The organism is Actinomadura opuntiae, from assembly GCF_030283205.1.
GTDB lineage: Bacteria > Actinomycetota > Actinomycetes > Streptosporangiales > Streptosporangiaceae > Spirillospora.
This window is the reverse complement of record NZ_JASNWF010000007.1, coordinates 56,785-113,465: the sequence shown is the minus strand read 5'-3', so window position 1 is coordinate 113,465 and position 56,681 is coordinate 56,785. Positions and strand designations below refer to the sequence as shown.

Annotated in this window: 54 protein-coding genes (1 of these 54 running past the window's edge); 28 read left to right on the top strand and 26 right to left on the bottom strand. The window is 72.7% G+C overall.

Translation table 11 applies throughout. The annotated features are described in order from the left end of the window. Positions 1-257: 257 nt before the first annotated feature. The 4 genes from QP089_RS16545 to QP089_RS16530 all read left to right on the top strand — a co-directional run bounded on the left by QP089_RS16545 (position 258) and on the right by QP089_RS16530 (position 2,596). Positions 258-1,019, top strand: coding sequence for an SDR family NAD(P)-dependent oxidoreductase (locus tag QP089_RS16545; protein ID WP_285912503.1), 762 nt, complete (start codon positions 258-260; stop codon positions 1,017-1,019). Between the two features lie 39 nt (positions 1,020-1,058). Then, a complete protein-coding gene (locus QP089_RS16540) occupies positions 1,059-1,748 on the top strand; it encodes a class I SAM-dependent methyltransferase (RefSeq protein ID WP_285912502.1) in 690 nt (229 codons plus the stop codon). A 186-nt stretch (positions 1,749-1,934) separates the two neighbouring features. Beyond that, positions 1,935-2,081 carry a hypothetical protein gene (locus QP089_RS16535; RefSeq protein ID WP_285912501.1) on the top strand — a complete coding sequence of 49 codons (147 nt, stop codon included), beginning with the start codon at positions 1,935-1,937 and terminating at the stop codon, positions 2,079-2,081. A 77-nt stretch (positions 2,082-2,158) separates the two neighbouring features. Then, positions 2,159-2,596: a VOC family protein gene (locus QP089_RS16530; RefSeq protein ID WP_285912500.1), complete on the top strand. Its 438-nt coding sequence runs from the start codon at positions 2,159-2,161 to the stop codon at positions 2,594-2,596. A 290-nt stretch (positions 2,597-2,886) separates the two neighbouring features. On the opposite strand, the gene QP089_RS16525 is transcribed toward QP089_RS16530, so the two are convergent. The 5 genes from QP089_RS16525 to QP089_RS16505 form a co-directional block, all read right to left on the bottom strand. After that, entirely contained in the window at positions 2,887-3,492 is a 606-nt protein-coding gene (locus tag QP089_RS16525) for a response regulator transcription factor (RefSeq protein WP_285912499.1), read from the bottom strand. After that, the gene (locus QP089_RS16520; protein ID WP_285912498.1) at positions 3,489-4,625 is read right to left on the bottom strand and encodes a sensor histidine kinase; all 1,137 of its coding nucleotides are present in this window, start codon (positions 4,623-4,625) and stop codon (positions 3,489-3,491) included. The genes QP089_RS16525 and QP089_RS16520 overlap by 4 nt, the downstream gene beginning before the upstream one ends. Before the next feature lie 70 nt (positions 4,626-4,695). Next, complete coding sequence (locus QP089_RS16515; RefSeq protein ID WP_285912497.1) at positions 4,696-5,352, bottom strand: ATP-binding cassette domain-containing protein; 657 nt, start codon at positions 5,350-5,352, stop codon at positions 4,696-4,698. 91 nt (positions 5,353-5,443) lie between these two features. After that, positions 5,444-6,736: an alpha-amylase family glycosyl hydrolase gene (locus QP089_RS16510; RefSeq protein WP_285912496.1), complete on the bottom strand. Its 1,293-nt coding sequence runs from the start codon at positions 6,734-6,736 to the stop codon at positions 5,444-5,446. Between the two features lie 53 nt (positions 6,737-6,789). Then, a complete protein-coding gene (locus QP089_RS16505) occupies positions 6,790-7,224 on the bottom strand; it encodes a MarR family winged helix-turn-helix transcriptional regulator (protein ID WP_285912495.1) in 435 nt (144 codons plus the stop codon). A gap of 39 nt (positions 7,225-7,263) precedes the next feature. Here QP089_RS16505 and QP089_RS16500 point away from each other — a divergent pair, with 39 nt between their 5' ends. After that, positions 7,264-8,745, top strand: a complete 1,482-nt coding sequence (locus tag QP089_RS16500; RefSeq protein WP_285912494.1) for an FUSC family protein — start codon at positions 7,264-7,266, stop codon at positions 8,743-8,745. Here QP089_RS16500 and QP089_RS16495 read toward each other — a convergent pair. Next, entirely contained in the window at positions 8,699-9,865 is a 1,167-nt protein-coding gene (locus tag QP089_RS16495; protein ID WP_285912493.1) for a lactate 2-monooxygenase, read from the bottom strand. The genes QP089_RS16500 and QP089_RS16495 overlap by 47 nt on opposite strands. Before the next feature lie 175 nt (positions 9,866-10,040). Here QP089_RS16495 and QP089_RS16490 point away from each other — a divergent pair, with 175 nt between their 5' ends. Further along, positions 10,041-12,542, top strand: coding sequence for a DNA gyrase/topoisomerase IV subunit A (locus QP089_RS16490; RefSeq protein ID WP_285912492.1), 2,502 nt, complete (start codon positions 10,041-10,043; stop codon positions 12,540-12,542). Positions 12,543-12,626: 84 nt separating this feature from the next. Here QP089_RS16490 and QP089_RS16485 read toward each other — a convergent pair whose 3' ends face one another. The 7 genes from QP089_RS16485 to QP089_RS16455 all read right to left on the bottom strand — a co-directional run bounded on the left by QP089_RS16485 (position 12,627) and on the right by QP089_RS16455 (position 16,699). After that, complete coding sequence (locus QP089_RS16485) at positions 12,627-13,169, bottom strand: flavoprotein (RefSeq protein WP_285912491.1); 543 nt, start codon at positions 13,167-13,169, stop codon at positions 12,627-12,629. 43 nt (positions 13,170-13,212) lie between these two features. Continuing rightward, a complete protein-coding gene (locus QP089_RS16480; protein ID WP_285912490.1) occupies positions 13,213-13,512 on the bottom strand; it encodes a hypothetical protein in 300 nt (99 codons plus the stop codon). Continuing rightward, a complete protein-coding gene (locus QP089_RS16475; RefSeq protein WP_285912489.1) occupies positions 13,509-13,871 on the bottom strand; it encodes a nuclear transport factor 2 family protein in 363 nt (120 codons plus the stop codon). The genes QP089_RS16480 and QP089_RS16475 overlap by 4 nt, the downstream gene beginning before the upstream one ends. 53 nt (positions 13,872-13,924) lie before the next feature. Next, the gene (locus QP089_RS16470) at positions 13,925-14,281 is read right to left on the bottom strand and encodes a hypothetical protein (protein WP_285912488.1); all 357 of its coding nucleotides are present in this window, start codon (positions 14,279-14,281) and stop codon (positions 13,925-13,927) included. 123 nt (positions 14,282-14,404) lie between these two features. Beyond that, the gene (locus QP089_RS16465) at positions 14,405-15,067 is read right to left on the bottom strand and encodes a response regulator transcription factor (protein WP_285912487.1); all 663 of its coding nucleotides are present in this window, start codon (positions 15,065-15,067) and stop codon (positions 14,405-14,407) included. A 16-nt stretch (positions 15,068-15,083) separates the two neighbouring features. Further along, positions 15,084-16,220 (bottom strand): sensor histidine kinase, encoded by a 1,137-nt coding sequence (locus QP089_RS16460; RefSeq protein WP_285912486.1) that lies wholly within the window; start codon positions 16,218-16,220, stop codon positions 15,084-15,086. Then, positions 16,217-16,699 (bottom strand): hypothetical protein, encoded by a 483-nt coding sequence (locus QP089_RS16455; protein WP_285912485.1) that lies wholly within the window; start codon positions 16,697-16,699, stop codon positions 16,217-16,219. Before QP089_RS16455 ends, QP089_RS16460 begins: the two co-directional genes overlap by 4 nt. Positions 16,700-16,952: 253 nt before the next feature. Here QP089_RS16455 and QP089_RS16450 point away from each other — a divergent pair, with 253 nt between their 5' ends. Next, the gene (locus tag QP089_RS16450; protein ID WP_285912484.1) at positions 16,953-17,816 is read left to right on the top strand and encodes a hypothetical protein; all 864 of its coding nucleotides are present in this window, start codon (positions 16,953-16,955) and stop codon (positions 17,814-17,816) included. 131 nt (positions 17,817-17,947) lie between these two features. Here QP089_RS16450 and QP089_RS16445 read toward each other — a convergent pair whose 3' ends face one another. Continuing rightward, positions 17,948-20,038, bottom strand: coding sequence for a DNA gyrase/topoisomerase IV subunit B (locus QP089_RS16445; RefSeq protein WP_446474035.1), 2,091 nt, complete (start codon positions 20,036-20,038; stop codon positions 17,948-17,950). Between the two features lie 226 nt (positions 20,039-20,264). Here QP089_RS16445 and QP089_RS16440 point away from each other — a divergent pair, with 226 nt between their 5' ends. From QP089_RS16440 to QP089_RS16430, 3 genes are all read left to right on the top strand, one after another. Further along, complete coding sequence (locus QP089_RS16440; RefSeq protein ID WP_285912483.1) at positions 20,265-21,167, top strand: ABC transporter ATP-binding protein; 903 nt, start codon at positions 20,265-20,267, stop codon at positions 21,165-21,167. Positions 21,168-21,172: 5 nt separating this feature from the next. Next, positions 21,173-22,237, top strand: a complete 1,065-nt coding sequence (locus QP089_RS16435) for an ABC transporter permease (RefSeq protein WP_285912812.1) — start codon at positions 21,173-21,175, stop codon at positions 22,235-22,237. A 137-nt stretch (positions 22,238-22,374) separates the two neighbouring features. Next, complete coding sequence (locus QP089_RS16430; RefSeq protein WP_285912482.1) at positions 22,375-22,602, top strand: DUF7455 domain-containing protein; 228 nt, start codon at positions 22,375-22,377, stop codon at positions 22,600-22,602. A 190-nt stretch (positions 22,603-22,792) separates the two neighbouring features. On the opposite strand, the gene QP089_RS16425 is transcribed toward QP089_RS16430, so the two are convergent. Continuing rightward, positions 22,793-23,536, bottom strand: a complete 744-nt coding sequence (locus QP089_RS16425) for a GNAT family N-acetyltransferase (protein ID WP_285912481.1) — start codon at positions 23,534-23,536, stop codon at positions 22,793-22,795. Between the two features lie 60 nt (positions 23,537-23,596). Between QP089_RS16425 and QP089_RS16420 the strand changes: the two genes are divergently transcribed. Continuing rightward, positions 23,597-24,337, top strand: a complete 741-nt coding sequence (locus QP089_RS16420; protein ID WP_285912480.1) for a YaaA family protein — start codon at positions 23,597-23,599, stop codon at positions 24,335-24,337. A gap of 82 nt (positions 24,338-24,419) precedes the next feature. Here the strand turns inward: QP089_RS16420 and QP089_RS16415 are convergent, their stop codons facing one another. The 3 genes from QP089_RS16415 to QP089_RS16405 form a co-directional block, all read right to left on the bottom strand. Continuing rightward, on the bottom strand, positions 24,420-26,084 hold the full coding sequence (locus tag QP089_RS16415) for an RNA polymerase sigma factor (RefSeq protein ID WP_285912479.1): 1,665 nt from the start codon (positions 26,082-26,084) through the stop codon (positions 24,420-24,422). 264 nt (positions 26,085-26,348) lie between these two features. Further along, positions 26,349-28,427, bottom strand: a complete 2,079-nt coding sequence (locus QP089_RS16410; RefSeq protein ID WP_446474034.1) for a SpoIIE family protein phosphatase — start codon at positions 28,425-28,427, stop codon at positions 26,349-26,351. 462 nt (positions 28,428-28,889) lie between these two features. After that, positions 28,890-29,471, bottom strand: a complete 582-nt coding sequence (locus tag QP089_RS16405) for an HhH-GPD-type base excision DNA repair protein (protein ID WP_285912477.1) — start codon at positions 29,469-29,471, stop codon at positions 28,890-28,892. A 154-nt stretch (positions 29,472-29,625) separates the two neighbouring features. Between QP089_RS16405 and QP089_RS16400 the strand changes: the two genes are divergently transcribed. The 10 genes from QP089_RS16400 (at position 29,626) to QP089_RS16355 (ending at position 40,157) form a co-directional block, all read left to right on the top strand. Continuing rightward, positions 29,626-30,327: a molybdopterin-dependent oxidoreductase gene (locus tag QP089_RS16400; protein ID WP_285912476.1), complete on the top strand. Its 702-nt coding sequence runs from the start codon at positions 29,626-29,628 to the stop codon at positions 30,325-30,327. Next, complete coding sequence (locus QP089_RS16395) at positions 30,314-31,090, top strand: cytochrome b/b6 domain-containing protein (RefSeq protein WP_285912475.1); 777 nt, start codon at positions 30,314-30,316, stop codon at positions 31,088-31,090. The genes QP089_RS16400 and QP089_RS16395 overlap by 14 nt, the downstream gene beginning before the upstream one ends. Before the next feature lie 136 nt (positions 31,091-31,226). Then, on the top strand, positions 31,227-31,475 hold the full coding sequence (locus tag QP089_RS16390; protein ID WP_285912474.1) for a hypothetical protein: 249 nt from the start codon (positions 31,227-31,229) through the stop codon (positions 31,473-31,475). 183 nt (positions 31,476-31,658) lie between these two features. Then, on the top strand, positions 31,659-33,209 hold the full coding sequence (locus tag QP089_RS16385) for a hypothetical protein (RefSeq protein ID WP_285912811.1): 1,551 nt from the start codon (positions 31,659-31,661) through the stop codon (positions 33,207-33,209). Between the two features lie 97 nt (positions 33,210-33,306). After that, positions 33,307-35,148, top strand: coding sequence for a TY-Chap domain-containing protein (locus tag QP089_RS16380; RefSeq protein WP_285912473.1), 1,842 nt, complete (start codon positions 33,307-33,309; stop codon positions 35,146-35,148). Between the two features lie 62 nt (positions 35,149-35,210). Continuing rightward, entirely contained in the window at positions 35,211-37,520 is a 2,310-nt protein-coding gene (locus QP089_RS16375; RefSeq protein WP_285912472.1) for an SseB family protein, read from the top strand. Beyond that, positions 37,517-37,885 (top strand): UCP033725 family protein, encoded by a 369-nt coding sequence (locus QP089_RS16370; RefSeq protein WP_285912471.1) that lies wholly within the window; start codon positions 37,517-37,519, stop codon positions 37,883-37,885. The genes QP089_RS16375 and QP089_RS16370 overlap by 4 nt, the downstream gene beginning before the upstream one ends. 63 nt (positions 37,886-37,948) lie before the next feature. Beyond that, positions 37,949-38,701, top strand: a complete 753-nt coding sequence (locus tag QP089_RS16365) for a LamB/YcsF family protein (protein WP_285912470.1) — start codon at positions 37,949-37,951, stop codon at positions 38,699-38,701. Further along, positions 38,698-39,312 carry a 5-oxoprolinase subunit PxpB gene (pxpB, locus tag QP089_RS16360; protein ID WP_285912469.1) on the top strand — a complete coding sequence of 205 codons (615 nt, stop codon included), beginning with the start codon at positions 38,698-38,700 and terminating at the stop codon, positions 39,310-39,312. The genes QP089_RS16365 and pxpB overlap by 4 nt, the downstream gene beginning before the upstream one ends. Continuing rightward, positions 39,309-40,157 (top strand): 5-oxoprolinase subunit C family protein, encoded by an 849-nt coding sequence (locus QP089_RS16355; RefSeq protein ID WP_285912468.1) that lies wholly within the window; start codon positions 39,309-39,311, stop codon positions 40,155-40,157. Before pxpB ends, QP089_RS16355 begins: the two co-directional genes overlap by 4 nt. Before the next feature lie 51 nt (positions 40,158-40,208). Here the strand turns inward: QP089_RS16355 and QP089_RS16350 are convergent, their stop codons facing one another. From QP089_RS16350 to QP089_RS16340, 3 genes are all read right to left on the bottom strand, one after another. Beyond that, on the bottom strand, positions 40,209-40,904 hold the full coding sequence (locus QP089_RS16350) for a histidine phosphatase family protein (protein ID WP_285912467.1): 696 nt from the start codon (positions 40,902-40,904) through the stop codon (positions 40,209-40,211). A gap of 64 nt (positions 40,905-40,968) precedes the next feature. After that, entirely contained in the window at positions 40,969-42,054 is a 1,086-nt protein-coding gene (locus tag QP089_RS16345; protein ID WP_285912466.1) for a winged helix DNA-binding domain-containing protein, read from the bottom strand. A 47-nt stretch (positions 42,055-42,101) separates the two neighbouring features. Further along, positions 42,102-44,687 (bottom strand): AAA family ATPase, encoded by a 2,586-nt coding sequence (locus QP089_RS16340; protein ID WP_285912465.1) that lies wholly within the window; start codon positions 44,685-44,687, stop codon positions 42,102-42,104. A gap of 302 nt (positions 44,688-44,989) precedes the next feature. Between QP089_RS16340 and QP089_RS16335 the strand changes: the two genes are divergently transcribed. The 4 genes from QP089_RS16335 to QP089_RS16320 all read left to right on the top strand — a co-directional run bounded on the left by QP089_RS16335 (position 44,990) and on the right by QP089_RS16320 (position 48,379). Beyond that, positions 44,990-46,204: a sensor histidine kinase gene (locus QP089_RS16335; RefSeq protein ID WP_285912463.1), complete on the top strand. Its 1,215-nt coding sequence runs from the start codon at positions 44,990-44,992 to the stop codon at positions 46,202-46,204. 58 nt (positions 46,205-46,262) lie between these two features. Next, positions 46,263-46,868 (top strand): response regulator transcription factor, encoded by a 606-nt coding sequence (locus QP089_RS16330; RefSeq protein ID WP_285912462.1) that lies wholly within the window; start codon positions 46,263-46,265, stop codon positions 46,866-46,868. 83 nt (positions 46,869-46,951) lie between these two features. Then, the gene (gene rnhB / locus QP089_RS16325; protein ID WP_285912810.1) at positions 46,952-47,671 is read left to right on the top strand and encodes a ribonuclease HII; all 720 of its coding nucleotides are present in this window, start codon (positions 46,952-46,954) and stop codon (positions 47,669-47,671) included. A 75-nt stretch (positions 47,672-47,746) separates the two neighbouring features. Next, the gene (locus tag QP089_RS16320; RefSeq protein ID WP_285912461.1) at positions 47,747-48,379 is read left to right on the top strand and encodes an HhH-GDP family DNA glycosylase; all 633 of its coding nucleotides are present in this window, start codon (positions 47,747-47,749) and stop codon (positions 48,377-48,379) included. Positions 48,380-48,407: 28 nt separating this feature from the next. Here the strand turns inward: QP089_RS16320 and QP089_RS16315 are convergent, their stop codons facing one another. Further along, positions 48,408-49,070, bottom strand: coding sequence for a nitroreductase family protein (locus QP089_RS16315; RefSeq protein WP_285912460.1), 663 nt, complete (start codon positions 49,068-49,070; stop codon positions 48,408-48,410). A gap of 110 nt (positions 49,071-49,180) precedes the next feature. Further along, positions 49,181-50,704, bottom strand: coding sequence for a TerD family protein (locus QP089_RS16310; RefSeq protein WP_285912459.1), 1,524 nt, complete (start codon positions 50,702-50,704; stop codon positions 49,181-49,183). Positions 50,705-50,913: 209 nt separating this feature from the next. On the opposite strand from QP089_RS16310, the gene QP089_RS16305 reads away from it, so the two are divergent. Next, on the top strand, positions 50,914-52,041 hold the full coding sequence (locus tag QP089_RS16305; RefSeq protein ID WP_285912458.1) for a Gfo/Idh/MocA family protein: 1,128 nt from the start codon (positions 50,914-50,916) through the stop codon (positions 52,039-52,041). A 22-nt stretch (positions 52,042-52,063) separates the two neighbouring features. Here the strand turns inward: QP089_RS16305 and lplAB are convergent, their stop codons facing one another. Then, the gene (gene lplAB, locus QP089_RS16300) at positions 52,064-53,113 is read right to left on the bottom strand and encodes a lipoate-protein ligase LplAB (protein ID WP_285912457.1); all 1,050 of its coding nucleotides are present in this window, start codon (positions 53,111-53,113) and stop codon (positions 52,064-52,066) included. Between the two features lie 122 nt (positions 53,114-53,235). Here lplAB and QP089_RS16295 point away from each other — a divergent pair, with 122 nt between their 5' ends. Further along, positions 53,236-54,201, top strand: coding sequence for a pirin family protein (locus tag QP089_RS16295; RefSeq protein WP_285912456.1), 966 nt, complete (start codon positions 53,236-53,238; stop codon positions 54,199-54,201). 51 nt (positions 54,202-54,252) lie between these two features. Beyond that, entirely contained in the window at positions 54,253-54,834 is a 582-nt protein-coding gene (locus tag QP089_RS16290; RefSeq protein ID WP_285912455.1) for a TetR/AcrR family transcriptional regulator, read from the top strand. Here QP089_RS16290 and QP089_RS16285 read toward each other — a convergent pair. Together QP089_RS16285 and QP089_RS16280 are read right to left on the bottom strand one after the other, a co-directional pair. Beyond that, a complete protein-coding gene (locus QP089_RS16285; protein ID WP_285912454.1) occupies positions 54,815-55,819 on the bottom strand; it encodes a hypothetical protein in 1,005 nt (334 codons plus the stop codon). The genes QP089_RS16290 and QP089_RS16285 overlap by 20 nt on opposite strands. Before the next feature lie 118 nt (positions 55,820-55,937). After that, on the bottom strand, positions 55,938-56,681 hold the 3' portion of the coding sequence (locus QP089_RS16280; protein WP_285912453.1) for an alpha/beta hydrolase. The gene runs 420 nt beyond the window's last position; only the last 744 of its 1,164 coding nucleotides appear in the window; the start codon falls outside the window, past its right edge; it ends in the stop codon at positions 55,938-55,940.

Genomic DNA, 56,681 nt, shown 5'->3' with positions numbered 1-56,681 from the left:
CACTCACACGAAGTCCCACTCGGCGGAACAGCGGAGTTAGCCGAAACGGACGAGGCGCCCGCCCACCCAATCACCAGCCATTTAGCCCCCGGTCACCGGACCCCTGGCCGCCGAGCACGGTCCGCGACCATCGCCAACCGACAGGGCGCGGCAGCTCAATCGCGCAGAACGGATGGCGCCAGGACCACCAACGAGCCGAAGAACAGCCCGACTCATGCCCGTATTCGAGATCGATCATTCTAGAAATAGGAGTTGTCATGGGACAACGCTTCACCGACCGGGTCACCTTGGTCACCGGCGGCGCCGGCGGGATCGGCCGCGCCATCGCACGCGCCTTCGCACGGGAGGGCGCCACGGTGGTGCTGGCCGGACGCGACGAAAGCGCGTTGATCGGGGCCGTCAAGGAGATCCAGGCCGAGGGCGGCCGCGCCGACCACGTGGTCGCCGACCTGACCGTCCCCGACGATGCCGCCGCCATGGTCGCCGCCGTCATCGGACGCCACGGCGGCCTGCACGTCGCGGTCAACAACGCCGGAATCCTCGACGCGACAGGGCCCGTCGCCGACGTCGACGACGACGCCTGGCGCAGGCTCATCGACGTGAACCTGACCGGGGTGTTCCTGTCGATGAAGCACGAGATCACCCATATGCGTGCGCACCGCGGCGGCGCGATCGTGAACGTCTCCTCCAACATCGGCGCGCACCAGCGCCTGCCCGGGATGGCCGCGTACGCCGCTTCCAAGGCGGGTGTCAGCGCGCTGACCCGCGCGGCGGCCATCGATCACATCGCGGACGGGGTCCGCATCAACGCGGTCAGCCCGGGGGCCAGCGACACGCCCATGTCGCTGCGGCCGGGCGAGACCAGGGCGGACCGCGACGAGCGGCTGAAGGCGTCGATCCCCGCGGGACGGCCGAGCGACCCGTCGGAGGTCGCCGACGCGGTCGTCTGGTTGGCCTCGGACGAGTCGGCGTACCTGGTCGGCCATGACATGGTCGTCGACGGCGGCACCACCGCCTGACGACGCTTCTCCGCGCGTCCGGCTGGGCAGACTCGAGGTATGGCTCTGACGCCCGACTACGACGCCGATCCGGAGCGTTTCCGCCTCGCCGCGCGGGTCACCCGGCAGTACCTGATCGGGGCGCGGAGTCTGCACGACCACATCGCCGCCAAGCTGCTGGCGGCGGGGGCGTCCCGGGTGCTGGACATCGGCTGCGGGGAGGGCGCGCTCAACCGCGCCCTCCCCGATCCGCCGCCGTTCCGCCTGGTGGGGCTGGACGCGTCCGGCACACTGCTGCGCGCCCACCCGGGGCCACGCGTACGGGCGAACGCACTCCGCCTGCCCTTCCGCGACGGGACGTTCGACGCCGCTGTCGCCGTCAACATGCTGTACCACCTCGACGACCCACGGCTCGCGCTGCGCGAGGCGCGGCGGGTGCTCGTCCCGGGCGGGACGCTCCTGGCGTCGGCGATCTGCCGGACCGACAGCCCGGAACTGGCACCGGTCTGGCGGCCCGAACCGTCCGGCTTCGACGCCGAGGACGCTCCCGAGCGGGTCTGCGAGGTGTTCGGCGAGGTGGAGGTGGAGCGCTGGGACGCCCCGCTGATCACGCTCCCGGACCGCGCCGCGATCCGCGACTACCTGGTCGCCCGCCACGTGCCCCGCCCCCAGGCCGCCGAGGCGGCGACACGCCTCCGCACTCCCCTCCCCGTAACGAAGCGCGGCTCCCTCCTCCTAGCCCGCCGCTAACCCCTACGACCAAGCCCTCCCGAGTCCCGCATCGGACGCGAGCGGCCCCAGAGCCAAGCCCGCCAGGCCCCGACCGCAACAGACCCACCCCGCTGTCCCAACGATCAGAAAGGTCAGCGCAAACACAGCGGATCACGCGGAGGCGGCCCGGTCACGCTCGACGCCGCTGACTACCGGAAGCGCGACGTGATCGAACGCCGCCACTGCCACATCAAGCAATGGAGAGGGCTCGCGACCCGTTACGACAAGCACGCCACCGTCTACCGCGCCGCCGTCGTGCACAACGCCGTCATCGCCTGGACCCGGCATTTGCCGACCCACCGTAGCTCCTGATTGCTCACCGGGCTTGTTCGATCGAGTCCCGGCTCGCCGCCGGAGCTAATCGGCCCGGTCTCGGTAGCATGCGACGCATGGCCATCAAACTCGAGAACGTCGGCATCACCGTTCGCGACCTCGAAGCAGCGATCTCCTTTTTCACAGACCTCGGTCTCACGGTCATCGGCCGTGACACGGTCAGTGGTGAGTGGACCGACACCGCCGTCGGCCTTGATGGCAACCACGCCAACATCGCGATGCTCCAGACGCCAGACGGTCACGGTCGCCTTGAGCTCTTCGAGTACATCCATCCCGAAGCGATCGAATCGGAGCCCACTCGTCCCAACGAGATTGGCATGCACCGCGTCGCCTTCTCAGTCGACGACATCGACAAAGCCCTTGAGATAGCCGCGAAACACGGATGCCGTCCGCTTCGCGGTGTGGCCACCTATGAGGACATGTACAAGCTCACGTACGTCCACGGTCCCAGCGGCATCATCGTGATGCTCGCCGAGGAACTGAAGAAGAACTGACGTCCGATCGGCCCAATTAGGATGTGTTGCTAACCACCTCGGGCCGTAAGTCCGTCGCGCTCCGGGCGAAGCCGGAGGCGAGCCCGTAGTGCCTGATCGCGACGAGCTCAGCCCGTTGGCCCGGCCACGACGGGCCTGAGCCGTTGCGATCGCAAGCGAAGCCGGATTCGAGCGAAGCAAGAATCCGATCGCGCAGCGAGGCCCCAGGGCCGAGTCGAAGCGATGCAGCGATCGCACGCAGCGCCCGCCGAAGGAAGGCCCCCCAGGGCCTGACGCCAAGGGCGCTGCAATTAAAACCAGCCCAGGTCTCGGGCGGTGTTGACGGCGGCGTGGCGGTTGGGGGCGCCGAGTTTGGTGACGGCGGCGGACAGGTAGTTGCGGACGGTGCCCTCCGAGAGGCCGAGGCCGCGGGCGATGCGGGAGACGGGTGAGCCGTCGGCGGCGGCGCGGAGGGTGTCGAGTTCGCGGGGGGTGAGGGGGCATTCCTCGGCGGCGAGGGCGTCGGCGGCCAGCTGGGGGTCGATGTAGCGGGCGCCGGCGGCGACCTGCCGGATGACCTCGGCGAGCTGGGCGCCGGGGGCGTCCTTGCCGAGGAAGCCGCGGACGCCGGCGGCCATGGCGCGGCGCAGGTTGCCGGGGCGGCCGTGCGCGGTGACGATCACCAGGCGGCAGGCGGGGAGGTCGCGGGCGAGGCGTTCGGCGGCGGCGAGGCCGTCCAGGCCGGGCATGTCGATGTCGAGGACGGCGACGTCGGGCCTGAGGGCGAGGGCGCGGTCGACGGCCTCGTCGCCGCGGCCGACGTCGGCGGTGACCTCGATGCCGTCCTCGGTCTCCAGCAGCAGGACGAGGGCCTCCCTGATCAGCAGGTGGTCGTCGGCCAGCAGGACCCGGATCATGGCGCTTCCCCCGGTGCGGGGGCGGCCGGGACGGCGGCGGTCACGCGGAAGGTGCCGTCGCCGGCGGGGCCGGCGCTGAACCGGCCGCCGGCGGCGGTGATCCGTTCGGCGAGGCCGGTGAGGCCGCTGCCGCCGGCGGCGGCGCGGCGCGGCGCGCCGTCGTTGACGATCTCCACGTGGACGCGGTCGCGGTCGGCGTCGACGGTGATCTCGCACCAGGTGGCGCTGGAGTGGCGGAGCACGTTGGTGGCGGCCTCGCGGGCGACCCAGCCGAGCGGTTCGTGCACGTGGGCGGGCAGTTCGGGGGACACCTCGGGGCGGTCGCAGCGGATCCCGGCGGCGCGCAGGACGGCCGACATGCCGTCCAGTTCGGTGCGCAGGGACGTGGCCCGGTAGCCGCGGACGACCTCGCGGACGTCGCGGACGGAGTCGCGCGCCATGGCCTGGATCTCGGTCAGCTCCTTGCGGACGCGGCCGGGGTCGCGGTCCAGGTAGCGTTCGGCGACCTCGGCGCGCAGCGCGACGGCCTGGAGGCTGTGGCCGAGGACGTCGTGCAGGTCGCGGGCGAAGCGGAGGCGCTCCTCCCCCACCGCGGACCGGGCCATCTCGGCGCGCGCCTCCCGCAGTTCCTGGACGACGTGGAACAGCCATACCTGCACGTATCCGGAGAACGCGGCGAGCGGGACGCCCGCGAACTCGTACAGGGCGCTCAGCGCGGGCAGCCCGAGAACGATCGAGTAGACGGGCGCCAGGACGGCGGCCAAGGCCGTCACCGCGATCGCCTGCCGCAGCGGCAGCACGATGGCGATCAGCCCGGCCGGGACGAGCAGCGCGTTGCCCCAGCCGTGGTCGGTGCCGAGCAGCGGCGGCAGCGCCCAGCAGATCGCGGCGATGGCGGCCAGCCCGAAGCGATGGCCGGGCGCGGTGCGGCGCATCAGGTTGAGCCACAGCAGCCGGCTGTAGAGGGTGAAGACGATCGCGACGGCGGCCACGGCGAACAGGATGCGGCCGGGGCCGTGCCGGTCGAAGAGCTCGTACCAGAGCGCGGGCAGCAGGAACCCGGCCAGGGTGAAGGCCGTCAGTCCCACCATGATCGCGGCTATCACGGTGGGGCGCGGGATCCTCGGCTGCACGCGCCCAGCGTATGCGCTCGTCAAGGGAGATACCGGTCGCCGGCGGGCATGCGGCGGGTTCCGCCGGAAATCAGGCCGCGCGGGCGCCGGCGCCGAGCCGGGCGGAGGCGCGGCCGGTGACCAGGCGGCCGCCGTCCAGGACGCCGACGCGGTCGGCGCGGCACGCCTCGCCGGGGTCGCGGGTGCTGATCACGATGGTGCCGCCCCGGGCGGCCAGCGCCAGCAGGACGGACCAGACCTCGCGGGCGGCGGGCTCGTCGAGCCCGGCGGTGGGCTCGTCGAGGAACAGCACGTCGGACCGTCCGACCAGGGCGAGCGCGAGGTCGAGCAGGCGCCGCCGCCCGGCGTCGAGCCGCTCGAACGGGGTGTCGGCGTGGCCGGTGAGGCGGGCCAGGCGCAGCGCCTCGTCGCGGGTGACGGGGTCGAGGGTCCAGCGCCGCCAGGCGTCGATGATCTCGGCGACGGTCAGCCCGGGGAACAGCCCGCCGTCCCGCCAGACGGCGCCGGAGCGGGCGGCGTCGCGGTCGGTGTAGGGGTCGGCGCCGCGGACGCGGACCGTCCCGCCCGTGGGGCGCCGCACGCCGGCGAGCATCTCCAGCAGGGTGGTCTTGCCCGATCCGTACCGGCCGAGGAGCGCGTACACCTCGCCCCTCGCCACGGTGAACGAGACGTCCCGCACGGCCTCGTTCAACTGCAGGTCGCGTACCTCGATCACGTCTGCCTTCATGTGCCCCATGCTGCCGCCGGGCGATCGGGGCGGGCAGTCACAGGCGTCAGGAACGGGCGGTGAGGTTCGCAGGGATCACCCGTGACATCTGTCATGGGTGCGCGACGGCCCAGCCGTGCGGCGGGATCAGGGCGCCGTCGCCGTGGAAGTCCGCGTCGCCGGCGACGCGCGTCCACCCGGCGGACGGGAGGTCGGCCTTGGCGGGCTCGTCGGCGAGGTTGAGGACGACGCCCAGACGCTCGTCGCCCTGGCCCACTGTGTAGGACAGCGCCGTATTGGTCAAGGTGGCGACCGTCGTGTGCGCGCGGACGAGCCAGGGGTGCCGGCGGCGCAGGCCAATGAGATCCTGATGAAGCCGGTGGTAAGGGGTCCCGTAGCCGACCACCTCGTCGGGACGATCCGGAAAGGCCGGCCGTATGGCGTCGTCGCCGCCCTCGCGTTCCTCCTTGATACCGTGGAAGGTGAACTCGTCGCCCGCATAAATGGACGGGACGCCGGCATTGGTGAGCAGAACGACGAGCGCGTGGGCGAGGTGGCGTTCGTCCTCGAGACGGCTGGCGATGCGCGTCACGTCGTGGTTGCCGAGAAAGGTCTGCGGGACGAACGTCTGGAGCATCCCGTCGTGGCGGGTGAGCGCGTGGGCGAGCTCGAAGAAGTTGCGGTCGTTCAGCGAGCTCCAGATGGCCTTCCATAGCTCGTACTGGGTGACGGAGTCGAATCCGGCGCGTTCGACGATGCCTGCATAGTCGCCGTGGATGACCTCCCCCACGAGCCATGCGTCGGGGAAGCGCGTGCGGACGCGGTCGGTGACCGTCCTCCAGAACTCGGGCGGGACGGCGTACGCGGCGTCCAACCGCCATCCGTCGATGCCGCGCTCCAGCCAGTGGGTCATGACCTGGGCGACGTAGTCGGCGACCTCGGGCTCGTCGTGGTTGAGGGCGACGAGCTTGTGGTGCCCTTCGAACGTACGGAAGTCGCCGTTCCCCTCGCGGACGAACCATCCCGCATACGGTGACGCGTCGCCTCGTGCCTGGACGTCGGCGAACTGCGGGAAGCTTCGCCCGACATGGTTGAAGACCCCGTCGAACAGCACCCGGACGCCTCGTCCCGACGCGGCCTCCACGAGCCGCAGCAGGTCGGCCTCGTCGCCCAGGCGGGGATCGACGCGGAAGTGGTCGACGGTGTCGTAGCCGTGGGTCTCGGAGGCGAACACCGGGCCGAGGGCGAGGCCGTTGCAGCCGAGCGCGACCAGGTGGTCGAGCCACCCGGCGATCCGGTCGAGCCGGTGTTCGGACGGGGCGCCGGACGGGAGGGCGGCCCGTCCGGCGCCGGTGAAGCCGAGCGGGTACACGTGCCACCAGATGGCGTGATCGGACCAGCGCATGCGCGTCTCCCTACCCGGTAATCGTCGATCCAAAAATAGTAAGTGGTAACGAACTATTCCGCCAGCCGGTCCATCACCCGGGCGGCGAGCCGCAGGACCTCGCGCTCGGTCTCGCCGAGCTCGGCGAGCGCGCCGGCGAGCCAGGCGTCGCGCTCGGCGAGATCGCGCCCGAGCGCCTCGCCCCCGGCCCGGGTGATGGTCAGCACGGCCTGCCTGCGGTCCCGCTCGTCGCGCGTGCGGACGATCAGCCCGGACTCCTCGAGTTCGGCGAAGACTCTGGTCAGCGACTGCGGCCGCTGCCCCTCGGCCGCCGCCACCTCGCCGGCCGTGCTGGGGCCGTTGCGGGCCAGGTGCCCGAGCACGACCAGCTTGTTGCTGCTGAGCGCGTCCGGGGAGCGCGAGGAGCGCATCCGGCGCGCCAAACGCATCACCCCGCGGCGGATCTCCATCACCGCTTCCTTCGGCACCTCGGGCCGATCGCTCGCCATAATGTTACGCTTTCCCTTACTAATCACTGGAGGTGGGCCATGGCGGCGGGCATGATCCGGGGTCTCGGCGCCGCGACGGCGCCGATCGGCGTCGCCGCCGCCACGATGGCCGCCGTCCTGGCGTCCTTCGGGTCGGCGCTGCTGCTGGAGCACGCGGCGCACCTGCACGCGGACGCCGTCATGCAGGCCGTCGTGCTGTCGGTCACCCTGTCCAGGGGGCATCGCGGCGCCCGCCCGTCCGACCGGCTGGTCGGGTTCGCCGTCATGCCCGCCGTCGCCCTCGTGTCGGTCGGCCTCGGCATCCTCATGCGCGACGACCCGTTCGCGGGGGACGCCGCGTTCGCCGCCCTCGTCACGTCCGGGGTCTGGATCCGCCGCTTCGGGCCCCGCTTCACCAAGGCCGGCACGCTGATGATGCTCCCAGCGATCGCCCTGCTCGTCATCCCCCACGGCGAGCCCGGCGCGCCGTCGACGCACCTGCTGTGGGCGCCCGTGGTGGCGCTCATCCCCTACTTCTGGGTCACGGCCGTCCAGGTCGCCGTGGAACGCCCCTGGCGCACCGGCCGCGTGGAGGCCGCCCCCGCTCCGGCTCCGGCCCCGAACAAACGGCTGCCCGCCAGCACTCGCATGGCGGCGCAGATGGGCGTGGCCCTGTGCGCCGCGTTCGCCATAGGGCACCTGCTGTTCCCGGACCACTGGTCGTGGGTCGTCCTGACGGCGTTCATCGTCTGCAATGGAGCGCGAGGACGCGGCGACGCCCTCCACAAGGGTCTGCTGCGCGCGCTCGGCGCGGCCGGAGGGACGGTCTTGGCCGCCCTCGCGTCCGGCGTGTTCGCACCACGGGATCCCAACGCGGTCGCGCTCATCTTCGTGGTGCTGGGCGTCGCGGCGTGGCTGCGCCAGCGGAGCTACGCGTACTGGGCGGGCGGGGTCACGGCCGCGCTGTCGCTGCTGTACGGCTACTTCGGCCAAGCCGCCGCCCCCTTGCTTCAGACACGCCTCGAAGCGATCCTCGTCGGCTCGGCCATCGGCGTCGCCGCAGTGTGGTTCGTCCTGCCCTTCCGCACGTCGGACGTTCTGCGCCGCCGCACATCCGCGTCCTTGGCGGCCCTCACGGACCTCCTGAAGGGCGACCCGCACGCCCACCGCCGGTTCGAGAACTCCGTCGCCGAGATGGACGACCTCTACGGACCGCTGCGGCTCCACCGGCTCGTCACGCGCGCGCGACCGCACCCGGCGGACGTCATCGACGTCCTACGCGAGACAGTGCCCCACGTCCGCGCCCTCAGGCCCGGCATCGAAGGACTGCGCGCCAACGTGGGCGCGGTGCGGCGCGCGGTGGCCAGACGACACGACGGCACGCCCTACAGGCCGCTGCCGCCAGAAGAGGACGCCACCGCACACGCCATAGACGCAGCACTGGCCCGCATACACGAGGTCTACGCCCAGCCGGTAAAGGAACCCGAGCGGGAGCCTAAGCACGAACCAGAATCTCCGGAGAAAGCTCATCCGGCCGGGTGACGCCCGACAGCGCCATGGTCAGCTCCAACTCGGCCTGGATGCATCGCAGGACGTGCTGCACGCCGGCCTGCCCGCCGAGCGCCAGCCCGTAGGCGTACGGACGCGCCAGCAGCACGGCCTTGGCGCCCAAGGCGAGCGCCTTCGCCACGTCCGATCCCGTGCGGATGCCGCTGTCGAACAGCACGGTCGCCTGGTCGCGGACGGCCTCGACGACGCCGGGCAGCGCGTCCAACGAGGCGATCGCGCCGTCCACCTGGCGGCCGCCGTGGTTGGACACGATCACGCCGTCCATACCCGCGTCCACCGCGCGGCGCGCGTCGTCGGGGTGCTGGATGCCCTTCAACGCGATCGGCCCGTCCCAGTGGTCCCGCAGGAACACCAGGTCGTCCCAGGTGAGCGAGGGGTTGCCGAAGTTGGCGACCCAGTGCAGGAGCGCGGTGTCGCGGTTGGCGTCGGTGACGGGCCCGCCGACCGCCTTCTGGAAGACCGGGTCGCTGAAGTAGTTGGCGACCCCGATGCCGCGCAGGAACGGCAGGTACGCCTGGTCAAGGTCGCGGGGCCGCCACGCCAGCGTGAACGTGTCGAGCGTGACGACGAGCGCCGTGTAGCCCGCCGCCTTGGCCCTCTCCAGGAAGCTGACGGCGAGGTCGCGGTCCTTGGGCCAGTAGAGCTGGTACCAGCGGGCCGCGCCGTCGCCGTTGGCCTCCGCGACCTCCTCGATGGAGTGCGAGGCCGCGGTGCTCAGCACCATGGTCAGGCCCTCCGCTCCCGCCGCCCGCGCCGTGGCGAGCTCCCCGTCCGGGTGCAGGATCGACTGCACGCCGATCGGCGCGAGCAGGACCGGCGAGGGCATCGCGGTGCCGAGGACCTCCACCGACAGGTCGCGGTGCGCGACGTCCCGCAGGAATCGCGGGACGATCCGCCACCGGTCGAAAGCGTCCCGGTTGGCGCGCGCGGTCGCCTCACTGCCGGCCGATCCCGCCACGTAGCCGAACGCCTGCGCCGACAGGACGCCCTCGGCGAGCCCCTCCAGCTTCGTCAGGTCGGTCGGCAGCGGGGGCCGCGCATCACCGAGTCCTTGCAGGTAGATGGAGTTCTGGAAGTCGGCCAGGGCGCTCATCGGAAACCTCCGCCAGGGGACGCGGCCGGGGCGCGGCCGCGTGCGGGAACCGTCCGGGACCAATCTGCCACGACCGCTGACCGGATCGGCCCGGACCGCGAAGCCGGGACCCGATCCGCGGCCCATCCGGTGGGGCGGGCCAAAGATGTCGGCGGGACCGGCCACAATGTGGGGCATGGCACGACGCGGATCCCAAGCCCCTCCCCCGCCGCCGGACTTCGAGGAGAACATCGTCGACGTCGACGTCTCCGAGGAGATGCGCGGCAGCTACCTCGAGTACGCCTACTCGGTGATCTACCAGCGGGCGCTTCCCGACGCCCGCGACGGGCTGAAGCCCGTGCAGCGGCGGATCCTGTACTCGATGAACGAGATGGGGCTGCGCCCCGACCGCGGGCACGTCAAGTGCGCGCGCGTCGTCGGCGAGGTCATGGGCAAGCTGCACCCGCACGGCGACAGCGCGATCTACGACGCGATGGTGCGGATGGCCCAGCCGTGGGCCATGCGGATGCCGCTGGTCGACGGGCACGGCAACTTCGGCTCGCTCGGCGGCGACGACATGCCCGCCGCCATGCGGTACACCGAGGCCCGCCTGTCGCGCGAGGCGCTGATGATGGTCGCCTCCATCGACGAGGACACCGTCGACTTCCGGCCGAACTACGACGGCCAGGAGCAGGAGCCGGAGGTGCTGCCCGCCGCGTTCCCGAACCTGCTGGTGAACGGCGCGTCCGGGATCGCGGTCGGGATGGCCACCAACATGGCCCCGCACAACCTCGGCGAGGTGATATCGGCGGCCCGGCACCTGATCGACCACCCCGACGCCACCCTCGACGACCTGATGCGCTTCGTGCCCGGCCCCGACCTGCCCACCGGGGGCATGATCGTCGGGCTGGAGGGCATCCGCGACGCCTACGAGAAGGGCCGCGGGACGTTCCGCACCCGCGCCACCACGACCATCGAGAACGTCACGCCGCGGCGCAAGGGCATCGTCGTCAGCGAGCTGCCGTACGCGGTCGGCCCGGAGCGCGTCAAGGCCAAGATCAAGGAACTGGTCAACGCCAAGAAGATCCAGGGCATCGCCGACCTGAAGGACCTCACCGACCGCAACGTCGGCCTGCGCCTGGTCATCGAGATCAAGAACGGCTTCAACCCCGAGGCCGTCCTGCAGGACCTCTACCGGCTCACGCCGATGGAGGAGACCTTCGGCATCAACAACGTCGCGCTCGTCGACGGCCGGCCGCGCACGCTCGGCCTGCGCGACCTGCTGCAGGTGTACGTCGACCACCGCATCGAGGTCGTGCGGCGCCGGTCGATGTTCCGCCGCAAGAAGCGCGAGGACCGCCTCCACCTGGTCGACGGCCTGCTGGTCGCGCTGCTCAACATCGACGAGGTCATCCAGGTCATCCGGCAGAGCGACGACGCCGGGCAGGCCAAGCAGCGGCTGATGCAGATCTTCGAGCTGTCGGAGATCCAGGCCCAGTACATCCTGGACACCCCGCTGCGCCGCCTCACCCGCTACGACCGGATCGAGCTGGAGAAGGAGAAGGAGCAGCTGGCCAAGGAGATCGCGAAGCTGACCGCGATCCTGGAGTCGGAGCGCAAGCTGCGCGGCCTGGTGTCCAGGGAGCTCGGCGAGGTCGCCTCCGAGTACGCCACCCCGCGCCGGACGATCCTGCTGGAGTCCTCCGGCCACACCGCCGCGGCCGCCGTCCCGCTGGAGGTGGCGGACGACCCGTGCACGGTGCTGCTGTCGTCCACCGGGCTGCTGGTGCGCACGCACGGCCCCGAGCCGCTGCCCGACAGCGGCCCGCGCGCCCCGCACGACGTGCTGGTCTCGGTCGTCCCGGCGACGGCCCGCGGCCAGGTCGGCGCCGTCACCTCGTTCGGGCGGATGATCCGCGTCGACGTCCTCGACCTGCCGACGCTGCCGCCGTCCGCGACGCCGCCGTCCCTGGCGGGCGGAGCCCCGGTCACCGAGTACGTCGACCTGGAACCGGACGAGACGGTCGTCGGCATGGCGGCGCTGTCGGACGAGGGCGGCGGGCTCGCCCTCGGCACCGCCCAGGGCGTGGTGAAGCGGGTCGTCCCCGACTTCCCCGCCAACCGCGACGACTTCGAGGTCATCGGCCTCAAGGAGGGTGACCGGGTGGTCGGCGCCGTCCAGCTCCTCTCGGAGAACCAGCACCTGGTGTTCATCACCACCGACGCGCAGCTGCTTCACTTCGCCGCCTCCAACGTCCGCCCGCAGGGCCGCGCCGCAGGCGGCGTGGCCGGCATCAAGCTCGGCGCGGACGCCCGCGTGCTGTGGTTCGGCGCCCTCGACCCCGGCCGCGAGGCCCGGGTGATCACCATCTCCGGTTCGTCGTCGGCGCTGCCCGGCACCCAGACCGGCGCGATCAAGCTGGCCGACTTCGCCGACTTCCCGGCCAAGGGCCGCGCGACCGGCGGCGTCCGCGCGCACCGGTTCCTCAAGGGCGAGGACGTCCTGCTCCAGGCGTGGGCGGCGCCGACCCCGCTGCGCGCCGCCGCCGCGAACGGCAAGCCCGCCACGCTGAACGCGACGCTCGGCCGCCGCGACGGCTCCGGCGAACGGCTGACGACCCGGATCGCCGCGATCAGCGGCCCCATCGGCCCCGTCCCTCCGGACACCGGCGAGGAGCCGGACTCCGACGAGGACTAGGACCGGCCCCCCGGGCACGCCTCCGACGCGGGCCCGGGCACGCCGGACGGCAGCCTCCGCGGGCCTGCCTCAGCTGCGTCGTGGTCAGAGGCGGGTCTTCAGAGCGGTGAGACGGTCGTGGAGGTCCGTCCAGGGGAACGTCGCGCCGCTCGGCTCCTCGGAGTCGGGGTTCGGCAGGCGGTCCGGGTCCAGCACGACGGTGACGCCCCAGGCGCGCAGTTCGGCGACGCTGCGGGTGAAGACGGGGTGGCGGGCGAGGGCCGCGTTGGGCCAGGGCGCGGCCACGATGGGGCGGCCCAGGCCCACGGCCTCGTTGAGCAGGCCGAGCGCCAGCGTGTCACTGGTCCCGTGCGCCCATTTGTTGACGGTGTTGAAGGTGGCGGGCGCGACCGCGAACGCGTCGGCGGGCGGCAGGACGTCGGGCTCCTCGGGCCGCTTGTAGTCCGAGCGGACGGGGAAGCCCGTCAGCTCCGACAGGCGCGGCGCGTCGACGAACTTCACGCCGGACGGCGTCGCGACGACGCAGACCGTCCAGCCGTCGCCGAGCAGCCGCTCGACGAAGGCCGGCAGGTCGGCGGCGGGGCGTCCACCGCAGGCGATCACGTACAGCACCGGTCCCGCAGGCAAGGCGACCCCCGTTTCATCGCGAGCTCCCAGCCTGCCACGCCGATCAGCTGTAGAAGGTCGTCGTGCCCATGGCGACCGTGCGGGACCACCACTTCCCGCCGACCTCGTACTCGAAGAACGCCCTGCCCGCCGGGGCCTCGAGCGTGGCCGGGTTGCAGGTCGCCTTGGTGGCGCCCTTCGTCACGGTCTTGCCGCGGGCAGTGTAGGCGAAGTCCATCGTCCGGCACGTGATCTTGATGCGGGACGGGCGGGAGCACGGGCTGGAGTCGACCCAGAGCGCGCTGGAGAGATTCCCGTGCCCCTCCTGCCAGACCGCGGGCCACCCGGCACCCGAAACGATCATGTTTCGATGTCGTCGGGTCCCCAGTGCGCCTCCATCCGGACGATCTTGCCATCGTCGCCGAAGGTCATGACGTCGATGACGCGGATGCGCATGCCGGTCACGTCGACGGTGAAGGCCATCGCGGCGCGGTCGCCGTGGGAGCCGCGGATCGGGCCGTCGAGCGACAGCTTCGCCCCGGCGGACACGGCGTTGCCGTAGAACTCCTCGATCGCGGCGCGGCCCTCGATCGGCGGGTTGCCGACCGGGTCGGCCACCACGGCGTCGTCGGCGAACAGGCCGGTGACGGCCGCGGGGTCGCCGGAGTTGAAGCCGTCGACATAGGCCTGGAGCGCGCTCTTCATCTGTTCCTGGGTCGGCATGCGACGAAGGCTACCAAGCGCACGCTTGGCGGCCTTCGCGCGTCCGGCCGCCCCTAGGGCAGGCTGAGGGCGGCGGGCCGGTCGGCGCGGTCGGCGCAGGCGCGCTCCGCGCAGGCGGCCAGCTCCTCCAGCAGGTCCGCCGGGCCGTCCACGGCCTCCTCGTAGTGCCAGTGGCGGACGAGGGCCTCGCCCTCGGGGCCGGGGTCGAAGCGGCCCTTGGCGAAGCAGCCGGCGACGGCCATCCGGACGATCACGCGGTCGCAGTCGTCCAGCTGGGTCACGTACGCGGCCGCGTCGATGAGGCCGATCGCGGCGCGGGCGTTGCGGCAGTCGTCGGTGCGGTCGGGGCGGGCGATCCGCCACTGCGCGTACGGGCGCAGGTACTCCGCGATCATGAGGGTTCTGTGCACGCCGAGGTCCTTCCGGGTTTCCAGGACCTCCCATGCTGGGGACGCGGCCGCCGCCGGGCGGGCGCCTTGACCGAGCTCTTGCCGCCCGCTGACCGATTGATCGTCCCGGCCCGGCGCAGCCGCCTAGGACCCGGCCAGCCCGTGCCGGAAGGCGTACGTGACGGCCTGCGCGCGGTCCCGCAGGCCCGCCTTGGCGAACAGGTTGTTGATGTGCGTCTTCACGGTCGCCTCGCTGATGAACAGGTCGCCGGCGATCTCGGCGTTCGAGCGGCCCTGTGCGATCAGCGCGAGCACCTCGGCCTCGCGCCGGGTCAGCCCGTCGGGCAGCTCGCCGCCGGCCCGGCGGGCCGGGCGCCGGTCGGCGGCGACCGCCTCGACCAGGCGGCGCTGGATCGCCGGGTCGAGCTGCGCCGCGCCGCCGCGGACGGCCGCCACCGCGCGGGCGATCTCGTCGGCGCCGGCGTCCTTGGTCAGGTACCCGCGCGCCCCGGCGCGCAGCGCCGCGAAGATCGACTCGTCGTCGGCGTAGGTGGTCAGCACCACGACCTCGACCCGCGGGTGCGCCGCCTTGATCCGCCGGGTCGCCTCCACCCCGTCCACCCGCGGCATCCGCAGGTCCATGAGCACCACGTCCGGGGACAGCTCGGCGACCATGGCGACCGCCTGCTCGCCGTCGCCGGCCGAACCGGCCACCTCGATGCCGGGCAGCAGCTCCAGCAGCAGGACCAGGCCCTCCCGCACCACCGTCTGGTCGTCGACGACCAGGATCCTCGTCTCGTCGCTCACCGTGCCCCGTCCCGTGTCACGCCGGCACCCGGAGGGCGACGCGGTAGCCCGCGCCCTCCGGCCCGGTCTCCAGGGTCCCACCGATCAGTTCCGCGCGCTCGCGCATGCCGACCAGCCCGTAGCCGCCGCCCTCGATCTCCAGGACGGGCTCGGTGCCGCCGGTGTCGGTCACCTCGAGCTCGACGGCGTCGCTGAGGTACCGCAGCGTGACGCGGGACCGGGCGCCGGGCGCGTGCTTGCGCACGTTGGTGAGCGCCTCCTGCGCGGTGCGGACGACGGCCAGCCCTGCCTGCGGCGTCAGCTCGCGCGGCGCGCCCGTCACCCGGACGTCGCACGGCCGGCCGGTGCTGGCGTAGAACTCCTCCGCCAGCTCCGCGATGACGTCCTTCGGCTCGGGGATCTCCCCGCGCAGCGTCGCCAGCGCCCGGCGGGTCTCCTCCAGGCCGGAGCGGGCGAGGTTGCGGGCGCGCTCGACGCGGTCGAGGGCCTGCACGCGGTCCCCGTCCCGCGACAGCAGCAGCCGCGCACCCTCCAGGTGGACGATCTGCGCCGACAGTGAGTGCGCGAGGATGTCGTGGATCTCCCGGGCGATGTGCGACCGTTCGGCGAGCACCGCGTTGGCCGCCTCGGCGCGGCGGGTGGCCTCCTGCGCCAGGACGCTCTGCCGGCTGGCGAGGGCGCCGAGGGTCAGGCCGACGAACGCGGCCAGCAGCCCGTAGTCGGGCCCCTTGCCGTACCCCTCCCCGATCGACGCGACGGCGATCACGGTCGCGGCGCCGAGGGCGAGGCCCCAGCGCCCCGAGATCCGCATCAGCAGCGCCCACAGGGCGGCCATCGAGAAGAAGTAGCCGCCCCCGCCGTGCGGGGCGACGGCGTACAGCGACAGCGACGTGCCCATCGAGGCCAGCAGCAGCGTGTTGCCCGTCCGGCGCCACCGGGAGCCCCTGGGCCGCCCCACCCACAGGCCGGTCCCCAGCAGGGCGAACGTCGCGGCGTTGAGCAGGACGACCGCCAGTCCCGTGCCGTGCAGCGCCGGGGCGGGCGTCCCGTGCAGCAGCCCGCGGACGTAGGCGACGGACGCCCAGATCAGCAGGACCGTGATCGCGACCGTCCGGACGAGCCGCTCTTCGAGGGCGAAGGGTCCGAACCTCACGAGGCGACGCTAGCCGGTGCGGTACCGGTGAGACGCCGCGCGCGCCACATGACCAGCAGGTTCTGGACGATCAGCGTCAGGGCGAGGAAGACCAGGAAGGCGCTCGCGCCGATCTTCAGGCCGAGTGCGTGCCCGGCGGCGAGGAACCCGACGCGGCTCAGGATCGACACCAGCCACGCCGCGAGCGTCCAGCCGGTGCCGCGCCGCCACAGCTCGCCGTCGCCGGCGCGCCACAGCCGGACGGTCACCGCGCGCAGGGCGCCGAACGCGACGGCGGCGACGGCCTCGCCCGCCAGGAGCGCGACGCTCGGTCCCATGTGCGCCTGGTCCAGGAGGCCGCCCTGAGCCACGCCGATCACGGCGAGGACGGCCGGGACGGTGTAGAGCCTGCGCTCGCCGACCGGCCGGGCCCGCAGCTGCCGGTACAGGACCAGCGCCAGGACGGCGAGGGCGATGAGCACGTTGTCGGCGGTGTTCATGGTCTCGACGGTAGGTCCGGGCGGCCGCGCCGGGGATCGGCGTCCGGCTGGACTTCGGGCTCTCCACCGGCGGGTGGAGAACCCTCCGTGAGCGGCGGCTCACCCACCAGACCCGCCGGCGCAAGCTGGCCGGAACCGGCCAGCTACGCGATCTTGTTTCGAGAAACGCTCACGTTTTTGAATCGGGTACCACCCAGGCGTGGATCGCTCCAAGCGCGTCCCGCGCACCACACGAAAGGCGCGTCCAGAACCCGTGAAACCCATCCTCCGCGCCGCCTCCGTGGCGGCGCCCCTCGCCCTGGCCCTCGGCGCGGTCACCGCGCCGGCCCAGGCGTCCTCCCAAGCCCCCGCCGCCGCGCCCGTGCCCGGCGTGCCGGCGTTCGACTTCGCCAAGGACTGCCCGCCGCTGCCCGCCGGGATCGACCCGTCGCTCGGGCTGTGCATGCAGATGGTGGTGACCGGCGGCTCCATGAAGCTCGGCGGGCTCGGCCAGACCATCACCCAGCCGATGCGGATCACCGTCCAGTCGGTGCAGGCCGACCCGTCGTCGCCGTCGCAGTTCACCAGCGTCACCCTGACCGGCAAGCCGATGACCGTGCCGGGCGGCGTGCTCGGCCTGCTCGGGCTGAGCGTCCCCGGCCTCGACGACCTGCCGTTCAACAAGGTGCAGGTGCAGCCGAAGTACACCGGCGGCTTCACCTTCGACCTGCCCAACGCGGGGCTCGAGATGAAGATCAAGATCATCAACGACGCGGTCGGGAAGGGCTGCACGATCGGCTCCAAGAAGGACCCGGTCAAGCTGAACCTGGGCGTCGACCTCGGCCAGATCAGCGTCGTCGACGAGGGCGACCCGAACGACACCTTCCACCACCCGCCGATCCTGCACACCCCGGCCTCCGACACCGCCTTCGCGGTGCCGAAGACGTCCGGCTGCGGGCTGTTCGGACCGGTGATCGACTGGAAGGCCGGGCTGCCGTCGGCCGCGGGCAAGAACGCCGCGTCGTTCGACACCTACCTCGCGCTCGCGACGTACGCGCCGCTGACCTCGGCCACCGTGCAGCGCAAGGCGGCGCAGGACCCGATCCAGCGGCTGCGCGACCTGCGGATCGGCCGCTGACCCGCCCCTCCCCGGGGCCGTGCACGACCTGACGGCCCCGGCCCCGCACCGGGCGTCACCGGCACCCGCACCCGGGGGCGGCACCCGCACCGCCCCCGGAGGAACGGCCGCGTCTCCGGGCGCCGAGGCGGCTACATGTCGATGCGCTCGGTGTCCAGTTCGGACGCGCCGGCGGTGATGAACTCCCGGCGCGGCGCCACCTCGCTGCCCATCAGCAGATCGAAGATCTTCGCCGCCTCGTCGGCATCCTCCACCCGGATCCGGCGCAGGATGCGGTGGCGCGGGTCCATCGTGGTCTCGGCCAGCTGGTCGGCGTCCATCTCACCGAGGCCCTTGTAGCGCTGGACGGGCTCCTTCCAGCGCTGGCCCTTGCGCTCGAACTCCACCAGCTTGCGGGTCAGCTCGCCGTCGCTGTAGCAGTAGACGTACTTTTCCTGGCCCTTCTTGGGCTTGACCAGCTCGATCCGGTGCAGCGGCGGGACCGCGGTGAACACCCGCCCCGCCTCCAGCATCGGCCGCATGTAGCGGAACAGCAGCGTGAGCAGCAGGGTGCGGATGTGCGACCCGTCGACGTCGGCGTCGGCCATCAGGATGATCCGGCCGTAGCGGGCGGCGTCGATGTCGAACGTGCGGCCCGACCCCGCCCCGATCACCTGGATGATCGCGGCGCACTCGGCGTTCTTCAGCATGTCCGCGACGGACGCCTTCTGCACGTTGAGGATCTTGCCCCGGATCGGCAGCAGCGCCTGGAACTCGGAGTTGCGGGCCAGCTTGGCGGTGCCGAGCGCCGAGTCGCCCTCGACGATGAACAGCTCGCTGCGGTCGTCGGCGTTGCGGCAGTCGACCAGCTTGGCCGGCAGCGCCGAGTTCTCCAGCGCGGTCTTGCGGCGCTGGTTGTCGCGCTGGGTGCGGGCCGCGATCCGGGTCTTGGCCGCCCCCACGATCTTCTCCAGCACGGCCCGCAGCGGCTGCTTCTGGCCGCGCGGCGGGTTCTCGAAGATCTCCTTCAGCTCCCGCGTGACCACCTGCGAGACGATCCGGGTGGCCGCGGAGGTGCCGAGGATCTCCTTGGTCTGGCCCTCGAACTGCGGCTCGGGCAACCGGACCGTCACCACCGCGGTGAGGCCCTCCAGGACGTCCTCCTTGATGACGTCCTCGTCGCCGTTCTTCAGCAGCCGGGTGGCGCGCAGCTGCTCGTTGACGACCTTGAGCACCGCGCGGTCGAACCCGCGCACGTGGGTGCCGCCCTTCGGGGTGGCGATCACGTTCACGAACGACCGGGTGATCGTGTCGTAGCCGGTGCCCCAGCGCAGCGCGATGTCGACCTCGAGGTCGCGTTCCACGTCGGTGGGCGTCAGGTGGCCCTGCTCGTCCAGCACCGGGACGGTCTCGGTGAAGTGGCCGCGGCCCTGCAGCCGCAGCACGTCGACGACGGGGGCGTCCTTGGCCAGGTAGGTGCAGAACTCGCTGATGCCGCCGTCGAACCGGAACGTCTCGTCGACGACCTCCTCGCCGCGCTCGTCGCGGACGTCGATGGTCAGCCCCGGGATCAGGAAGGCGGTCTGCCGCATCCGGTCCATGACGAGGGACTGCTCGACCGTGGCGTCCTGGAGGAAGATCTGCATGTCGGGCCAGAACCGCACGCGGGTGCCGGTGACCTTCCGGGCGACCTTGCGGATCTGCCGCAGCCCCGACTTCTTCTTGAACCGGGCGTTCGGGCGGCCGTCGTCGGCGAACTCGCCGGGCAGGCCGCGCCGGAAGCTGATCGCGTGGGTGTGGCCCTCGCGGTCGACCTCCACGTCCAGGCGGGCCGACAGGGCGTTCACCACGGACGCGCCGACGCCGTGCAGGCCGCCGGACGCGGTGTAGGACACCCCGCCGAACTTGCCGCCCGCGTGCAGCCGGGTCATCACCAGCTCCACGCCGGGCAGGCCGGTCTTGGGCTCGAGGTCGACCGGGATGCCGCGCCCGTTGTCGCCCACCTCGAACGACCCGTCGGCGTGCAGCGTCACGCCGATGTGCGTGCAGTACCCGGCCAGGGCCTCGTCGACGCAGTTGTCGACGATCTCCCACAGGCAGTGCGCCAGGCCACGGCTGTCGGTCGACCCGATGTACATCCCGGGTCGCTTCCGCACGGCTTCCAGCCCCTCGAGCACCGAGAGGTGCCGGGCGGAGTAGCCGTGCGGGTCATCGGTCATCGCTTCGGCGGTCGCGGCGGTCAACTGCGTGTGCTCCTCGGGGGTAGGACATTCGGCAAGAGGTTACCCCCGGGCACCGACAAATGTTCGAAGGGCTCGCCGCCGCGGCCGTCGCGGCGGCCCCGCGCGGACGATCACCCCGTCGGTCCCGGACGGTCCACCCGGTTCCTCCCCAACCCGGGGTGGATCGCCGCAACGTCCACCTATGGGTGGGTGCACGGGGCCATCACGCTTCCCTAATGTCCTGCCCATGGCAGAAACGATCGAGGTCAGCGGCCTCCGTAAGCGCTACGGGGACGTCAACGCGGTGGACGGGGTGACGTTCGCCGTCGACGAGGGCGAGTTCTTCGGGATCCTCGGGCCCAACGGGGCCGGCAAGACGACGACCCTGGAGATCGTCGAGGGGCTGCGGAAGGCCGACGAGGGCGCGGTCTCGGTCCTCGGTCTCCCCCCGTGGCCGCGCAACCCGCGGCTGCTCCCCCGGATCGGCGTGCAGCTGCAGGCGTCGTCGTTCTTCGAGCGGCTCACCGCGCGCGAGCAGCTCCAGACGTTCGGGTCGCTCTACGGCGTCCCGGCGAAGAAGGCCGACGCGATGCTGGAGACCGTCGGCCTCACCGACAAGGCGGACGTGCGGGTGGAGAAGCTGTCGGGCGGCCAGGCGCAGCGGCTGTCCATCGCGTGCGCGCTCGTGCACGACCCGGAGCTGGTCTTCCTGGACGAGCCGACCGCCGCGCTGGACCCGCAGGCGCGCCGCAACCTGTGGGACGTGCTGCGCACCATCAACACCGAGGGCCGCACCATCGTCCTCACCACGCATTACATGGACGAGGCCGAGTCGCTCTGCGACCGGGTCGCGATCATGGACGCGGGCCGGATCCTGCGGCTCGGGCCGCCCGCGGTGCTGGTGCGCGGGCTGGACGCGCCGGCCCGGATCAGCATCGCCAGCGGCGTGCTGGACGCCGCGGACGCCCGTCAGCTGCCCGGCGCCGACGACGTCGAGGACGACAGCGTCTCGCTGACCATCTCGACCCGGGACCCCTCCGCGGTGGTGGCGGCCATGGCCGCCAAGGACGCGCTGGACGGCGTGCAGATCCGCGGCGCGACCCTCGAGGACGTCTTTCTGGAGCTCACCGGACGGGAGTACAGGGCGTGAGCACGATGGAGAGTTTCAAGAGCCTGTCCCGGGCGATGTTCCTGGGCTTCCGGCGGGACCGGGGCGCGCTGTTCTTCACCGTGCTGTTCCCGCTGATGTTCCTGGTGATCTTCGGTGGGGTGTTCGGCCACCAGAGCACGTCCAAGGTGAAGGTGCTGGAGATCGGCCGGGTGCCGATCCTGGACCAGGCGATGGCGCACGGGTCCGCCGACCTCGGCAAGACCATGAAGCTGTCGAAGGCCGTGGACCGCGGCAAGGCGCTGCACAAGGTCACCAAGGGCGACGCGGACGCGGCCGTGGAACAGCAGGGGAACCGGCTGGTCGTGCACTATTCGGCGGCCGACCAGGTGAAGTCCGGGACCGTGCAGGGCCTGATGAACTCGATCGTCCAGGGCGCGAACCAGGCGGCGACCGGCAAGCCGCCCGCCTACCAGGTGGCCTCGCAGCAGGTGGAGGACGATTCGCTGAAGGCGATCCAGTTCTTCACGCCGAGCCTGCTGGGCTGGGCGCTGGCGTCGGCCGGCGTGTTCGGAGCGTCCCAGACGCTCGTGACGTGGCGGACCAAGGGCATCCTGCGGCGCCTCCAGCTGTCCCCCGCGCCGATACCCACGGTGTTCGCCGCGCGGGTCGCCGTGAGCCTGGCCGTGGCGCTCGTGCAGTTCGGGCTGTTCGTGGCGGTGGCGCAGCTGCCGTTCTTCGGGCTGAAGCTCGGCCACTACTGGTGGATGGCCATCCCCATGGTGCTGTCGGGCGTGCTGGCCTTCCTGGCGATCGGGATGGTGATCGGCGCCTGGGCGAAGACGCAGGAGACGGCCCAGGCGGTGACGCAGCTGGTGGTGCTGCCGATGGCGTTCCTCGGCGGCTCGTTCTTCCCGCTGGACGCCTCGCCGACGTGGATGCGGACGCTGGCCTACATCTTCCCGCTGCGGTATCTGAACACCGGGATGCTGAACGTGATGGGCCGCGGCCTCGGGCCGATGTCCGCGCTGCCGCAGATGGGAATCCTGCTCGGTTTCGCGGTGGTGGGCGGCCTCGTCGCCATGCGCCTCTTCCGCTGGGACACCGCATGACAATCGCGACCCGGCCGGTGTGACCTCGGTCACTTATTGGGCCATTCTGCTCTGGGCGTACGAAGAAACAGGTTGGGAACGTCCACGTCGGGTTAGATGTTGTCCTAAGTACCGACCCCGAGCATGAGGAAGGTGCCGTGACTGGAGCCCTTGCCCCGACCAAGCCGCTGACCGTCGCCGACCGGTGCGACCGCTGCGGCGCCCAGGCCTACGTCCGTGCGGTCCTAGTAGGCGGCGGCGACCTTCTGTTCTGCGCCCACCACGGGCGCAAGTACGCGGAGGCCCTGCGCGCCAACGGGGCCGACATCCAAGACGAGACCGACAGGCTCAACGAAACCCCGGCCGCCGTGGAAGACGAGCGGTAGGCATCCAAATAGCACGCCCCGCGGGCGGCGGTCACCGGAGACGGTGACCGCCGTTCGCATTTCACTCGCCGGGTCCCATCGGCCCCATCCCGGGCAATGACCGAATGGATTCGCAGAGTGATTAACTCATCACGCTGCGTATCGGCGAAATGGCCGACCGGTGACGCGGGCCGCCGCGCGACCGGCTTTCTCATGCCGCCGTGGCGCTCTTCACGCGATAGTGGTATCCGCCCGACTCGGTGAATCCTTCGGCCGCGTACATCGCCCGCGCCGGAGCGTTCCGCTCGACGACCACCAGGTACGCCCGTTCGCAGCCCCGTTCGCGCCCCCAGCCGAGCAGCGCGCGCAGGACCCGCCGCCCCAGCCCGCGGCGACGCGCCTCCGGCGCGACCGCCATCGCGTAGATCCCGAGCCACTCGCCCTGGGGCACGGCCCGGCCCACGGCGACGCCGTCGAGCATGGCGTACCCGGCCGGGACGCCGGTGAGGATCTCCGCCGCCGTCTGCAGCTGGTGATCGTAACGGCCATCCACCGACCACCAGACGTCCAGCCAGTCGGCGGAGGGCTCGTCCGCGATCTCCACACCGTCCCGCGCGTAGTGGCCGGCTATGTCGGCCACCATGCCGAGCGTCGGATCGACCAGTTCGTAGCCCCGCGCCTCCAGGACCGCGTCGAGGCCCTGCGGCCGCGCGCGGTCGCTCATGGAGAACACCGCCGGCAGCCCTCGCTCGCCGTAGAAGCGCTCCGTCCGCTGCAGCGCCGCGTCCAGATCCTCGGGAGCACCCACGGGCAGGACGGAGTTGGCCCGCTTGGTGACGCCGTCGGCGTGGCGCAGCAGCCACCCCCCAATATCCTGGACGGACCGCGCGGGCCAGGCCTCGGCCACGAGCCGGTCGAGGTCCCGTGGCCCCTGGACCGTCGAGTACCTCGACATCAACAAGCACCAGACATCAAGAAACACCCGTCACCAAAGAACACCGCTTTCGGGGGGAATGTGCACATCCTGCTGCCGCCGTCGGAGAAGAAGGCTACCGAGGGCGACGGGCCGCCCCTCGACCTGGCCTCGCTGAGCTTCCCGGGGCTCACCGCGGCGCGCAAGCGGGTCATCACCGCCCTGGTCAAGGCGTCCCGCCGCAGGGACGCGCCGGAGGTCCTCGAGCTGCCGGCCGGACAGGCCGACGAGGCGCTGGCGCGCAACAAGGCGCTGCGCGAGGCGCCCGCGCTGCCCGCGGCGCGGCTGTACACCGGCGTCCTCTACGACAACCTGGACCTGCCGAGCCTGGACGAGAGCGCCGCCGCCGAGCGCGTCGTGGTCTTCTCGGGCCTGTGGGGCGCGCTGCGGCTCACCGACCGCGTCCCGCCGTACCGGTTGTCCATGTCGGTGTCGCTGCCGCCCATGGGCCGTCTGGGGACGTTCTGGCGTCCGGTGATGCGGGACGCGCTCGGCCTGGACGGGCTGATCGTCGACATGCGCTCCGGGCCGTACGCGTCGGCCTGGAAGGCGCCCCGGCCCGCCGTCGCGGTCCGCGTCTTCCGCGAGCGGATCGTCGGCGGCGCGCCCGAGCGGACGGTCGTCAGCCACATGGCCAAGGCGACCCGGGGCGCGATCGCCCACGACCTGATCAAGGCGGGCGCGGATCCCGCGACGCCCGAGGAGCTGCTGAAGGCCGTCACCGGCCTCGGGCACACCGCCGAGCTGAACGGCGCGAACCTCGACGTGATCCTGCATTCCTGACGCGCCGCGCCCGGCCGCGCCGAGGCGGCACAGTGAAGGCCCCCGTCCGGCGGACGGGGGCCTTCACGGTGAGAACACCGTGTCAGTCGAGGTAGTCCCGCAGCACCTGCGAGCGGGACGGGTGGCGCAGCTTCGACATGGTCTTGGACTCGATCTGCCGGATGCGCTCCCGGGTCACCCCGTACACCTTGCCGATCTCGTCCAGCGTCTTCGGCTGGCCGTCGGTGAGGCCGAACCGCATCGACACCACGCCCGCCTCGCGCTCGCTCAGCGTGTCGAGCACCGAGTGCAGCTGCTCCTGCAGCAGCGTGAAGCTGACCGCGTCGGCCGGGACGATCGCCTCGGAGTCCTCGATCAGGTCGCCGAACTCGCTGTCGCCGTCCTCACCGAGCGGGGTGTGCAGCGAGATCGGCTCGCGGCCGTACTTCTGCACCTCGACGACCTTCTCCGGGGTCATGTCGAGCTCCTTGGCCAGCTCCTCCGGGGTGGGCTCGCGGCCCAGGTCCTGGAGCATCTGGCGCTGCACGCGGGCCAGCTTGTTGATGACCTCGACCATGTGCACCGGGATGCGGATGGTGCGGGCCTGGTCGGCCATCGCGCGGGTGATCGCCTGCCGGATCCACCAGGTGGCGTACGTGGAGAACTTGTAGCCCTTGGTGTAGTCGAACTTCTCGACCGCGCGGATCAGGCCGAGGTTGCCCTCCTGGATCAGGTCCAGGAACAGCATGCCGCGGCCGGTGTAGCGCTTGGCCAGCGAGACCACCAGCCGGAGGTTGGCCTCCAGCAGGTGGTTCTTGGCGCGGCGGCCGTCCTCAGCGATCCACTCGAAGTCCTCGAGGTCCTCCTCCGACAGCGCGGGGCCGTCGGCGGCCAGCCGCTCCTCGGCGAACAGGCCGGCCTCGATCCGCTTGGCCAGCTCGACCTCCTGCTCGGCGTTGAGCAGCGGGACCTTGCCGATCTGCTTGAGGTAGTCCTTGACCGGGTCGGCGGTGGCGCCGGCCGCGGCGATCTGCTGGGCGGGCGCGTCCTCGTCGTCGTCGCCGAGGGTAAACCCCTCCTCCTCGGCGGGGGCGTCGCCGGGCTTCTTGCCGGCCGGGGCCTTGTCGGGGACCGCGGCGGCCGGGGCCTCGTCCTCCTCGGCCTCGGGGGTCTCCTCGACCTCGGGGGCCGGCTCGTCCAGCTCGACCTCGAGGTCGGTCAGGTCCTCGTCGAGGTCGACGTCGACGTCGTCCTCGAGCTCGGGGTCGTCGCCGGCCTTCTTGGCCGGGGCGGCCGCCTTGGCCTCGGGCTGCGCGGGCTGCGCCGCCTTCTTGGCGGGCGCGGCCTTCTTCGGCTTCGCCTTGGCGGACTTGGGCGGGGCGGGCTTGGGCGCCGCGGGCCTGGCGGGCGCCGGGCTCGGGGCGGCGGGCTCCTCGGCGGCCGCGTCGTCGCCGACGACCGCGGTCACCGTGTCGGGCTGCTCCTTGGCGGCAGCGGCGGTCCTGGGCCTGCGCGCCGGCGGCGCCGCGCGCTTGCGCGAACGCTTGGGCGCCGCGGAATCGGCAGCGCTCACCACGACGGTCACACCCTCCTTGCTGAGGCTCCGCAGAATGCTGGAGGCCTTCGACACGGGGATGTCGGCCTCCTCGAACGTACGGCGTACGTCGTCGGCTTCGAGGTAACCCTGGGACCGTCCACGCTCGATCAGTTGCGCGATGACGTGATCGTGCAGATCTGACGCTTTCGAGGTCGAGCTAGCAGGCGACACAAATACCTCTCGAACGAACGTGTGGCTTGGTTGACCCAAGTGCCCTGACGGGCCCGGCCTCACACTGGGTGGGACCACACACTGGGCGGACCTCCCGGTGCGGGACCGCAGCGTACCCGCTCTCACTGGGTCAAGCATTCTGGCACTGCTGCGCATTCCGCCCTGATGTCCTACCCGGTAACACTCCACCTTAGAGGGCGCGGGGCGGTCCTTCGTACGGACGGGACCGACTTCTCACCGTCTGCGGCGGGCTTCACTCGGGTTTCACCTGGACTTGGGCGGGACGTGCAGGGCGAGCACGGTCACATCGTCTACCTGCTCGTACCCGGCAAGCATCCGATCGACCAGGAAGTCGACGAGTCTCTCTGGATCTCCTACCACTTCAGGTGGGGCGTCCGCGGCCGTCGCGACGAGTTCCTCCAGCCCGGCGTCCACCCCACGCCTACGGTTCTCCACAAGTCCATCGGAATAGAAGACCACAGTGTTGCCGGTCTCGATGGAAAAACTTGTCTGCTGCCGCTGGCTCGGCCAGCCGAGCGGCGTGCCGGGCTCGCGCGTGCTCACGCGCGCGGGCGCGTCCGGGGAGATCAGCAGGGGTGGCGGGTGGCCGGCGTTGCTGAAGGCGCCGCGGCCCGTCTCGGGGTCGATGACCGCGTAGGCGACCGTGGTGAACTGCTCCTCGTCCTCGGTGGCGCTGAACAGCCGGTCAAGGCCGGCGAGCACCGCGGCGGGCCGCGGGTCGTTCAGGGCGAGCGCGCGCAGCGCGTTGCGGACGCGTCCCATTCCGGCCGCGGCGAGCACGCCCTTGCCCATGACGTCGCCCACCGCGACCGCGAGCCGGTCGTCGGGGAGCCGGAAGACGTCGTACCAGTCGCCGCCGACCTGGACATGGCGGGTGGCCGGGTTGTAGCGGGCGGCGAGCACCATCCCGGGCAGCTGCGGGAGGTCGCTGGGCAGGAGGCTGCGCTGGAGTTCCTCGGCGGTCCGGTGCTCGCGCTCGAACAGCAGCGCGCGCTCCACCGCCAGGGCGCACTGCCCGGCGAGCGCCTCCAGGAAGACGCGCTCCTCCTCGGTGATCTCCCTGGGCCGGGTGAAGGAGAAGCGCAGCGCGCCGATCGGGGCGCCCGCGGCCAGCAGGGGCAGGCCCACCCAGGCGCGCTCCTCCGGATGCTGGGCGAACAGCTCCTTCTCGTCGCGGCCGAGCTGCAGGCGCAGGCTGTCGGGGTGCTCGGCCAGGAACGGGCGGCTCTCGCGGACCGCGACCGACATGACGGTCTGGTCGGCGACCTTGATGTCGTCCCGGGCGGCCGGGCGGGCCTCGCCCTCCGCGCCGGGCTGGGACGGCGTGACGATGCTGAGCCGCAGCTTGTCGTCGTCCAGCAGCGCCACGGCCGAGTAGTCGGCGCCGATGGCCGACCGCCCGACCTCGGTGATCACCTGGACGACCTGGGAGACGGTCAGGGCCTCGGCGAGCATCGAGGTGGCCTGCTGGAGCCGCGCGGTGCGCAGCGCCGCGGCCGACAGCTGCTCGGTCAGCCGCCCGCGCATCTCCTCGGCCTCGCGCTGGCCGGTGACGTCGGTGTTGGCGCCGACCCACTCGACGACGTCGTCGCCGCGCCGGATCGGGACCGCGCGCACGTCGAAGTGCCGGTACGTGCCGCTCTTGGTGCGGATCCGGTAGTTGGTCTCGAAGACCCGGTTCTCCGCGACGCAGGCGCGCCACGCCGCCTCGATGCGCGGCCGGTCCTCGGGGTGGACGACCGCCATCCAGCCGCCGGCGGCGTAGTCCTCGGAGGCCTGGCCGGTGATCGCGCGCCATTCCGGGGCGTCGTCGATCACGGCGCCGTCGGGCGCGGCCACCCAGACCACCTGGGCGCTGGCCTCCACGAGCGAGCGGTAGCGCTGCTCCTTGCGCCGGATGACCTCCTCGGCGCGGCGCCGCTCGGTCACGTCCAGCGCGGTCAGCACGGCACCGAGGCGCTCGCCGCCGGACCCGCGGGCGGGCAGCCACGTGCAGGCCAGGATGCGCTCGTCGACCGCGGTGGCGACCGCCGCGCCGTCGCCCGCGCGTCCGGGCTCCCCGGCGGGGACGACGAGGTCGTGGTCGGTCAGCGGGCGGTCCTCGGCGAGGACCGTGCGCAGCGCCGTCTCGAACGCGTCCGCCAGACCCTCGGGCAGCACCTCGGCCGGGCGCCGCCGGTGCAGGTCGCGGACGGGCACGCCGAGCAGCGCCGCGAGCGCGTCGTTGGCCCTGCGGCAGCGCAGGTCGCCGTCGAAGAACGCCAGCCCTCCGGGGGCCTCCTTCAGCAGGGTCGCGTACAGCGCGGAGTCGGACGCATCCATGGGCTGCCCCTCCACCCCTGAGACGCGGGGTTGGGGAACGGACGTCTCGGTGCTCATGGACAACACCTCCGCCCCAGAGGGTCCCGTACCGCGCGGCAAGTTTTCATCACTATGAGTGAATGGGAGCAGGCTAGCGCTCCCGCCTCCATCACAACACCGGTCGGAGTCAGGTATTCATCATCCCGATGGTTCGCCGCCGACGGAAGCCCCGATGGACAACCTCGTCCCTGTGCTCCCATGCGACGACAGGGGATTCGGACGCCTTCTCCATGGGACGCCGGAGGCGGCCCATAGGGGAGGGCGAGTAGGCGATGTTACGGCGCCCCGGGCGCTCCCGGCCGCCAACCCCGCCGGTTCGGCGAGTTCCGGCCTGCGGCCCTTCCCGTCACTTCCCGCCCGTTTTGGTAGGCAAAAAGACGGTAAAGGGCGTTTTTGTGATCGGTGGGGCCTTACCCGCCGGCGCTACTTACCGGCCTTCGCGGCGGCCTTCATCTCCTGTTTGAAGGCGCGCACCTTCGCCAGCGACTCCGGGCCGGTGATGTCGGCGACCGACCGGTGGGAGCCCTCCTCGCCGTACGCGCCGGCCGCCTCCCGCCAGCCCTCCGGCCGGACCCCGTACTGCTTGCCCAGTAGCGCCAGGAAGATCTGCGCCTTCTGCTTGCCGAAGCCGGGCAGCCCGTTCAGGCGCTTGTACAGCTCCTTGCCGGTGCCCGCGTCCTTCCACACGTTCTCGGCGTCGCCGTCGTAGTTCTCCACGAGGTACCGGCACAACTGCTGCACCCGCTTGGCCATCGAGCCCGGGTAACGGTGCACGGCCGGCTTCTCCGACAACAGCGCCGCGAATCGCTCCGGATCGCACGCGGCGATCTCATGGGCGTCGAGATCGTCCGTCCCGAGCCGCTGCGCGATCGTGTAAGGGCCGGAGAACGCCCATTCCATCGGGATCTGCTGGTCGAGCAGCATTCCCACCAATGCGGCGAGCGGGCTGCGTCCCAGCAGCTCGTCGGCCTCGGGCCGCTGCGCTAGGTGAACCTTCGTGGCCATGGGCCCAGCTTAGAACCGCCGTCGATGCCGGTAGACCGTGCGTGCGAGCGCGCGCGCCGCCGTCCGCCAGCGGTCCCGGCGGCGAATCTGTCAGAACTCTTACGAGGGCGCCCGGAACCTGGCGGTACGCAGGTAGCAGTGCTCGAATGGAGTCGTGAACGAGGAGCCGGCAGAAGGCAGTCCCGTAGGGCGGCGGGTCGTGCTCGGGATGCTCGGCCTCGGCGTCGCGGGGGTCGCCGTGGGGGCATCCGTACAGAACAAGGTGAACCGTGCCCTGGCGCCCGTGGGCGGGATCCAGGACGTCCTCCCTGCGGCCGGAGGGTTCCGCTACTACTCCGTTACCGGAAGCGTTAAGCGGCACAGTGTCGCGACCCACCGGGTGACCGTGGGCGGTCTGGTCGACAAACCGCAGGCGTTCAGCATGGCCGACCTGGCGCGGCTGCCGCAGACGGTGCTCGACAAGGACTTCCAGTGCGTGACGGGCTGGCGGGTGCCGGACGTGCGGTGGGTGGGCGTCGCCCTCCCCGACCTTCTGGACGCGGTGGGGGTGTCACCGCAGGCCAAGGCGGTCCGGTTCAAGTCGTTCGACGGCGTCTACACCGAATCGCTGACGCTGGCCCAGGCGCGGCGCCGCGACGTCATCGTCGCGACGCAGATGGACGGCAAGCCGGTCTCGCACGACCATGGCGGCCCCACCCGGCTCTATGTCGCGCCCATGTACGGCTACAAGTCCCTCAAGTGGCTCGGCGGCATCGAACTGACCGACAAGGTCAAACCCGGTTACTGGGAGAACCTCGGCTACGACGTGGACGCCTGGGTCGGCCGGTCGAACGGACGTGACGATGCACCCACCTGACCCGCTCCACGCCGATCCGGGTCGCCCCGGACCGGCGCGCCCGGCGAGATTGCTGCGGTTCACCAGGGCCGAACGGTCGATCCACCATGTAACCGCGCTGCTGATGGGGGTGTGCCTGGTCACGGCGGGCATGCTCTACCTGCCCCTGCTGTCCACGCTGGTCGGGCACCGGGAGCTGGTGAAGACCGTCCACGTCTGGTGCGGTTTCGCGTTGCCGGTCCCCATCGTCCTCGGCCTCGTCTCCCGGGCATTCCGGACCGATTTGCGGAGCCTCAACAGGTTCGCGCCGCACGACTGGGAGTGGCTCAGGCGCGGCGACCGCAGGGCCGTGCTGCACGGCAGGGGCGTCCTGCCCGTGGGCAAGTTCAACGCCGGCCAGAAACTGAACGCGGCGTTCACCGCGGGCGCGATCCTCGTCATGCTCGGCACCGGGGAGATGCTGACGTTCCCCGGCCCGTGGCCCGTCCATTGGCGCACGGGCGCCACGTTCGTGCACGACTGGCTCTTCCTCCTCATCGTCCTCGTCGTGGCCGGGCACCTGTGGGAGGCGTTCCGGGACCGGGGCGCGCTCGGCGGGATGCTCACCGGCCGCGTCGACTCCGATTGGGCGGCCAGGCACCACCCGGGCTGGTGGGACGCCGTCCAAAGGGCCGCCACCGGAGCGACGGGAGGCCGGCCCGGCACGGCATCGGGCGAGGCGGTCTCCGGCACGTCGGGAAATGGTGACCCAGAATTTGCGAAACGACGCCCCGGTACGTCTTGACTCTCCCCAGGAACGCGCTGGAATGAGACATCGAGGCGAGGTTCGGGCGGAAGCCCACAAGAAGGGGTGATCCACGCGCGCTCCGCCTCGGCCGGCGGCATCCCCGTCCGCCGGGACCCCGTGCGGAGGTGTGCAGATGCCTGCACTGACCGATCACCGGAGCGAGACCCGCGACGCTCTCACGCGGCGTCTCTCCGACGAGTTCGCGGACTTCCCCTCGGACGCGGTGCACCGGTGCGTCGCCGACGTCCAGGCGTGCATGGCCCACCTCGGACTCGACCCGACGCCCGCGCGCGTGGAGCGCATGGCGCGCGAGCACCTGGTCGGCATGCTGAAATCCGAACCGCCGTCAGGGCGGGCCCAGGGGGCCGGGGTGGACGGCTGACCCCCGGCACGGTCCCGCGCGTGCGGAACGGTCCGGCGCCGGCGGTCCGGCCTTACGGGCACGCGCCGCCCCGGGATCTGAGAAACTGACGCCGTGAGTCCTCCCAGCCGCCGCTCCCCGTCCGGGGATCCGGCGCGGGACGGGGCGGCCCCGCCCGGCGAGGTCTCGGAGATCTTCGACGGGATGCTGCGGCACGCCCGCGAGCTGCTGGCCGTGCGCAGCCCGCTGGACGCCGAGCTGATCGTCAGCGAGATCCTCGGCTCCTGGTGGGGCCACCGGGTGAGCGGCGGGGACGTCGAGGTGGTCATCGGCGAGGCGCTGGTCGACCACGCCGCGCGCGCCGGCACGCCCGCCGCGCTCGCGCTGCTCACCGGGATCGCGTACCTGGGCACGCCGCGGCAGGCCGCCAAGGCCGAGCGCGCCGCGCTGGAGCTGATGGACCGCGGCGTCGCCCGCCCGGGATGGGCCGACCGCGTCGGCATGGTGGAGCCCGAAGAGTGCTTCGTGTCCCGGGACGTGTACGGCGACCAGGACTCCATCGTCTGCACCTACACCTACGGGGGCGCCGAAAGGCACGCCCTGGTCGTCCTGGTCGACCGCAACAAGGCCGGAGCCGTCCCGTACGCCGACGCCCCGTTCTCCCCGGCGGCCCCGGCGTCGCCGCGCGGCGGACGACCTCCGGCATGCGGGATGGTGCGCGACGCGTGGGTGTCGTCCCAAGTCGACAAACTCCTCGACCACTGCCGCCGCGAAGGCCGCGACAACCCGCTGATGCGGTTCGAGCAACTGGACCCGCGCGACACCAAGGCGTTACTGCGCAGCGCCCTCGACCTCACCAACGACACCAGCGACCCGCCGGTCAACGACACCTTCGGCTCGTACCACGCCTTCGTGCGCGCCCGCGTAGGGATCCTCCCGCCGGGCGGGCGCCTGCCGCAGCCGCCGGTGTACGGACGCGACCGGCGTGCCACGATCGCGGCGCGGTTCCTCGCCTCGGACGAGGCGGGAGACCTGTCGGACCTGTCGGCCGCCAGCCGCTGCGTGGACTGGATCATCGCCTACGGCTGCGCGCACGACTTCGGCCGGCCGCTCCGGGTCAGCCCGATCAAGTGCGAGATGTTCCTGCTCGACTGGCTGCCCCGCAAGGTCCTGCTGTCCCCCGACGAGCAGGAGGCCGTGCCGCACGTGCTGGCGGCGTGGGTGCGGTGGGCGGGCAAGCGCACCGGCCTTCCCGAGGAGGGCGTCAGGGCGACCCTGGACGCGGTGTGGGACGCGACCGGGAAGTTCGCCGAGGCCTACCGCGACCCGTCCGCTTTCGGCCTCGACCGCGACCTCGTCGTCCGGCTCCTGCCCGACGGCGAACTGGAGGCGCTCCCCCGCCGCGCGTTCGCGCTGCCGTTCCTGTCCGGCACCCACCGGCGCTCGGGCCGGCACGGCTCGGTCGACCTGTCGGCGCTGGACCCGTCCGATCCCGCCGACCGGCGCGTCATCCTGGAGTTCGAGCACCCCGGCGGGGACGAGGAGCACCTGGACGCGCACGAGCGGCTCACCGACCGGCTGTGGCGGGGCGACCCGCCCCAGCTGTGGGAGACCGCCCAGGCGCTGCTCGACGTCGGCCACGAACGCCACGAGATCCTGCACAGACTCATCGGCGTCCTCGATCGCTGCGGCGACGACCCGGACGCCCTCAGGGAGGCGCTGCGTGTGCTGCGTCACGAACCCCCGCCAGAGTGAAGTCCCGGTTTGCGCGCGGCGTCCCCGGCGACAATCATCGGATCCCGGGCATGGTCTCGCGGGGGCCCGGGACCGCCCCCGGTCGTAGGGAGTGATCTTGTTGGAGTGGTCCGAGTTCGCCCGCCGGCTGGGGCGTGAACTGGCGGGTCTCGACCGGGACACCATCCTCATCGTGCGCGAACGCGACGAGAGCCGGCACTACGTGCAGGCGATGCGCGAGCCGGACCGGCTGTACGCCGAGGCGGTCAGCAACAACTTCCTCGACGGCCCGCTGCTGCTCACGCCGGCCGACGAGGAGGTCATGAGCGAGGCGGGCTGGCGCCCGCCCGCCGACCCCGCGCCCCGCAACTGGTGGACCGAGCTGCCGGAGACCGGCACGCCCGGCGGGATGCGGTCGGTCACCGCCGGCGACCACGCGCGGCTGGCCGAGGTGATGGTCACCGCGCTGCGCGACGTCCAGGGCGTCCGCCGCCCCTCCGACCTGGTGTACGAGTCGTTCCACCGGCACGGCACCGGCCTGATCGAGCTGCTGGACTTCGGCATCGACATCGCCGACCCGTCCCGGGTGAGCAAGCGCCGCTCGTCGGCGGCTATCACTCCTCAGTCCGCGGCTCCCGAGGCCGCGGGTCCGGCGGCGGCTCCCGGCCTTCCGCCCGCCACGCCGCTTCCCGCCACTCCGCCTACTGCGATTCCGCCTTCCGCCACTCCGCCACCTGCGGGACCGCCACCTGCGGGGCCGCCCATGCCGGTGCCGCCCGCCGGTGCGCCCGGCGGCGAGGCTGCCGACCTGCTGGAGGCGCGCCTGGCCGAGGCCAAGGAGCGCGGCGACCACTCCACCTACTTCAGCCTGCTCGCGGGCGCCGACCTCGTGCTCCCGGCGACCGGGCACGCCGTCGAGAACCCCGACCGCGCCGAGCTGCCGACCATCACGATCGGCAGCGGCACCTACGTCACGCTGTTCACGTCCCCCGGCGCGCTCGCCCGGACGGGCGACCAGCATCCGCTCTACCGGCGTACGACGTTCGCGCTGCTGGCGGCGAGCTGGCCCGACCCGTCCTGGCAGCTCGCCGTCAATCCCGGGCTGCCGAGCGAGGTCCTGCTGGACGCGTCCGCCCTCGCCCGCCTGGAGGCCGCCCAGCGCGAGACACCGGCCACCGGTCCCTACAGCGGTGCCGGGCCGGACGCGGCGGCCGGTCCCGGCCATTTCGGTGCCGGGCCGGCGTCCCCGGTCAGCGGTCCGGGCATGCCCGGGCCGTCCGGCGTCCAGGGGCCGGTGCCGGGGGTCAACGGCTCGTCCTCCGTCAACGGTTCGCCCGCTGTCAACGGCATCCCGGGCCTCAACGGGGCGACCGGCTTCAACGGCCTCCCCGGCGGCAACGGCAGGGCAGCCGCCGACGACGGCTACGACGACTCCGGTACCGCGATCGACCCGTACACGGCGGAGGAGTTGAGGGCGGCGCTGGAAGCCGGTACACCGGACCTGGGACGTGCCAAGCCGGACACCCCGGAGCCCGAACCGGCCACCGCCGCTCCCCTCGGGGCCCCGACGGACGGGCCACCGCCCACCGGCGAGCCCCCGGCCGAGCACCAGCCCGCCATGCCGCAACCCGGCGCACAGCAATCCGATCTGCAGCAACCCGACCTGCAGAGGCCCGACCTGCAGAGGCCCGACCTGCAGCCGGGCGTTACCCGGCAGCCGGAGGCTCCACCGGTCGTCGAGCAGCAGCCCGCCGTCCAACCGGTCGGCGCGCAACCGGCCAGCGGCGTTCCGCAGGCCGGCGGTGCCCCCGTGCAGATTCCGATGCAGCCGCCCCACGGCACCCGTCTGTGGCGCTCCAGCGGCGAGGACGACGAGGTCCCCGTCGCGGTCTACGACGCCATCGGCGGTGTGTGGAGCCCGGCGCGGACCGACGCCGTCCCCGGTCCCCGGGCCGAGTGACGGAGCGTTCGGCTACCGTCGAGTACGGCAATCCCACCCCCGGACGCGAGAGTTGACCCCGAGTGGACTGGAACGACTTCGCCAAACGGCTGACGCTGGAGCTGTCGCGCCTCCCCGTCAAGTCGTTCCTCATCGTGCAGGGGCCGAGCGGCCTGCCGTACACGCAGGCGATGCGCATCGAGGGCGGCCTCGACGCCGAGGCGGTCGGCAGCGCGTTCCTGCCCCGCCCGCTGGCCCCCCGCCAGGAACGGCGCCTCACCACCCTCGGCTGGGAGCCGCCCGACGGCGAGGAACGGCGCAACTGGTGGAACCGCTACACCTGGCGCGAGCGCGGCAACCGCGCGTCCAGCGAGATGCTGGAGGCGGCCGCGATGCTCGCCGGCCAGATGGTCGGCGCCTTCCGCGACGTCTACGGGACCGAGTCCCCGCTCGAACTCGTCTACCAGGCGAGCCGGATCGGGCCGGAGGGCGGGCCGCTGGCGCTTCCCGGCCTCGGCATCCCGCTGGCCGTTCCCGAGTCCGAGAACCCGCCCGCCGGGCAGGACGCCCCCCGCACGGCCGGACCGTCCGGCACCGACCTGGAGACCGCGCTCGTGGAGGCGCGCGAGCGCGGCGACCAGCAGTCGTACCTGCGGCTGCTGGCGCGCGCCACGCTGTACCTGCCGGCGTCCGGTGACCCCACCGCCGAGCACCGGTTCGCCACGGCGCAGTTCGGCGACGGCACGTTCGTGCTGGCGTTCACCTCTCCGGAGGCGATGAACCGCTCGTTGCAGGGGCAGGCCGTCCACCACCGCGAGGCGACGCTGTCGGAGCTGTCGCGGCACTGGCCGCATCCGGACTGGCAGCTCGCGATCGATCCGGGGCTGCCCAGCGCCTCCTACCTGGACGCGCACGCCCTGTTCGAGCCCGTCACGGAGGAGCCGCCCGCCCGGCCGGTGCCTCCGGACCCGTCCGACGTCCGGGTGGCCGGCCGCTCGTCCCGGCCGACGTCCGGACGGCGCCGCCGGTCGGCCGCGGGCCGCTCGCAGACCGCGGCCAGATCGCCGCAGGCGGCTGCGCGCCCCCAGCCGGACTCCGGCACGCCCGCCGGGATCCCCGCGGCCGCACAGGCCCCCTCACAGCCCGCCGCCGACGCGCCCCCGCCCCGGCCGCAGCCCGAGCGTCCAGCGCCTGCGCGGCGACCCGAGCCGGTGAGCGCGCGGGAGACGCCCGCCGACCCGCACGGCCTCCCGATCCCGCCGCCGGACGGCGGCGTCCGGCAGGCGCCCCCGCACATCCAGGTGCCACGGGAGCAAGGGCCCCCGCAGCCCGCCCGCCACACCGCCCCCCAGCCGGCGCCCTTCGATCCCCCACCCGCCCCCGGCGCTCCGCAACCCGCGCTGGGTCGTCGGCAGGCCGCGCCGGGTGGCCCGCCGCCCGCGCCCGGCGCTCCGCAGCCCACGTTGGGCCGTCCGCAACCCGAGCCTGGCGGCCCACCGCCCGTGCCCGGCGGTCCGCAGCCCGCATTCGGAGGTCCGCAACCCGCGCTGGATCTTCCGCAGCCCGCACCGGGCGGCCCGCAGGCCATACCTGGTGGTCCGCAGGGCGTTCCCTTTGACCGGCACGAGGTTGCTGAGCGGCCGTCGCCTCATGGCGCGCCGCCTGCGCCGCCTGCGCCGGCGGTGGATGCGCGGTCCACGGCGCGGGACATTGCGCGGCTGACGGAGCCCGAGCATCGAGCCGCCGGTGTTGTCGAGCAGGCGGTGGCCGGATCCCGGTTCCAGGCGCCCCCGCGCGCGCACGAGGAGCCCCCGGTCCAGGGCCCGCCGCCGCAGGCGCCCGACGTCCCGCAGGAGAGCGACGCGGCACCGCTGGACGGCGGGGCGTTGGGGACCGCGACCGAGGTCCTGGTCATGCAGAAGGTCCTGCGGCGCGAGCATGTGCAGCATCACCTCGAAGGCGGCTACGACCTCGTCGCGGGATACGTGCACCGGCTCCAGGACGTCGCGGAGCTGAACACCCCCGGCGCGCTGATCCGCGGCCTCGGCCTGGTCTACGAGGGGTCGCCGTTCTCGCCCGGCGACGAGGAGATCTTCGTCATCCGGTGGCCGGCGGTGAAGCCGGCGCTGTTCCGGCGGCCGCTCGGGGGCATCGACGAGTGGAGCATGGGGATCATCCCGGGCGGCTGGGTGATCGAGAAGGCGCCGTTCCCCGGTTCGGGGTACGCGCCGGGCGACGGTCCCGCCGTCCCGGAGTTCAAGATCGAGAGCCAGCGGCTGCCGCACGGCGCCGAGCTGTACCGGCTGGACGCGCGGGCCCGCGAGTCGCTGGTCGCGGTGTACGACGCGGACCTGCGCAGATGGCTCGTCAGGCTGCCGGGAGGACATGGATGAGGATCCGGCACGGCTTCTATGCGCGCTGGCGCGGCACCGAGTACGAGGCCAGCCCGGACGCGGATCGCGTGCGGCTCTACACGGCCGAGCACGCCGACGGGTTCCGCCAGATCGGGCCGGAGCGGTTCGTGCAGGTGGTGCCCGCGTCCGAGGTGGAGGGCGTGCGGTACGTCAGCACGCACTGCACGTGGCGGGGCGAGCCGTTCGTGGTGCTCGGCGAGCATCAGGGGTGGCTGCGCGTGGAGTACACCGGCGGTAAGGCGCCGGTGGCCGAGGGCCTCGGGCTGGAGCTGTTCGACCGCGGCGTGTACCAGGCGTGGGCGTCCAAGCACGAGGTCGAGGACGTGCGCGAGGAGGCGGTCTGAGGCGGCCGTCCGGCGGCGGACCGCGCGAGCGGCGGCGGCCCCTGGGCGTGGTAGGTCTTGGGCATGGCGGTCATCGACATCAACGCCGACCTCGGTGAGGGTTTCGGCATCTGGGAGTTGGGCGACGACCTGGCGTTGCTCGACGTCATCACGAGCGCGAACGTCGCCTGCGGGTTCCATGCCGGCGATCCGCTCATCATGCGGCGGGTGTGCGCCGCCGCGGTGGAGCGCGGCGTGACCATCGGCGCCCAGGTCTCCTACCGGGATCTGGCGGGGTTCGGGCGCCGCGAGATGGACGTCGCCGCACCGGAGCTCACCGCCGAGGTCCTGTACCAGCTCGCGGCATTGGACGGCATCGCGCGCACAGAGGGCGGCCGTGTCAGCTATGTGAAACCGCATGGCGCGCTGTACAACCGCATCGTGCGCGACGCCGTGCAGGCCGCGGCGGTGGCGGAAGCGGTGCGCGCCTACGATCCGCAACTTCCGCTACTGACGCTTCCCGGATCGGCCGTGCACGAGGTCGCCGACGGGCTGACCGTGGTCGCCGAGTGCTTCGCCGACCGCGCCTACACGCCGGAGGGCGGCCTCGTGTCCCGCCGCGAGCCGGGCGCCGTGGTGCACGATGCGGACGCCGTCGTGCAGCGGGCCGTACGAATGGCCGTGGAGGGAACGGTCGTCGCCGTGGACGGAACCGAGGTCCCGCTCAAGGCGCGCTCCATCTGCGTGCACGGTGACACACCGGGCGCGGTGGCGCTCGCGCAGGCGGTCCGGTCCGCGCTGTCCGGCGCGGGGGTCGTGCTGGAGCCGTTCGCGTGAGAGTGCTGAGGGCCGGTGACGCGGCCCTGCTCGTGGAGACCGGCGACCTGGCGACGGCCCACCGGCTGAACGCGGCGCTGCGCGCGGCGGCCTGGCCCGGCGTCGTGGACGTCGTCCCGGGCGAGCAGACCGTCCTGGTGGTGACCGAGCCGTCGGCCGACCTCGACCGGCTCGCCGCCCGCCTGCCGGATCTGCCGCTGCCCGACGACGCGGAGGACGACGCGGAGCCGGTGGAGATCCCCGTGGTCTACGACGGCGAGGACCTCGACGAGGTGGCGCGGCTGACCGGCCTGCCACGGGAGGAGGTCGTCCGCAGGCATGCCGCCGGTTCGTACACGGTCGCCTATCTCGGTTTCTCGCCCGGCTTCGGCTACCTGACGGGTCTGGATCCGGCGCTGCGCGTGGCGCGCCGGGAGTCGCCGCGTACCGCCGTCCCGGCGGGGTCGGTGGCGATCGCGGGACCGTACGCGGCGGTCTACCCGTCGCGGTCGCCGGGCGGCTGGCGGCTGCTCGGGCGGAGTTCCGTGCCGCTGTGGGACGTGACGCGCGATCCGCCGTCCCTGCTGCGGCCGGGAACGCGCGTCCGGTTCGTTCCCGAGGAGCCTTCTTGATCGAGGTCGTCCGGCCCGGCCCGCTGGCGACCGTCCAGGACCTCGGCAGGCCCGGCCTCGCCCATCTCGGCGTCCCGCATTCGGGCGCGGCCGACGAGCGTGCCCTGCGTCTCGCCAACCGGCTCGTGGGCAATCCGGAGAGCGCGGCGTGCGTGGAGTTCACGTTCGGCGGCGGTTCGTTGCGTTTCCATAAGGGCGCCTGGGTCGCCGTCACCGGCGCGCCTGTGCCCGTACGCATCGACGGACGCGCGTACGGGGCGAACGCGCCGTGCCATGTGCGTCGCGGTGGCGTGGTGGAGCTGGGCACTCCGGCATCGGGTCTGCGCAGCTACCTCGCCGTGCGCGGCGGCATAACGGTCGACCGGGTCCTCGGCAGCAGGTCCACCGATCTGCTGTCCGGTCTCGGGCCGGCTCCGCTGGCGTCGGGCGACCGGCTTCCGACGGGCCCGGTTACGGGACTGGACGCCATCACCGTGGACGTGGCTCCGGCCCCCTCCCTGCCCGAGACTCCCGTGCTGCGCGTACTGCCGGGCCCACGGAGCGACTGGTTCACCGAGGACGCGATGGCCGCGCTCACGTCGACGCCGTACGAGGTGTCGCCGGACGGCAACCGCGTGGGCGTGCGGCTCGACGGACCGCCGCTGACCCGGTCGCGGGACGGGGAGCTCGGCAGCGAGGGCATGGTCACCGGCTCGATCCAGGTGCCGCCCAGCGGCCTGCCCATCGTCTTCCTGGCCGACCATCCCACGACGGGCGGCTACCCGGTCATCGCAGTGCTGGCCTCGGCGTCCGTGCCGGACGCGGCGCAACTGCGGCCGGGGCAGCGCGTCCGGTTCCGCCGCTGAAACACCCCGTCAGGACGGCGCGGTCAGAACAGCACGGTAAGGACGGCGCGGTCAGGACAGCGGCGCAGGCGCGGACCAGTCCAGATGCGAGACGTCGTTGAACCCGCGGATCGACGTCAGGCCGTTCAGCCACACCAGCCGCGAGATCGATCCGTTGTCCGGGGTCAGGAATGCGAACGGCCTGGACCCGGTGGCGGCCGCGAGCGCCTGCCCGATCACGCCGCCGTGAGTGAACACCGCCACGCGTCCGCCGGGGTGGGCGGCGGCGACTCGCGCCAGGCCCTCTTGGACCCGCGCGGCGAACGCCTCGTCGCTCTCCGCGCCGGGGATGACGTCCCAGCGCTCCTCCGCGACCATCCGCTGGGCGACGGGGTCGTTCTCCGCGACCATCTTGCGGAAAAGGCCGCCCTCCCACTCGCCGAGGTGCACCTCGCGCAGGGCGGGCTCGACCTTCGGCTCGATGCCGAGCTTGCGCGCCAGCGGCGCGGCCGTCTGCGCGGTCCTGCGCAGCGTCGTCACGTAGACGGCGTCGAGCGGCGTCGAGGCGAGCCGCTCGGCGACCCGGTCGGCCTGCTCGCGCCCCTCGGGCGCCAGCTCGGGGTCGCCCTGGCCGTCCACCAGCGGGAACGGCGCGTCCGGGCGGGCCGGCGCGGAGGCGCCGTGCCGGATCAGCAGCAGCTCGGTCGCGCCCTCCGGCGGCTGGTAACGCTTCTGCCGGTATTCGACCGGCTCTTCCCGCTCGTCCACGAACGGCACCCTATGCGGGCACCCGGCGCCCGCCCGACGCCGGGGTGTTCCGCAGGCCCGCGCGTCAGGACGCCAGCCGCCGCAGGCGGGCGGTCTCGGCTTCGAGGAGGTCGGCGGGGACGTCCTCGAACGCGGTCACCACCAGGTCGCCGTCCTTCATCTCCCACACCCCGGCGACGCGTCCCTCGTGCAGGACGACCGGCGAGATCCAGCCTCCCGTGCGGCTCACCTTGCCGCGGTGCTCCACCGGTATCAGGTAGGTGGCGCTCGTACCCGCGCCGAGGACGTACTGGTCGAACCCGCCCAGCAGCCGGACGGAGGTGGTGGGCGCCGTGCCCAGCAGCTCTTCGCGGTGCTCCTCCAAGACGTGCATGGGGACGCCCTCCACCTCCACCGTGGAAAGCCCGTCTTCTGCGGCGGCGAACCAGCTCTTGACATCCTTCTTCCGGTTGCCCTTGCGCATGAGCCAGTTGTCGAACATCTCCGGCGTCGCGGGGCCGTGCGCACCGAGATAGGCGTGGACGACCGTACGGGCGGCCTCCTCCATGGGAGGCAGTCCTTTCCATCCCGGCACCCAATGCGCGGGCGAGGTGAACGTGACACGGGTCCCTTGCGGCGGCCCGTAGCAGAGGACGCCCCACCAGGCCAGCGGCTTGAGAAGCGTGCCCCATCCGGAGCCGAGCACCTCCGCGAGATGCCGGGAACCGGTCTCCTCCACCACGGCGGCGGTCAGCTCCTCGCGCGTGAGCGCCCCGCCGCCCGCGAGCGCTTCGGCGGCGGCCGCCGCGATCGCCTCGAGGTCGGCCGGGGTGGCCCCGAAGTTCCGCTGCCAAGTGGCCTTCTCCCAGTTGCGGATCGCCGCGCACAGCACGAGATAGGCGGCGGCCTCGTCCACCGGCAGCAGGTGCAGGGTGCCGCGCATCGCCCACGTCTTGACGAGCGTCCGTTCGTCCAGCACCGCGCGGGTCACCTCGCCCGGGTCGGGCGACGCCTGGCGGACCGCAACCGCCAGCCCGGCGGCGGAGGCGACCTGCGCCTGCACGCCCGCCAGCCGCCGCGCGATGTCCACCGCGGACGCACCACCCGGCGTCTCGATGAACTGCCGCCGCATCCGCCAGGCCAGCACCTGGGCCCACGTAACCGAGGTCATCCACCGATTACACCGCGAACGGCCGACAGAATCGGCCGCACCGAACCTCAGGCGAGGCGGTGGCTCAGGTCGGCGAAGGCATCGCGCACGTCGTCGGTGGTCAGCACCGTCAGGTCGTCGGTGGTCGCGGCGGATCCGAGCCCGGCCGCCCGCAGCGCGCGACACGCGCACGCCTTCTCGTACAGCGAGCGGGCGAAGCGGCCATTGCCGAGTTCGTCGATACGGCCCGTCCCGCAGACGCGCTGGAAGACCAGGGCGAGGTCGTCGAGGGCGCGTTCCTCCCATTGGTCGCCGCCCTGCTCGGCTATGAGCTGCGCTATGCGCAGCAACTCGTCGGGGCCGTAGGAGGGGAAATCCACCCGGACGTCGAAGCGCGAGGCAAGACCCGGGTTGGACGACAGGAAGCGGTCCATGTCGGCCTCGTATCCGGCGAGCACGACGACGAGCCGGTCCCGGTCGTCCTCGGCCCGCTTCAACAGGACCTGCACCGCCTCGGCGCCGAACGCGTCACCGCCGGAGTAGCCGGGATTGGTCAGCGCGTACGCCTCGTCTATGAACAGGACGCCGCCGAGTGCGGAGTCGACCACCTTGTTGGTCTTCAGGGCGGTCGCGCCCAGGTGCTCGCCGACGAGGTCGGCGCGCTGCGCCTCGACCACCTCCGGCCGGGCGAGCAGGCCGAACGCGGCGAAGATGCGGCCGAGCACCCGCGCGACCGTCGTCTTGCCCGTCCCGGGCGGCCCGGTGAAGACGAAGTGCCGCGTCGGCGGCCGCGTCAGGAGGCCCTGCTCGCGGCGCATCCGTGCCACCTGGAGCTGCGCGGCGATCTCGCGGACCTGCCGCTTCACCGGCTCCAGCCCGATCATCGAGTCCAGCGAGCCGAGCGCCTCGTCCAGGGTCGGGGTCTCGGCGTAGCCGCGGTACCGCTCGGTCACCTCGGCGAAGGCGATCTCGACGTCCTCCTCGCGCAGGGTGACCAGGTCGTCGGCGGTGGGCCGGGCCGGTTCGCCGGAGGAGGAGGCGGCGTCGACGACCCGTACGTCCCGCGCGCGCGCCGCCGTCTCGGTCAGCGTGCGGACGAACCGCCCGTTGCCCAGTTCGTCGACGATGCCGCGCCGCTCGACCTCCTCGAAGCGCGCGGCGAGCCGGCGCCGCGCCTCGGGCGAGAGCCGGTCCTCGCGCAGGCCCGTGTGGTACTCGGCGATCCGGAGCAGCTCGGCGGGCCGGTAGGACGGGAAGTGCACGCGGGTGCCGAAGCGGGAGGCGAGCCCGGGATTGGAGCCGAGGAACTCCTCCATCTGCGCGTCGTACCCGGCGAGGATGATGACCAGGTTGTCGCGGTCGTCCTCGGCGCGCTTGAGGAGCGCCTGCACGGCCTCGTCGCCGAACCGGTCGGGCTGGCCCTCGGCGGAGTTGGCCAGCGCGTACGCCTCGTCGATGAACAGCAGCCCGCCCAGGGCGGAGTCGACGAGCCGGTTGGTCTTGATGGCGGTGGCGCCCAGGAACTCGCCGACGAGGTCGGCGCGGTGGGCCTCCACCACCGTCTGCCGGGGCAGCAGCCCGAACGCGTAGAAGATCTTCGCCAGGACGCGGGCGACCGTGGTCTTGCCGGTGCCGGGCGGCCCGACGAACACGAAGTGCCGCATGGGCTTCTCCGTGGGGACCCCGGCGGCGGCGCGCATGTGCGCGGCCTCGATGGAGGCGGCGATGGAGCGGACCTGCCGCTTGACCGGCTCCAGCCCGATCATGCCCTCGAGCTCGGCGAGCGCCTCGGCGACCGAGATGCCCGGCTCGTCCGCCCCGCGGGCGTCGGCGGACGCGCGGGCCTCCGGGACCGCCGCGGCGTCGGCGCCCTGCGCGGCCGTACGCTGCCCCTGGGCCGCCGCCGCGGCGGCCGGGGCCCCGTGAACCGACCCGGGCGCGTCGTCGCGCGAGGGGCCGTCTGACGGGCGCGGCGGTCCTCCGCCGTCCCGCCGGTCGCGCTTGTCCGGGCCGGACGGGTTCCGACGAGATCCCACCGTTCCCTCCCCCTTCGGGGTGGCCTGTTCCTGCACCCAGCCGGTCTCGTACGCCTCGGCCGGGACGGCGCGCCGCGCCTGGTCCCAGCGGTAGGCGAGCACCGCGAAGGCGGCGGCCCACCCCGGCAGGACGCTCGCCTGCGGAAGCGGATGCGCGAGCGCCGCCGTCGCCACGCCGGCCGCGCCAAGCGCGAGCAGCGCGGTCCGCCAGGGCGCGTACCCGCGCAGGCGGAAGGCCAGGAACGCCACCGGCAGGGCGAGCAGCCCCAGGAGCAGTTCGGGCCTCAGATAGGGCGGGCGCCCCGCGTCCGGGTAGAGCCCTGCCAGCGGGACCGACAGCGCCAGCCATGACGCGACGACCGCCACGACCGCCATCCCGGTGGGCGAGCGCAACGTCAGATGGACGACGATGAGCAGGATCACCGCGAACGCCGCCGTGCCGATGACCGGCCCGTCCAGGACCACCATCGCCGCCAGCGCCACCGCGACCAGCAGGACGCCGCCCAGGAAGCGCAGCCCCGCCGGCACCTGGAAGTAACGCCAGCGCAGGCGCTCGAATAGATCCCGTGCCGCGGCGTCCTTCGCCGGACGGGAGCGGGACCTGCCAAACAAAGCCATCAAAAGCGAGTAAAGCGCAGGACAGGCCGGAACGGGACTCCCCGCGCCGCGTTCGTTGACTCCTGATGACGCCGCCCGGTTGAGGGCCCTGTTCGCTCCCCCCGGGAGACCAGGACATTTGTCCCGTCCAAAAGGAGAGGTTCGGCTCTGCAGCGCGCTACGGCGAATCCGTAGCGTCGCCGTCATGGCAGTCCAGAAGAACGAAGCGCCGGGCGCTACGGGACGGTTCCCGATTGCGAGGGTGGGGGCGGAGGACGGTCTCCGCCCGCGTACGGTTGCCGCGTGAGCGAGGGGAACGCAGGGTGAAGTTGTGGAAGGACGTCCCGCCCAGGCGGACACCCGACCTGGACGTGGACCAGCTGGACCGCAACGGCCCCGAGGGGGACGCGTTCGTCTTCTGGCTGATCATCCTCGCGTGGCCGCTGCGCGACATCATCGCCGGACGGTCGCAGCCGGCGTGGCTGGCCGTCCTCGCCCTGGTCGCGTTCGCGGTCGTGCACGTCGGCGTCGCCCGCACCGCGTTCGACGGGCGGGTGCCGATGAAGGTGCCGGTGGGCCTGCTGCTGGTGGAGGCCGTCCTGGCCTCGGTCGCCACCACGGCCTTCCAGCACCGGTGGTTCACGCTGTGGCCGCTGCTCGGCCTGGCGACCGGGATCGTCGTGGGCCACATGCCCCGGCAGACGAAGGGCCCGGAGCTGCCGATGCTCTTCGGCGTCGGAGGCGTCTCCCTGCTGACCGTCTCGGTCTCGTGGGCGGCGGGCGACGACGGCTCGACGGTCCTCGGCAACTGGTACGCCGTGATCACCTCGACCCTGGTGACGGCGGTGCTCCTGCGGCTGTTCACCGTCATCCGCATGCTGCGCGAGGCGCGCGAGGAGCTGGCGAAGGCGGCGGTCGAGCAGGAACGGCTCCGCTTCGCCCGCGACCTGCACGACCTGCTCGGCCACACCCTGTCGCTGATGGTCGTCAAGGCGCAGGCCGTCCGGCTGGTGGCCGGGCGCGATCCCGCGCTGGCCGCCGAGCAGGCCGCCGACATCGAGAGCGTCGGGCGGCAGGCACTCGGCGAGGTGCGCCAGGCCGTCTCCGGATACCGCGGCCGCGGCCTCGCCGAGGAACTCGACGCGGCGCTCACCGCGCTGGCCGACTGCGGTGTGGAGGGGGCCGTCCGGCGCGCGGGCCCGCCTCTGCCGCCGGAACCGGACGCACTGCTCGGGTGGGCGGTGCGGGAGGGCGTCACCAACGTCATACGGCACAGCGGGGCCCGGCAGTGCCACATCACGGTCCGCAATGACGGCGACTGCGCCGAATTGGAGATCAGCGACGACGGGACGGGCCCCAACGGGCACGCCGCGGCGGACGGCGACCACCCCGGCATCGCACCGGACGGGCTGTCGCTGGGACCCGGCGGGCATGGGCTGCGCGGGCTCGCGGAACGGATGGCCGCCGCCGACGGCACCCTGCGCACGGGACCGGCGCCCGGCGGCGGATTCCTGCTGACGGCGACCGTACCGATCTGAACCGACCCGGGCGCCGGGCGCCGGGGCGCCGGTGGACAATGGGGCCGGAAGGAGACCCGTGATCAAAGTTCTGCTCGCCGAGGACCAGGGCATGATGCGCGGCGCGCTGGCGCTGCTGCTCGGCCTCGAAGAGGACCTGGAGGTCGTCGCGCAGGTCGGGGACGGCGCGCAGGTGCTCGCGGAGGCGCTGCGGACGCGCCCGGACGTGGCGGTGCTCGACATCGAGATGCCAGGCCGCAGCGGCCTGGACGTGGCGGCCGACCTGCGCCGCGAGCTGCCCGGCTGCAAGGTGCTGATCGTCACCACCTTCGGCCGCCCCGGCTACCTGCGCCGGGCGATGGAGGCGGGCGCGAGCGGGTTCCTGGTGAAGGACGGACCGATCGAGGAGCTCGTCTCCGCGCTGCGGCGGGTGCTGGCCGGGGAGCGGGTGGTCGACCCGGCGCTCGCGACGGCCGCGCTGTCGGTCGGCCCGAACCCGTTGACCGAGCGGGAACGGGACGTGTTGTCCGCCGCGTCCGACGGCGCGACCATCGCCGACATCGCCGGGCGCCTGCACCTGTCGGAGAGCACCGTCCGCAACTACCTGTCGGCGGCGATCGGCAAGACCGGTGCGCGCAATCGCATCGAGGCGGTGGGGACGGCCCGCCACAATGGCTGGCTGTGACCACCGAACGCGTCCCCGACGACGACCCCGCCACCGCCGACGCACTGCCCGGCCTGGATCCCGCCCGGTCCGTACCCGGGGCCGTGCCACGGGCCGCCGGCTACGAGATCGAAGAGGAGCTGCGGGCCGCGCTCGGCGAGAACGGCCGTCCGGTCCGGATCGCCGGTGTGGACGAGGTCGGTCGTGGCGCGTGGGCGGGACCGGTCGTGGTGTGCGCGGCGATGACCGACCTCAGCGCGCCGCCGGTGCTGCCCGGACGCGGTAAGCGGACCGTCGCGCTGACCGACTCCAAGCTGCTGACGGCGGCGCACAGGGCGTCGTTCGCCGAAGTGCTGCCGGGGTGGCTCGCCGGGCACGCGATCGGCACCGCCTCCCCCGAGGAGATCGACGAGCTCGGAATGACCGAGGCGCTGCGGCGCGCCGCCGTCCGCGCGCTGGAGGCGCTGCCCCACCCGCCCGACGTGGTGATCCTGGACGGCAAGCACGACTTCCTGCGGCGCCCGTGGCGGGTGCGCTGCGAGATCAAGGCCGACCAGCGGTCGGTGACGGTCGCGGCGGCGTCCGTCCTGGCCAAGGTCCACCGGGACGGCCTGATGGCAGCCCTGGAGAACGAACACCCCGGATACGGGTTCGCTGACAGCGCCGGATACCCGTCCCCCGTCCACCAGCGGGCTCTGGAGAAGTCGGGCCCCACACCGCACCACCGGCTGTCCTGGTCGTACCTTGACGACCTGCCCCAGTGGCGGCATCTGAAGAAGCACCGCGACCCGCTCGCCGGAGAAGGACAGCTCAGCCTCCTGTGACGCCGCCCGCGCGCGCTTGGCATGAGTCATCCCCGCCGGTCCGGGTAAGCGTCGCCCTAACGGGAGGTGCGAGCCATGGACGCCGTCGTCAAGAAGCTGCTGCGCGAATCCGGGGAGACGTTCGCCGAAGAGGCCGGGATCCCCTTGAAGGACCAGCCGGCGGCGCTGTTCAAGCTGCTCGTCCTGGCGAACCTGCTGAGCGCCCGCATCTCGTCGGACATCGCGCTCGCGGCCGCGCGGGAGCTGTTCGAGGCGGGCGGCGGAACGGCCCGCGGCATGGCGAAGCTGACCTGGCAGGAACGCGTGGACGCGCTGGGGCGCGGCCACTACGTGCGCTATGACGAGAGCACCGCGACACGTCTCGGGAAGATGGCGGACATAGTCCAGGACAAGTACAAGGGCGATCTGCGCAAGCTCGCCATCGAGGCCGGACGCGACCCCGGCAAGGCGGCGGAGCTGCTGAAGGAGTTCCCCGGCATCGGCCCTACCGGCGTGGACATCTTCTGCAGAGAAGCGCAGGCGATCTGGCCGTGGCTGCGTCCCTACGTCGACGACCAGGTCAAGAAGGGCGCGGAACGGCTGGGGCTGCCCACCGACGCGGGAAAGCTCGCCTCCCAGGTGCCGGAGAAGGACCTCGCGCGCCTCAGCGCCGCGCTGGTCCGGGTGGCCCGCGACAAGAAACTCGCCGACACGGTCAAGGCCGCCTGACGACCGTCCCGGTTCGGGCGCTGCAGCCTCAGAGGTGGACGACGACCTCGTCGACCGGCTTCTTGTCGATGTCGGGCACCATCGCGTCGTCAGCCGGATAGCCGACCGGGATCACCACGTACGCGCGTTCCTCCTGCGGCCGCTCGCACACCTCGTTCAGGAAGCGCATCGGGCTCGGCGTGTGCGTGAGGGTCGCAAGGCCCGCCTGGTGCAGACCCGCCAGCAGGAAGCCCACCGCGATACCCACCGACTCCTTCACGTAGTACGGGCGGGGCGTCTCGGGTCCCTTGTGCACCTCGAAGACGACGATGACCGCGGGCGCGTCCTCCAGGAACGGCTTGTGCCAGTCGGTGCCCAGCGGCGCCAGCGCGTCCAGCCACTCCTGCGACGCGCGCCGCTCGTAGAACTCGCGCTCCTCGCGTTCCGCCGCCTCGCGCAGCCGCCGCTTGCGGCCAGGGTCGGTGACCACCACGAACCGCCACGGCTGAAGGTTGGCGCCGCTCGGCGCGGTGCCGGCCGCCCGGATCGCGTGCTCGACGGCCTCGATCGGCACCGGACGCGACGAGAAGTCCCGCACGGTGCGGCGCAACGTCATCGTGTCGGCGAACGCCTGCGCGCGCCTCGCCGCCTCCTCCCCGGACACGTCGAAACGGGGCGCGGGCACGACCGGATACTGCCGCTGAGTGCTCATGCGACCGTCCTATCCCGCGCCGCGCGCCCCGGACAACCGGCAAGAAACGCCAGAATCACCGGCCGGCCCCCGGCATCCGCAGGGGGCCGCTCAGGTGCACGCGGGCCGGGTCAGTCCTTGCCGCGCGCGGCCACCCACTCCAGCTTCCAGCCGTACGCCTCGTCGACCGACATCTTGCCCCAGCGCGGACGGCCGGGCGGCGGCAGCACGAACCGGCCCTCCCGCCGGACGACCAGTTCCCCGCCCACGTTCTCGATGAGCGCGAGCACGGCGTCGCGGGACCCGTCCACGCAGTCGTCCATGCGCATCTCGATCGGCGGCGCGTTCACCGGGAACAGCGTGGCGATCGCGTCCAGGCCACGGAAGTCGTCGGCGCCGTCGTAGATCTCGGCGAACACCAGGATCCGCTTGAAGTCGGCGGTGTGGTCGAGGTTGATGGTGAGGTTCTCACCGGTCTCGATCGCGCCGGTGCGGTCGTCCTTGTCGAGCCGGATGAAAGGCGGGCGGTCCAGCGCGCCCATGTCGCCGAGCGCGTGGATGATGCCCCTGCGCCCGCTCTGCAGCTCCCAGAGGCAGCACAGGTCGAGGTCCAGGTCGACGCCGCGCCGGCGCTTGCCGAGCCGCCCCTTGGCGACGCCCTCGCGCGCCGTCCAGTTGAGGTTGACCCGCATGTGCCCCGAGGTGGCGCCGTGCTTGGTGAGCGACACCGACGGCTTGCTCTTGGTCAGCGAGATCGTCCCGCCCTGCGGGCCCGGCGCCTGCGGCGCCGGCTGCGGAGGCGGTGCCTGCGGAGGCGCGTACCCGGGCGGAGGCGGCGCGTACTGTCCCGGCGGGGGCGGCATGTACTGGCCGCCCGGCGGCGGAGGCGGCGGCGCGTACTGGTCGGGCGGCGGGGCGTACTGTCCGGGCGGCGGAGGCGGTGCGTACTGGCCTGGAGGCGGTGCGTACTGCCCGGGCGGCGGGGGCGGCGTGTACTGCCCGCCGGGAGGCGCGTACTGGCCGGGCGGCGGCGCCTGGGGCTGCGGCGGCGCAGGAGGAGCCGCCTGCGGCTGCGGAGGAGCGGGAGGAGCCGCGGGCTGCTGCGGAGGGGGCGGGGCGGACGCCTGGCCCGGATCGTCGACCGTGATGCCGAAGTCGCTGGCCAGCCCCGCGAGCCCGGAGTCGTACCCCTGACCGACCGCGCGGAACTTCCATCCGCCCTGCCGCCGGTACAGCTCACCGAGCACGAACGCGGTCTCGCTCGTGGCGCCGGGACTGTCGAAGCGCGCGACCTCGGTGCCGCCGGAGGCGTCCGCGACCCGCACGTACAGCCCCTGGAACTGGCCGAACGTCCCGCCGTCCGCGGACGCGGCGATCACGATCCGCTCGACGCCCGGTTCGACGCGGCCGAGGTCCACCGACAGGGCGTCCACCGTCGTGGGCCCCGGCCGCTTGCCCTCGTGCCGCACCGCCCCGGACGCGTGCGCCGGCTGGTTGTAGAAGATGAAGTCGTCGTCGGAGCGCACCCGGCCGGAGTCGGTCAGCAGCAGCGCCGACGCGTCGGCGTCCGGCACGCCCGGTCCGCTCTGCCACCCGACCTCGACGCGGACCGCGGGGACCGGCACCGCGGTGTTGGCGCCCTTCTGCATGGACATAACGCTCCTCGTCATCGGCCGACGTGACCAACCTACGGGCCGACCGGCGGCACCGCGACCTGCATGTGAGGTGGACGCGCGACGCGGCCGGGGAGTTCCGCGCGGCAACCGGACCTGCACCGTCCCTTTATGTGGACGGGCTATGTCCGGTTGCGTTAGCCTCCAAGAAAGCGGACGGCAGAGGTCCGCTTCACTGACGGGAGGTCCCCATGGCAGACGGCAGCATCCGGGTCGGCATCGTCGGCGCGAACCCCGACCGGGGCTGGGCCGCGCGGGCGCACGTCCCCGCCCTCCGCGCGCTGCCCGGTTACGAGATCACGGCCGTCGGCACCAGCCGGGCCGACAGCGCCCGCGCTGCGGCCGACCGGTTCGGCGTCCCGCACGCCTTCACCGACGCCCGCGAACTCGCCGCGCACCCCGACGTCGACCTAGTGGCGATCACCGTCAAGGTGCCGGCGCACGACGCGCTGGTCCGGGCGGCGCTCGACGCGGGCAAGCACGTCTACTGCGAGTGGCCCCTGGCACTCGGCACCGCGGAGGCCGGGGGCCTGCTGGAGCTCGCGCGGCGCACCGGCGTGCGGCACGCGGTGGGCCTGCAGGCGCGCTTCTCCCCCGCCGTCCAGTACGCGCGGGACCTGGTCGCCGACGGGTACGTCGGCAGGGTGACCTCCGTCAACGTGTACGCGGCGCGCGGCAAGGGCGGCTCGGGCGAGATCCCCGGCTGGGGCGCCTACACGTTCGACAGGTCGAACGGCGCCGGCTCGCTCGAGGTCGGCGCGGGGCACACGCTCGACGTGATGGAGTACCTCGCCGGGAACGTGACGGCCCTGTCGGCGGAGCTGTCGGTGCAGCGCACCGAGTACACCGTGACCGGCACGAACGAGACGGTCAAGGCCGACACCCCCGACCAGATCGTCGTCGGCGCGGTCCTCGCCGGAGGCGCCACCGCGTCCGTGCACGTGCACGACGCCAAGGTCACTGCGGCCCGCACCCGGATCGAGATCGCGGGCACCGACGGCGACCTCGCGCTGGTCTCTCCGGGCCCGGGCGCCAAGGAGGGCGTCCAGATCGGCGCCTTGGCGGTACGCGGCGCCCAAGGCAGCGGGTCGTCCCGCGAGGATCTGCCGATCCCGGACGAATACCTGTGGGTGCCGGAGGCGGCGCGCGCGGTCGAGGTCCTCAACGTCGCGCAGTTCTATGCCCGCTTCGCCGACGACGTCCGGACGGGCGGCACGACCGTGCCGGGCTTCGACACGGGCCTGCACATGCACCGGCTCCTCGACGCCGTCCGCCGTTCCGCCGAAACCGGGACGCGCCAGACCGTCCAGGACCGGTGAACCGGCGTCGCCGCAGGGCGGGTCAGGGAACGCGGGCGGTCCATTCGGCGGTGCTGAACTTGTCGGCCGCGTACTTGTCGGCGAGGCGGAGCTCGTCGTCGGTGAGGCGGTCGGTGACCAGGCCGTACCGGGTCCGGAAGTGCGCGATCATCCGGTCGATGATCTCCTCGCGGGGCAGGCCGGTCTGCCGGCGCAGCGGGTCGACCCGCTTGGCGGCGCTGGCGATGCCCTTGTCGGACACCTTCTCCCGGCCGATCCGCAGCACCCGCAGCATCTTCGCGGCGTCGATGTCGTAGGACATCGTCACGTGGTGCAGCACCGCGCCGGAGGCCAGCCGCTTCTGCGCCGCGCCGGCGATCTTGCCCTGGTCGGAGGTGATGTCGTTGAGCGGCTGGTACCAGGCCCGGATGCCGAGCTCGCCGAGGGCGCCGAGCACCCAGTCGTCGAGGAAGGCGTAGCTCTCGGCGAACGACATGCCCGCGACCAGGGAGCCGGGCGCGTACAGCGAGTAGGTGATCGTGTTGCCGGGTTCGACGAACATCGCGCCCCCGCCGCTGATGCGGCGGACCACCTCGACGCCGTGCCGCTCGGCCTCCTCGGCGTCGACCTCGTTGCGCAGCGACTGGAAGCTGCCGATGACCACCGCGGGCGAGGCCCATTCCCAGACGCGCAGCGTCGGCGGGCGGCGTCCCGCGCCGACCTCCTCGGCGAGCACCTGGTCGAGCGCCATGTGCAGGGCGGGGCCCTGCGGCGGTTCGTGGACCAGTCGCCAGTCGTGGTCCCGCCAGTCCGAGGCCCGCGCGACCGCGCGCCGCACCGCGATGCCGACGGCCTCGGCGGTGATGCCCAGCATCACCGTCCCGGCCGGCAGCCCCGCCTGGACGCGGGCCCCGATCTCCCTGGCCTCCAGGGCGGCGGGCAACCCGTCCAGGGCGGCGTTGATGGCCTCCAGCGCCTCGTCCGGCTCCATGAAGAAGTCGCCGCTGATCCTGGGGCGGCGCAGCAGGCCGTCCACCACGTCGACGTCGGCGACCACGAGCTTGCCGCCGGGGACCTTGTACTCACCGTGCATCACGTTCGTTCAAACCCCGGCGGCCCGCCGCCGATTCCGCGCTCCGCCGCGAGCGGAATGGCCCCGGCCGGCCCTGCGCGCACACTGGTCCGTAGCGTGGCCATCATGAAGGAGTCGGTGCAGTGAGCAATCTTGACGTGCGGCCCGGGGCCGTCGTGTGCGGGGGCCGGGATGACGTCGCCGGAGGCCCGGTGCACGAGATGCTGCCGCCCCGGCGGGTGCCGCTCGGCGAGAGCACGTTCGTCCGGCGGCTGCTGCCGAGCCTGGGACGGCGGATGGTCGGGGCCTGGTGCTTCGTCGATCACTACGGCCCGGACGACATCGCCGGCGAGCCCGGCATGCAGGTGCCGCCGCATCCGCACATCGGGCTGCAGACGGTGAGCTGGCTGCACGCCGGGGAGGTGCTGCACCGCGACAGCCTCGGCAGCCTGCAGACCGTCCGGCCGCGTGAGCTGGGACTGATGACGGCCGGGCGGGCCATCGCGCACTCGGAGGAGTCGCCGCGCGAGCACGCGCCGACGCTGCACGGTGCGCAACTGTGGGTCGCGTTGCCGGACGCGCACCGCCACACCGACCCGGCGTTCGAGCACCACGCCGACCTTCCCGTGGTACGCGGGCCCGGATTCGACGGGACGGTGATCCTCGGCGAACTCGACGGCGCGGTCTCGCCCGGCACGGTGTTCAGCCCCATCGTCGGCGCGGACATCGCCCTCGCGGACGGCGCCGACGTGCGCCTGCCGGTCGAGCCGGACTTCGAGTACGCGGTGCTCACGATGTCGGGCGTCACGGACGTGGACGGGGTACGCGCGGAGCCGGGCTCGATGGTGTACCTCGGATGCGGCCGCCGTGAGCTGCGGCTGCGCGCCGACGGTGCGAGCGGGCTCGTGCTGCTGGGCGGCGAGCCTTTCGCGGAGAAGCTGGTGATGTGGTGGAACTTCGTCGCGCGGTCGGGCGAGGAGGTCCGCCGGGCGCGCGAGGACTGGACGTCCGGCGAGCGGTTCGGCGCCGTGCACGGCTATGACGGGCCCCCGCTCGCGGCGCCCGCGCTTCCCGACGTCCCCCTCAAGCCCCGGGGGCGCGTCCGCTGACCCAGGCGCGGATTTCCTTGCTCGCATGTCTAGCGATGCTAGGATCGGAGCGTGTCCGTACAAGAACGCCGTGAGCGCGAACGAGCAGAACGTCACCGGCTGATCGTCAGGGCCGCCCGGGAGATGGCCGAGGCGGAGGGCTGGGAGTCGGTGACGACCCGGCGGCTGGCCGAGCGCGTCGAGTACAGCCAGCCCGTCCTCTACAGCCACTTCAAGGGCAAGGACGCCATCGTCGCGGCGGTGGCGGTCGACGGGATCGGCGAGCTGGCCGCCCTGCTGCGCGAGGCGCGGACCGCCCGGCAGGCGCCCGAGGACGCCCTGCGCGCCATGGCCGCGGCCTACCTGGACTTCGCCCGCGAGCGGCCCGCGCTGTACGACGCGATGTTCGTCCAGCGGATCGACGTGACGTTCGGGACCGGCGAGTCGCCCGCGCCCCTGCGGGAGGCCTTCGGCGAGTTCCTTACAGCGCTGGAACCGTTCGCGGGCGGGCGGGACCTGGAGACGCTGGCCGAGGTGACCTGGGGGTCGCTGCACGGCCTGGCCACCCTCGCGCAGGGGCGCCGCCTGCGTTCCGGACATGGCGACGCCCGCCTCGACTTACTCCTGACGGCGATCATCGCGGGAGGCTCCTGAGGCCGGAGGTTGGCCGCGCCGCCTTGAGGAGAGCGGCCAGCATCACGATCCCGGCGGTGATGCTCAGCCCGTACTCGATCAACGAGACGCCGACGTACTCGACGGGCGTATAGCCGCCCGGGCGGATGAGTGCCCAGGGCAGCTTCCACGCCGCCCATGCGAACATCGAGCCCGACGCGGTGAAGCCCAGCGCCATGGGGATCCACAAGGGAATCCTCGAACGTCCCGCAGCGATCGTCCGGATCGCAGCGGCGCCCATGACCGCCCACAGAGCCGAGTTGGCGACAAGCAACCGCCCGTTGGCGTCCATCATGTCGCGGTGTTCGAGACCGAGCGTCCCGCCCGCCGCCCAGTACGTCCACAGGAGGGCGAGCGCCGCGACCAGGCCGTACAGAACCCCGAGGCGGTAGCGCCCGAGGTGCGCCGGCCCGCGATCATCGACCCGTCCGAGGAACGCGGCCGGCCATCTTTCCCGCATGTAAATCGGGAGCCCGACGGCCAGCCCCACGGCCATGCCCGCGAAACCCACGCCGATGAAGACCATCTCCCACGACGGGGCGGCGTCACCGCCGCCCGAGCCGCCGCCCGAGCCGCCGCCGTCCGAATCCCCTCCCACGAAGGCGCTGAGCACCATGTAGGGGATCATCGGGATGAGGAACCCGGCGCCCGTCCAGGCGCAGAAGACCAGCGGCGGCGCCGGTACGCGGCGTCCCCATCGCTGCGCCAGGCCCAGCCCGAGGACGACGCCGACGACCGACATGCCCACGGTGACCGTATTCAGCACGATCCAGTCGCCGTCGCCGAAATTGGACGGCGTGTGCCCCAGCAGCGCCGCCCCCACCCAGACGACCTTCACCGCAAGGTAGAGGGACAGCGATAAAGCGGCGCCGTAGCCGGCCGCCTTACGGGCCGCTGTCCATCTGGGGCCAATCCCGTCGACCGGTACCGCGGTTCCGCTCACCGGCGTTTCCAGCGCATCGCTCATGGTGGAGAGTTTCGAGGCGACGGCACCGGACCCGCCTCCCCCGCGGGAACCACACGCTTCCCCCGCACGGGCGAGCGCGAAGATCCGCCCGGACGGACGGGTCTGCGCGCATGTCGCTCTAGCGGTCGGCGGGGAGGAAGCGGTCCAGCGCGTCGGCGACGAGGGCGGGCTGTTCGAGCGTCTGCATGTGCGGCGTTCCCGGCAGCACCTGGTACGTCGATCCGGGGATGCGCTCGGCGACCCCCGACATGATCTCGGGCGTGGTCGAGTAGTCCTCCTCCCCCACCAGCACCAGGGTCGGCGCCTGGAGCCCGGCCAGCTTCCCCTGGACGTCGACGTCCTTGAAGGCGCGCCAGGCCGCGGCCCAGTCGGCGGGGTCGAAGCGCCGGATGAGCTCCCGCGCGTACTGCACGCCCCACCCGTTCGTGGCGAGCGCGGGCGCGGTGAACCAGCGCGTCAGGGTCGGGACGATCTGCGCCTCCATACCGTCCTCCTCCCCCGAGCGGGCGCGGTCCTCGAACGCGGCGAACGCGTGGTCGGTCGTGGCCATCAGGGTCAGGGACTCGACCCGCTCCGGCGAGCGCACCGCGAACGTCTGCGCGATGCCGCCGCCCATGGACAGCCCGACGACGTGCGCACGGTCCACGCCGAACGCGTCCAGGACGCCGCCCATGTCGCGGGCGAGGTCGTCCATGGAGAACGGCCGGGGCGCGCCGGCCGCGCCCCCGTGGCCGCGGAAGTCGTAGGCGAAGACGCGGCGGCCTTGCGACAGGCGCTCCATGACCGGCTCCCACATGCGCCAGTCGACACCGAGGGAATGGGAGAGGATCACCGCGGGGCCGTGGTCGCCCTTCTGCGCGAC

Bases quoted from the DNA above. Each gene is read 5' to 3' on its own strand.
- QP089_RS16385 (WP_285912811.1), top strand. From the start codon at position 31,659: ATGCTGCGGCACGCCCGCGAGCTGCTGGCCGTGCGCAGCCCGCTGGAC.
- QP089_RS16435 (WP_285912812.1), top strand. From the start codon at position 21,173: ATGGAGAGTTTCAAGAGCCTGTCCCGGGCGATGTTCCTGGGCTTCCGG.
- lplAB (WP_285912457.1), bottom strand. From the start codon at position 53,113: ATGCACGGTGAGTACAAGGTCCCCGGCGGCAAGCTCGTGGTCGCCGAC.
- QP089_RS16500 (WP_285912494.1), top strand. From the start codon at position 7,264: ATGGCGGCGGGCATGATCCGGGGTCTCGGCGCCGCGACGGCGCCGATC.
- QP089_RS16285 (WP_285912454.1), bottom strand. From the start codon at position 55,819: ATGAGCGATGCGCTGGAAACGCCGGTGAGCGGAACCGCGGTACCGGTC.
- QP089_RS16345 (WP_285912466.1), bottom strand. From the start codon at position 42,054: ATGACCTCGGTTACGTGGGCCCAGGTGCTGGCCTGGCGGATGCGGCGG.
- QP089_RS16365 (WP_285912470.1), top strand. From the start codon at position 37,949: ATGGCGGTCATCGACATCAACGCCGACCTCGGTGAGGGTTTCGGCATC.
- QP089_RS16505 (WP_285912495.1), bottom strand. From the start codon at position 7,224: ATGGCGAGCGATCGGCCCGAGGTGCCGAAGGAAGCGGTGATGGAGATC.
- QP089_RS16540 (WP_285912502.1), top strand. From the start codon at position 1,059: ATGGCTCTGACGCCCGACTACGACGCCGATCCGGAGCGTTTCCGCCTC.
- QP089_RS16545 (WP_285912503.1), top strand. From the start codon at position 258: ATGGGACAACGCTTCACCGACCGGGTCACCTTGGTCACCGGCGGCGCC.
- QP089_RS16495 (WP_285912493.1), bottom strand. From the start codon at position 9,865: ATGAGCGCCCTGGCCGACTTCCAGAACTCCATCTACCTGCAAGGACTC.
- QP089_RS16490 (WP_285912492.1), top strand. From the start codon at position 10,041: ATGGCACGACGCGGATCCCAAGCCCCTCCCCCGCCGCCGGACTTCGAG.
- QP089_RS16480 (WP_285912490.1), bottom strand. From the start codon at position 13,512: ATGATCGTTTCGGGTGCCGGGTGGCCCGCGGTCTGGCAGGAGGGGCAC.
- QP089_RS16530 (WP_285912500.1), top strand. From the start codon at position 2,159: ATGGCCATCAAACTCGAGAACGTCGGCATCACCGTTCGCGACCTCGAA.
- QP089_RS16425 (WP_285912481.1), bottom strand. From the start codon at position 23,536: ATGTCGAGGTACTCGACGGTCCAGGGGCCACGGGACCTCGACCGGCTC.
- QP089_RS16405 (WP_285912477.1), bottom strand. From the start codon at position 29,471: ATGGCCACGAAGGTTCACCTAGCGCAGCGGCCCGAGGCCGACGAGCTG.
- QP089_RS16515 (WP_285912497.1), bottom strand. From the start codon at position 5,352: ATGAAGGCAGACGTGATCGAGGTACGCGACCTGCAGTTGAACGAGGCC.
- QP089_RS16410 (WP_446474034.1), bottom strand. From the start codon at position 28,427: ATGGATGCGTCCGACTCCGCGCTGTACGCGACCCTGCTGAAGGAGGCC.
- QP089_RS16315 (WP_285912460.1), bottom strand. From the start codon at position 49,070: ATGAGCACTCAGCGGCAGTATCCGGTCGTGCCCGCGCCCCGTTTCGAC.
- QP089_RS16440 (WP_285912483.1), top strand. From the start codon at position 20,265: ATGGCAGAAACGATCGAGGTCAGCGGCCTCCGTAAGCGCTACGGGGAC.
- QP089_RS16455 (WP_285912485.1), bottom strand. From the start codon at position 16,699: ATGAACACCGCCGACAACGTGCTCATCGCCCTCGCCGTCCTGGCGCTG.
- QP089_RS16310 (WP_285912459.1), bottom strand. From the start codon at position 50,704: ATGTCCATGCAGAAGGGCGCCAACACCGCGGTGCCGGTCCCCGCGGTC.
- QP089_RS16395 (WP_285912475.1), top strand. From the start codon at position 30,314: ATGCACCCACCTGACCCGCTCCACGCCGATCCGGGTCGCCCCGGACCG.
- QP089_RS16510 (WP_285912496.1), bottom strand. From the start codon at position 6,736: ATGCGCTGGTCCGATCACGCCATCTGGTGGCACGTGTACCCGCTCGGC.
- QP089_RS16320 (WP_285912461.1), top strand. From the start codon at position 47,747: ATGGACGCCGTCGTCAAGAAGCTGCTGCGCGAATCCGGGGAGACGTTC.
- QP089_RS16475 (WP_285912489.1), bottom strand. From the start codon at position 13,871: ATGCCGACCCAGGAACAGATGAAGAGCGCGCTCCAGGCCTATGTCGAC.
- QP089_RS16305 (WP_285912458.1), top strand. From the start codon at position 50,914: ATGGCAGACGGCAGCATCCGGGTCGGCATCGTCGGCGCGAACCCCGAC.
- QP089_RS16390 (WP_285912474.1), top strand. From the start codon at position 31,227: ATGCCTGCACTGACCGATCACCGGAGCGAGACCCGCGACGCTCTCACG.
- QP089_RS16340 (WP_285912465.1), bottom strand. From the start codon at position 44,687: ATGGCTTTGTTTGGCAGGTCCCGCTCCCGTCCGGCGAAGGACGCCGCG.
- QP089_RS16525 (WP_285912499.1), bottom strand. From the start codon at position 3,492: ATGATCCGGGTCCTGCTGGCCGACGACCACCTGCTGATCAGGGAGGCC.
- QP089_RS16370 (WP_285912471.1), top strand. From the start codon at position 37,517: ATGAGGATCCGGCACGGCTTCTATGCGCGCTGGCGCGGCACCGAGTAC.